The 55,814-nt window shown below is 64.3% G+C and carries 57 protein-coding genes (1 of these 57 running past the window's edge); 38 read left to right on the top strand and 19 right to left on the bottom strand.

Features of this window, described 5'->3' with window-relative positions; all coding sequences use genetic code 11:
• Together fmt and def are read right to left on the bottom strand one after the other, a co-directional pair.
• Positions 1–197, bottom strand: the beginning of a protein-coding gene (fmt, locus tag F753_RS43390) for a methionyl-tRNA formyltransferase (RefSeq protein ID WP_023446433.1). 748 nt of this gene lie to the left of the window's left edge; 197 of the gene's 945 nt are visible here — the first part of the coding sequence; the start codon lies at positions 195–197; the stop codon falls past the left edge of the window.
• 211 nt (positions 198–408) lie between these two features.
• A complete protein-coding gene (def, locus tag F753_RS43385; protein WP_014818507.1) occupies positions 409–915 on the bottom strand; it encodes a peptide deformylase in 507 nt (168 codons plus the stop codon).
• Between the two features lie 148 nt (positions 916–1,063).
• Here def and F753_RS43380 point away from each other — a divergent pair, with 148 nt between their 5' ends.
• The 4 genes from F753_RS43380 to tsaC all read left to right on the top strand — a co-directional run bounded on the left by F753_RS43380 (position 1,064) and on the right by tsaC (position 5,929).
• Positions 1,064–2,089, top strand: coding sequence for a LysM peptidoglycan-binding domain-containing protein (locus tag F753_RS43380; protein WP_014818508.1), 1,026 nt, complete (start codon positions 1,064–1,066; stop codon positions 2,087–2,089).
• 466 nt (positions 2,090–2,555) lie between these two features.
• Positions 2,556–3,977 carry a group II intron reverse transcriptase/maturase gene (gene ltrA, locus F753_RS43375; RefSeq protein ID WP_017517123.1) on the top strand — a complete coding sequence of 474 codons (1,422 nt, stop codon included), beginning with the start codon at positions 2,556–2,558 and terminating at the stop codon, positions 3,975–3,977.
• A gap of 121 nt (positions 3,978–4,098) precedes the next feature.
• The gene (gene dprA, locus F753_RS43370; RefSeq protein ID WP_023446432.1) at positions 4,099–5,196 is read left to right on the top strand and encodes a DNA-processing protein DprA; all 1,098 of its coding nucleotides are present in this window, start codon (positions 4,099–4,101) and stop codon (positions 5,194–5,196) included.
• A gap of 175 nt (positions 5,197–5,371) precedes the next feature.
• Positions 5,372–5,929, top strand: coding sequence for an L-threonylcarbamoyladenylate synthase type 1 TsaC (gene tsaC, locus F753_RS43365; protein ID WP_023446431.1), 558 nt, complete (start codon positions 5,372–5,374; stop codon positions 5,927–5,929).
• A 37-nt stretch (positions 5,930–5,966) separates the two neighbouring features.
• Here tsaC and F753_RS43360 read toward each other — a convergent pair whose 3' ends face one another.
• Entirely contained in the window at positions 5,967–6,944 is a 978-nt protein-coding gene (locus F753_RS43360) for an NADPH:quinone reductase (RefSeq protein WP_023446430.1), read from the bottom strand.
• A 153-nt stretch (positions 6,945–7,097) separates the two neighbouring features.
• On the opposite strand from F753_RS43360, the gene hemF reads away from it, so the two are divergent.
• Together hemF and aroE are read left to right on the top strand one after the other, a co-directional pair.
• On the top strand, positions 7,098–8,015 hold the full coding sequence (gene hemF / locus F753_RS43355; RefSeq protein ID WP_023446429.1) for an oxygen-dependent coproporphyrinogen oxidase: 918 nt from the start codon (positions 7,098–7,100) through the stop codon (positions 8,013–8,015).
• A gap of 42 nt (positions 8,016–8,057) precedes the next feature.
• Positions 8,058–8,870 carry a shikimate dehydrogenase gene (aroE, locus tag F753_RS43350; protein ID WP_014818513.1) on the top strand — a complete coding sequence of 271 codons (813 nt, stop codon included), beginning with the start codon at positions 8,058–8,060 and terminating at the stop codon, positions 8,868–8,870.
• Between the two features lie 156 nt (positions 8,871–9,026).
• Here aroE and F753_RS43345 read toward each other — a convergent pair whose 3' ends face one another.
• Both F753_RS43345 and F753_RS43340 read right to left on the bottom strand, forming a co-directional pair.
• Positions 9,027–9,638 (bottom strand): NAD(P)-dependent oxidoreductase, encoded by a 612-nt coding sequence (locus F753_RS43345; RefSeq protein ID WP_023446428.1) that lies wholly within the window; start codon positions 9,636–9,638, stop codon positions 9,027–9,029.
• A 12-nt stretch (positions 9,639–9,650) separates the two neighbouring features.
• The gene (locus tag F753_RS43340; protein WP_003282345.1) at positions 9,651–9,959 is read right to left on the bottom strand and encodes an ElaB/YgaM/YqjD family protein; all 309 of its coding nucleotides are present in this window, start codon (positions 9,957–9,959) and stop codon (positions 9,651–9,653) included.
• Between the two features lie 234 nt (positions 9,960–10,193).
• Here F753_RS43340 and pbpG point away from each other — a divergent pair, with 234 nt between their 5' ends.
• From pbpG to F753_RS43305, 7 genes are all read left to right on the top strand, one after another.
• Entirely contained in the window at positions 10,194–11,135 is a 942-nt protein-coding gene (gene pbpG / locus F753_RS43335; RefSeq protein ID WP_023446427.1) for a D-alanyl-D-alanine endopeptidase, read from the top strand.
• Positions 11,136–11,289: 154 nt separating this feature from the next.
• On the top strand, positions 11,290–11,679 hold the full coding sequence (locus F753_RS43330; protein WP_023446426.1) for a DUF2946 family protein: 390 nt from the start codon (positions 11,290–11,292) through the stop codon (positions 11,677–11,679).
• A 119-nt stretch (positions 11,680–11,798) separates the two neighbouring features.
• A complete protein-coding gene (locus F753_RS43325; protein ID WP_023446425.1) occupies positions 11,799–13,847 on the top strand; it encodes a TonB-dependent receptor in 2,049 nt (682 codons plus the stop codon).
• Between the two features lie 5 nt (positions 13,848–13,852).
• Positions 13,853–15,409 (top strand): PepSY domain-containing protein, encoded by a 1,557-nt coding sequence (locus F753_RS43320; protein WP_023446424.1) that lies wholly within the window; start codon positions 13,853–13,855, stop codon positions 15,407–15,409.
• Between the two features lie 57 nt (positions 15,410–15,466).
• Positions 15,467–17,536, top strand: a complete 2,070-nt coding sequence (gene treS / locus F753_RS43315; protein ID WP_023446423.1) for a maltose alpha-D-glucosyltransferase — start codon at positions 15,467–15,469, stop codon at positions 17,534–17,536.
• A 79-nt stretch (positions 17,537–17,615) separates the two neighbouring features.
• Entirely contained in the window at positions 17,616–18,221 is a 606-nt protein-coding gene (locus F753_RS43310; RefSeq protein ID WP_023446422.1) for an eCIS core domain-containing protein, read from the top strand.
• Between the two features lie 105 nt (positions 18,222–18,326).
• Positions 18,327–18,512, top strand: coding sequence for a hypothetical protein (locus F753_RS43305; protein ID WP_023446421.1), 186 nt, complete (start codon positions 18,327–18,329; stop codon positions 18,510–18,512).
• Between the two features lie 16 nt (positions 18,513–18,528).
• Here the strand turns inward: F753_RS43305 and pgm are convergent, their stop codons facing one another.
• Positions 18,529–20,193, bottom strand: a complete 1,665-nt coding sequence (gene pgm, locus F753_RS43300; RefSeq protein ID WP_023446420.1) for a phosphoglucomutase (alpha-D-glucose-1,6-bisphosphate-dependent) — start codon at positions 20,191–20,193, stop codon at positions 18,529–18,531.
• Between the two features lie 248 nt (positions 20,194–20,441).
• Here pgm and F753_RS43295 point away from each other — a divergent pair, with 248 nt between their 5' ends.
• From F753_RS43295 to F753_RS43285, 3 genes are all read left to right on the top strand, one after another.
• Complete coding sequence (locus F753_RS43295) at positions 20,442–20,639, top strand: DUF2934 domain-containing protein (RefSeq protein WP_023446418.1); 198 nt, start codon at positions 20,442–20,444, stop codon at positions 20,637–20,639.
• A 184-nt stretch (positions 20,640–20,823) separates the two neighbouring features.
• Complete coding sequence (locus F753_RS43290; protein WP_023446417.1) at positions 20,824–22,305, top strand: YdgA family protein; 1,482 nt, start codon at positions 20,824–20,826, stop codon at positions 22,303–22,305.
• A 433-nt stretch (positions 22,306–22,738) separates the two neighbouring features.
• The gene (locus tag F753_RS43285; RefSeq protein ID WP_023446416.1) at positions 22,739–24,781 is read left to right on the top strand and encodes an ATP-binding protein; all 2,043 of its coding nucleotides are present in this window, start codon (positions 22,739–22,741) and stop codon (positions 24,779–24,781) included.
• A 10-nt stretch (positions 24,782–24,791) separates the two neighbouring features.
• Here F753_RS43285 and F753_RS43280 read toward each other — a convergent pair whose 3' ends face one another.
• The gene (locus F753_RS43280; RefSeq protein ID WP_023446415.1) at positions 24,792–25,679 is read right to left on the bottom strand and encodes a LysR substrate-binding domain-containing protein; all 888 of its coding nucleotides are present in this window, start codon (positions 25,677–25,679) and stop codon (positions 24,792–24,794) included.
• A gap of 131 nt (positions 25,680–25,810) precedes the next feature.
• Positions 25,811–26,350 (bottom strand): DUF421 domain-containing protein, encoded by a 540-nt coding sequence (locus tag F753_RS43275; protein ID WP_023446414.1) that lies wholly within the window; start codon positions 26,348–26,350, stop codon positions 25,811–25,813.
• Between the two features lie 234 nt (positions 26,351–26,584).
• On the opposite strand from F753_RS43275, the gene F753_RS50080 reads away from it, so the two are divergent.
• Complete coding sequence (locus F753_RS50080; protein ID WP_023446413.1) at positions 26,585–26,980, top strand: hypothetical protein; 396 nt, start codon at positions 26,585–26,587, stop codon at positions 26,978–26,980.
• Here the strand turns inward: F753_RS50080 and F753_RS43265 are convergent.
• The gene (locus tag F753_RS43265) at positions 26,969–27,997 is read right to left on the bottom strand and encodes an IS30 family transposase (RefSeq protein WP_019818564.1); all 1,029 of its coding nucleotides are present in this window, start codon (positions 27,995–27,997) and stop codon (positions 26,969–26,971) included. The genes F753_RS50080 and F753_RS43265 overlap by 12 nt on opposite strands.
• A 145-nt stretch (positions 27,998–28,142) precedes the next feature.
• Here F753_RS43265 and F753_RS49240 point away from each other — a divergent pair, with 145 nt between their 5' ends.
• The 9 genes from F753_RS49240 (at position 28,143) to F753_RS43235 (ending at position 35,552) form a co-directional block, all read left to right on the top strand.
• The gene (locus F753_RS49240) at positions 28,143–28,841 is read left to right on the top strand and encodes a hypothetical protein (RefSeq protein WP_084799396.1); all 699 of its coding nucleotides are present in this window, start codon (positions 28,143–28,145) and stop codon (positions 28,839–28,841) included.
• A gap of 88 nt (positions 28,842–28,929) precedes the next feature.
• Complete coding sequence (locus tag F753_RS49235; RefSeq protein WP_084799395.1) at positions 28,930–30,000, top strand: YaaC family protein; 1,071 nt, start codon at positions 28,930–28,932, stop codon at positions 29,998–30,000.
• A 57-nt stretch (positions 30,001–30,057) separates the two neighbouring features.
• The gene (locus F753_RS49620; RefSeq protein WP_156924053.1) at positions 30,058–30,342 is read left to right on the top strand and encodes a hypothetical protein; all 285 of its coding nucleotides are present in this window, start codon (positions 30,058–30,060) and stop codon (positions 30,340–30,342) included.
• Between the two features lie 196 nt (positions 30,343–30,538).
• Positions 30,539–31,066: a DUF1993 family protein gene (locus F753_RS43260; RefSeq protein ID WP_023446411.1), complete on the top strand. Its 528-nt coding sequence runs from the start codon at positions 30,539–30,541 to the stop codon at positions 31,064–31,066.
• Positions 31,067–31,317: 251 nt separating this feature from the next.
• Complete coding sequence (locus F753_RS43255; RefSeq protein ID WP_023446410.1) at positions 31,318–33,153, top strand: ABC transporter ATP-binding protein; 1,836 nt, start codon at positions 31,318–31,320, stop codon at positions 33,151–33,153.
• Between the two features lie 149 nt (positions 33,154–33,302).
• A complete protein-coding gene (locus F753_RS43250) occupies positions 33,303–33,929 on the top strand; it encodes a Type 1 glutamine amidotransferase-like domain-containing protein (RefSeq protein WP_023446409.1) in 627 nt (208 codons plus the stop codon).
• A gap of 203 nt (positions 33,930–34,132) precedes the next feature.
• Positions 34,133–34,426, top strand: a complete 294-nt coding sequence (locus F753_RS43245; RefSeq protein ID WP_023446408.1) for a GNAT family N-acetyltransferase — start codon at positions 34,133–34,135, stop codon at positions 34,424–34,426.
• 118 nt (positions 34,427–34,544) lie between these two features.
• Complete coding sequence (locus F753_RS43240; protein WP_031298172.1) at positions 34,545–34,949, top strand: hypothetical protein; 405 nt, start codon at positions 34,545–34,547, stop codon at positions 34,947–34,949.
• 99 nt (positions 34,950–35,048) lie between these two features.
• Positions 35,049–35,552, top strand: a complete 504-nt coding sequence (locus tag F753_RS43235; protein WP_023446406.1) for a DUF4126 family protein — start codon at positions 35,049–35,051, stop codon at positions 35,550–35,552.
• A gap of 96 nt (positions 35,553–35,648) precedes the next feature.
• Here the strand turns inward: F753_RS43235 and F753_RS43230 are convergent, their stop codons facing one another.
• The 3 genes from F753_RS43230 to yghU all read right to left on the bottom strand — a co-directional run bounded on the left by F753_RS43230 (position 35,649) and on the right by yghU (position 38,207).
• Positions 35,649–36,041 (bottom strand): hypothetical protein, encoded by a 393-nt coding sequence (locus tag F753_RS43230; protein WP_031298170.1) that lies wholly within the window; start codon positions 36,039–36,041, stop codon positions 35,649–35,651.
• 212 nt (positions 36,042–36,253) lie between these two features.
• Entirely contained in the window at positions 36,254–37,063 is an 810-nt protein-coding gene (locus F753_RS43225; RefSeq protein ID WP_023446404.1) for a hypothetical protein, read from the bottom strand.
• A gap of 301 nt (positions 37,064–37,364) precedes the next feature.
• Positions 37,365–38,207, bottom strand: coding sequence for a glutathione-dependent disulfide-bond oxidoreductase (gene yghU, locus F753_RS43215; protein ID WP_023446402.1), 843 nt, complete (start codon positions 38,205–38,207; stop codon positions 37,365–37,367).
• 258 nt (positions 38,208–38,465) lie between these two features.
• Between yghU and F753_RS43210 the strand changes: the two genes are divergently transcribed.
• The 4 genes from F753_RS43210 to F753_RS43195 all read left to right on the top strand — a co-directional run bounded on the left by F753_RS43210 (position 38,466) and on the right by F753_RS43195 (position 40,703).
• Positions 38,466–38,702: a helix-turn-helix domain-containing protein gene (locus tag F753_RS43210; RefSeq protein WP_226930269.1), complete on the top strand. Its 237-nt coding sequence runs from the start codon at positions 38,466–38,468 to the stop codon at positions 38,700–38,702.
• Positions 38,699–39,940: a type II toxin-antitoxin system HipA family toxin gene (locus tag F753_RS43205; RefSeq protein ID WP_023446400.1), complete on the top strand. Its 1,242-nt coding sequence runs from the start codon at positions 38,699–38,701 to the stop codon at positions 39,938–39,940. The genes F753_RS43210 and F753_RS43205 overlap by 4 nt, the downstream gene beginning before the upstream one ends.
• Before the next feature lie 203 nt (positions 39,941–40,143).
• Entirely contained in the window at positions 40,144–40,515 is a 372-nt protein-coding gene (locus F753_RS43200) for a hypothetical protein (protein ID WP_023446399.1), read from the top strand.
• 2 nt (positions 40,516–40,517) lie between these two features.
• A complete protein-coding gene (locus F753_RS43195) occupies positions 40,518–40,703 on the top strand; it encodes a DUF1289 domain-containing protein (RefSeq protein WP_023446398.1) in 186 nt (61 codons plus the stop codon).
• Positions 40,704–40,815: 112 nt separating this feature from the next.
• On the opposite strand, the gene F753_RS43190 is transcribed toward F753_RS43195, so the two are convergent.
• From F753_RS43190 to trpB, 3 genes are all read right to left on the bottom strand, one after another.
• Positions 40,816–41,145 carry a DHCW motif cupin fold protein gene (locus tag F753_RS43190; protein WP_023446397.1) on the bottom strand — a complete coding sequence of 110 codons (330 nt, stop codon included), beginning with the start codon at positions 41,143–41,145 and terminating at the stop codon, positions 40,816–40,818.
• A gap of 183 nt (positions 41,146–41,328) precedes the next feature.
• Positions 41,329–42,150 (bottom strand): tryptophan synthase subunit alpha, encoded by an 822-nt coding sequence (gene trpA / locus F753_RS43185; protein WP_023446396.1) that lies wholly within the window; start codon positions 42,148–42,150, stop codon positions 41,329–41,331.
• Positions 42,147–43,358: a tryptophan synthase subunit beta gene (gene trpB, locus F753_RS43180; RefSeq protein WP_023446395.1), complete on the bottom strand. Its 1,212-nt coding sequence runs from the start codon at positions 43,356–43,358 to the stop codon at positions 42,147–42,149. Before trpB ends, trpA begins: the two co-directional genes overlap by 4 nt.
• A gap of 182 nt (positions 43,359–43,540) precedes the next feature.
• Here trpB and F753_RS43175 point away from each other — a divergent pair, with 182 nt between their 5' ends.
• Together F753_RS43175 and F753_RS43170 are read left to right on the top strand one after the other, a co-directional pair.
• Positions 43,541–44,443, top strand: a complete 903-nt coding sequence (locus F753_RS43175; RefSeq protein WP_023446394.1) for a LysR family transcriptional regulator — start codon at positions 43,541–43,543, stop codon at positions 44,441–44,443.
• 305 nt (positions 44,444–44,748) lie between these two features.
• On the top strand, positions 44,749–45,249 hold the full coding sequence (locus F753_RS43170) for a DUF3060 domain-containing protein (protein ID WP_031298166.1): 501 nt from the start codon (positions 44,749–44,751) through the stop codon (positions 45,247–45,249).
• A gap of 60 nt (positions 45,250–45,309) precedes the next feature.
• On the opposite strand, the gene galE is transcribed toward F753_RS43170, so the two are convergent.
• Entirely contained in the window at positions 45,310–46,371 is a 1,062-nt protein-coding gene (gene galE, locus F753_RS43165; protein WP_023446392.1) for a UDP-glucose 4-epimerase GalE, read from the bottom strand.
• 419 nt (positions 46,372–46,790) lie between these two features.
• On the opposite strand from galE, the gene F753_RS43160 reads away from it, so the two are divergent.
• The 6 genes from F753_RS43160 to F753_RS43135 all read left to right on the top strand — a co-directional run bounded on the left by F753_RS43160 (position 46,791) and on the right by F753_RS43135 (position 52,827).
• Positions 46,791–47,975, top strand: a complete 1,185-nt coding sequence (locus tag F753_RS43160; protein WP_023446391.1) for a glycosyltransferase family 1 protein — start codon at positions 46,791–46,793, stop codon at positions 47,973–47,975.
• Positions 47,963–49,183 (top strand): UDP-galactopyranose mutase, encoded by a 1,221-nt coding sequence (gene glf / locus F753_RS43155; RefSeq protein WP_023446390.1) that lies wholly within the window; start codon positions 47,963–47,965, stop codon positions 49,181–49,183. Before F753_RS43160 ends, glf begins: the two co-directional genes overlap by 13 nt.
• Before the next feature lie 89 nt (positions 49,184–49,272).
• A complete protein-coding gene (locus F753_RS43150; protein WP_023446389.1) occupies positions 49,273–50,427 on the top strand; it encodes a glycoside hydrolase family 1 protein in 1,155 nt (384 codons plus the stop codon).
• Positions 50,424–52,229 (top strand): ABC transporter ATP-binding protein, encoded by a 1,806-nt coding sequence (locus tag F753_RS43145; protein ID WP_023446388.1) that lies wholly within the window; start codon positions 50,424–50,426, stop codon positions 52,227–52,229. The genes F753_RS43150 and F753_RS43145 overlap by 4 nt, the downstream gene beginning before the upstream one ends.
• Positions 52,226–52,441 carry a KTSC domain-containing protein gene (locus F753_RS43140; protein ID WP_023446387.1) on the top strand — a complete coding sequence of 72 codons (216 nt, stop codon included), beginning with the start codon at positions 52,226–52,228 and terminating at the stop codon, positions 52,439–52,441. The genes F753_RS43145 and F753_RS43140 overlap by 4 nt, the downstream gene beginning before the upstream one ends.
• A 170-nt stretch (positions 52,442–52,611) precedes the next feature.
• A complete protein-coding gene (locus tag F753_RS43135) occupies positions 52,612–52,827 on the top strand; it encodes a dodecin (RefSeq protein WP_014818555.1) in 216 nt (71 codons plus the stop codon).
• A gap of 20 nt (positions 52,828–52,847) precedes the next feature.
• Here F753_RS43135 and F753_RS43130 read toward each other — a convergent pair whose 3' ends face one another.
• The 3 genes from F753_RS43130 to F753_RS43120 form a co-directional block, all read right to left on the bottom strand.
• Positions 52,848–54,200 (bottom strand): cation:proton antiporter, encoded by a 1,353-nt coding sequence (locus F753_RS43130; protein WP_023446386.1) that lies wholly within the window; start codon positions 54,198–54,200, stop codon positions 52,848–52,850.
• Positions 54,201–54,325: 125 nt separating this feature from the next.
• Positions 54,326–55,324, bottom strand: a complete 999-nt coding sequence (locus F753_RS43125) for an LLM class flavin-dependent oxidoreductase (protein ID WP_023446385.1) — start codon at positions 55,322–55,324, stop codon at positions 54,326–54,328.
• 40 nt (positions 55,325–55,364) lie between these two features.
• Positions 55,365–55,781: a PA0061/PA0062 family lipoprotein gene (locus F753_RS43120; RefSeq protein ID WP_023446384.1), complete on the bottom strand. Its 417-nt coding sequence runs from the start codon at positions 55,779–55,781 to the stop codon at positions 55,365–55,367.
• Positions 55,782–55,814 lie beyond the last annotated feature (33 nt).

The following is a 55,814-nucleotide window of genomic DNA, read 5'->3' as shown; positions in this document are numbered from 1 at the left end:
GGCTGGAATACCGGAATGTCGTGCTGCACGGCGAGCTGCTTGACCGGGCTGGGCATCAGCTTCTGGCCGCGGCCTGCGGGGCGATCCGGCTGGGTGTAGACGGCGACGATCGACTTGCCCGCGTCGAGCAGGGCTTGCAGATGCTGAGCGGCGAATTCCGGGGTGCCGGCGAAAACGATGCGCAAAGGCTGGGTCATGGGGGGCTCGCTAAGAAAAAGGCTTGCGGCACAGGCTGCTGAAAACTGCTGCGCTCGGTTAATGCTGCGTTAAAACCAGGCTCGGAATGCTCATTTACAACCCGTAAACTCCGCTTCCTCGCCTGTTTTTGCGGGGACGCCTAGTCCTTGCCTAACCTTCGCTCGCGACGTTTTCACTCAGCCTGTATGGCAAGCCTTCGAGGTTCGGGAATCAAGCTTGCTGGCGGTGAATCTTTTCCAGCTTCTTCTTGATCCGGTCGCGCTTGAGGCTGGAGAGATAGTCGACAAACAGTTTGCCGTTGAGGTGATCGCATTCGTGCTGGATGCACACCGCGAGCAGGCCTTCGGCGACCATCTCGTAGGGTTTGCCGTCACGATCCAGCGCCTTGATCCGCACTTTCTGCGGACGGTCGACGTTCTCGTAGAAGCCCGGTACCGACAGGCAGCCTTCCTGGTACTGGTCCATTTCGTCGGTCAGCGATTCGAATTCGGGATTGATGAAGACTCGCGGCTCGGACCGGTCTTCGGACAGGTCCATCACCACCACGCGCTTGTGCACATTGACCTGCGTCGCGGCCAGGCCGATGCCTGGAGCCTCGTACATGGTCTCGAACATGTCGTCGATCAGCTGACGGATCTCGTCATCGACCACATCCACCGGTTTGGCGATGGTGCGCAGCCGCGGATCGGGAAATTCAAGGATGTTCAGAATGGCCATATGCGTTTGTGATGCACTTATGGAATAAAGTCAAAAGCCGCTGCTAAGATGCCGAGCAGCATGGAAAACGGCTTAATGCCGCGATCCAAAAGGGTTCCGCGGCGCTAGGGCGCTTTACGTGAAGGCACATAATAAAGGGATTCACCACATGAGGAAATCACTACTCGCCCTGCTGCTGGTGGCCGTCGGCGGGCTCGCCCAGGCCGCGGTGCAGCTCAAGGACAACCATCCGGAGCGTTATACGGTGGTGAAGGGCGACACACTCTGGGACATTTCCGGCCGCTTCCTCCGCGAGCCGTGGAAATGGCCGGAGCTGTGGCATGCCAACCCGCAGATTGCCAACCCTCATCTGATCTATCCCGGTGACACCCTGAGTCTGGTCTACGTCGACGGCCAGCCGCGTCTGGTGCTCGACCGCGGCGCCTCGCGCGGCACCATCAAACTGTCGCCGACCGTTCGCACCACGCCGATGGCCGAAGCGATCCCGACCATTCCGCTGGAAGCGATCAACAGCTTCCTGCTGAGCAACCGCATCATCGACACCGCCGAGCAGTTCCAGGGTGCGCCCTACATCGTCGCCGGCAACGCCGAGCGGGTGGTCAGCGGCGCGGGCGACCGCATCTACGGCCGCGGCAGCTTCGAAGAAGACATGCCGGCCTACGGCATCTTCCGCCAGGGCAAGACCTACGTCGATCCGGAAACCGGCGAATTTCTCGGTATCAACGCCGATGACATCGGCACCGTGGACATCGTCGAAGTCGAAGGCGATATCGCCACCATGCACCTGACCCGTACCACCCAGGAAGCCCGCATCGGCGATCGTCTGTTCGCCAGCGAGGAGCGTGCGGTCAACTCGACGTTCATGCCCAGCTCGCCTGCGACGGAGGTGGACGGTGTGATTCTCGATGTACCGCGCGGCGTTACCCAGATCGGCCAGTTTGACGTGGTCACCCTGAACAAGGGCGCTCGCGACGGTCTGAAGGACGGCAACGTGCTGGCGGTCTACAAGACCGGCGAAACCGTACGTGACCGCGTGACGGGTGAGAACGTGAAGATTCCGGACGAGCGTTCCGGCCTGCTGATGGTGTTCCGCACCTACGACAAGCTCAGCTACGGCCTGATACTGCAGGCCACCCGCTCACTGGCGGTGAGCGACAAGGTCCGTAACCCCTGAAACAAGAGAGCCCCGCGAATGCGGGGCTTTTTCATGGTGCGCCAGGCATGGCGCGTAGCGCCGTGACTGGCGCTGTCGGGTTCACTGTGGTGGTGAGCCTGGCGACTTGGAGGTGAAAGTCCTCTACACACCCGGCAAGGGGAAGTGTTAGCTGAAGGCAAGGGTGTCGCGGGCGACTGCGAATCTGAAGGAAGCCCGAGGCAAAATGCTGGCCTGACGAACAGGAAGCGGATGAGGCGGCGCAGCGGGGTGAGGTGGCCATAATCGCCAAAGCCCGATACTTGCACGGAACGCTGCGACGTAGATCCGACAGGCATAAGCAGGAAGGTCGCGCGAATTACCCTGGGAGATCTGTACGCTTGCCATTGTGCTACCGATTGTCGAGAGGCGACGGGATGGGCGTGCAGAAGTCAGCCGAGGCCGTAGTAAGTGGCGGTCAACCACGCCATCAAGGGCCGAACAGGTCATGCCGCCAGTAGGCGTCAGCGTCTCGTCGATAACCGAAATGCAGAAATTTCTCCAAGAGAAGACTGTCACCCCGAGTCCCGGCCAGAGGCCGAGGATGACGCCTGACAGCGCAGAGGTATCGGCGGCGTCGGTGACGTGGATGAACGCGGAGCCGGACACGCTGATGGAGCGGGTGCTTGCACCGGCGAATCTCAAGCGTGCGTATCAGCGCGTGGTCAGCAACAAGGGGGCGCCGGGTGCCGATGGCATGACGGTCGCCGACTTGGCAGGCTACGTGAAACAGTATTGGCCCATCCTGAAGGTCAGGCTGCTGGCAGGTGAATACCATCCCCAGGCAGTGCGGGCGGTCGAAATTCCCAAACCGCAGGGCGGTATGCGGCAACTGGGCATTCCCAGTGTCGTGGATCGCCTGATCCAGCAAGCCCTGCTGCAACAGCTCACGCCGATCTTCGATCCGCTGTTCTCGGACTATAGCTACGGCTTCCGTCCGGGCAGAAGCGCTCACCAGGCTGTCGAGATGGCCCGCACCCATGTGGCGGCGGGTCATAGGTGTTGCGTGGAACTCGATCTGGAGAAGTTCTTTGATCGGGTCAACCACGACATCCTGATGTTCTGTGTTGAGCGCCATGTCGAAGACAAACAGGTGCTCAGACTCATCCGCCGTTACCTCGAAGCGGGCGTCATGTCGGACGGGGTTGTCAGCCATCGGCAGGAGGGGGCGCCGCAAGGCGGCCCGCTTTCGCCGCTGCTGTCGAACATCCTGCTCGATGAACTCGACCGTGAGTTGGAGCGGCGAGGCCATCGCTTCGTGCGCTATGCCGATGACGCGAACATTTATGTCCGTAGTCCGCGTGCTGGCGAACGAGTGCTGGCCAGTGTCGAGCGGTTCCTGAATCACCGTCTGAAACTGAGACTGAATCGGGACAAGAGTCGCGTGGCTGGGTCGTGGAAATGCGACTACCTGGGGTATGGGATGAGTTGGCACTCGCTGCCTAGACTGCGAGTGGCAACCATGAGCCTGCGCCGTGTGCGCGACCGTCTCAGGGAACTGCTGCGAGGGGTGCGGGGCCACAAGATGGCGAATGTCATCGAGCGGGTAAACCCGGTGCTGCGAGGCTGGGCAGGCTACTTCAAGCTCAGCCAGAGCAAGCGTCCACTGGAAGAGCTGGATGGCTGGGTCAGGCACAAACTTCGCTGTGTCATCTGGCGGCAATGGAAGCAGCCCTCTACGAGGGCGCGCAACCTGATGCGCCTGGGATTGAGCGAGGAGCGTGCCTGCAAGTCGGCCTTCAATGGCCGAGGCCCGTGGTGGAACTCAGGAGCGCCGCATATGAATCAGGCGCTGCCGAAGAAGCTATGGGACAGACTTGGACTGGTCTCGATACTGGATACGATCAATCGGCTTAACCGCATGGCCTGAACCGCCGTGTACGGAACCGTACGCACGGTGGTGTGGGAGGACGGCGGCCGTGAGGCCGCCTCCTACCCGATCTGCGACAGCACCGCACGGATGCGGTGCAAAGAGACAAGGAGTGTTCGCCATGCCTGCCATTTCCCCTGCCGAACTGGAAGCTCGGCTGCGTCTGCATCTATTGCCCGAACTCGGCCCACGCCGCCTGCGCAAGTTGCTGAGCGCCTTTCCCGATGCCGCTTCGGCGTTGAGCGCGCCGGCCAGTGCCTGGCGGTCGCTGGGATTGCCGTCCAGTTGTGCCGAGCCACGACGCAGCGCCGACATCCGCGAGCGTGCCAGTGCCACCCTTGTCTGGCTGGAGCAGCCGGACCGGCATCTGCTCTGCTGGGACGACCCGAACTACCCCGCCTTGCTGGCTGAACTGCCGGATGCGCCACCGCTACTGTTCATTTCCGGCGATCCCGGCTTGCTCGAGCGACCGCAGCTGGCGATGGTCGGCAGCCGCCGCGCCTCGCGCAATGGTCTGGACAATGCCCGAGCGTTCTCCCGCAGCCTGGCCGGTGCCGGCTTCGTCATCACCAGCGGGCTGGCGCTGGGCATTGATGGCGCCGCGCATCAGGGCGCGCTGGACGCCGGCGGCAAGACCGTCGCGGTGCTCGGTACCGGTCTCGAACGGCTGTATCCGCAGCGTCACGTCGGCCTCGCCCAGCAGATCGTCGACGGAGGCGGTGCGCTGGTGTCCGAGCTGCCACTGGACTGCCCACCGCAGGCGAGCAACTTTCCGCGGCGCAATCGCATCATCAGTGGCCTGTCGCTGGGCGTGCTGGTGGTCGAGGCAAGCCCGTCGAGCGGTTCGCTGATCACCGCGCGACTCGCTGCCGAGCAGGGCCGGGAGGTCTACGCGATCCCCGGTTCGATCCATCATCCCGGCGCCCGAGGCTGCCATCAGCTGATTCGCCAGGGCGCGGCGCTGGTGGAGTCGGTCGAGGATGTGCTCGAAGCCCTGCGTGGCTGGCAGCGCGTCGACTTACCCGACGGCGAAGTCCCGGCGCGGACGCAGCCGGACAATCCGCTGCTACGCGAACTGCTGGCCGCGCCGCGCAGCAGTGAAGCACTGGCCATGGCGCTCGATCAGCCGCTGGGGCAGGTGCTGGCGCAGCTGACCGAACTGGAAGTCGACGGGCTGGTGGCCTGCGACAACGGCTTCTGGACGGTGATCCGGCGCTAGGCGGAGCTGAGCCGCACAGCAGACCTGTCGTGCGCCTGCCGATTCACGCCCTGTTGTTTGCGTGCTCGAAATGCGGGGGGCTGTTGCAGGCTGTTGCGAATCGGCCGCCCAGCCCCCTGCTCGACGGCAGATGCCTTGGGTAAACTGCCGGCTTTTCAGTCAGGCAGAGGTCGGCATGATCGGCGATTGGCGTGTGCAGCAAGTGGCGCGGGTGGTTCGCGCCGGCGGAGTGATCGCCTACCCGACCGAAGCGGTCTGGGGCGTGGGTTGCGACCCATGGGACGAAGAGGCGGTGCTGCGCCTGCTGGCGCTCAAGGAGCGGCCGGTGGAGAAGGGCCTGATCCTGATCGCCGACAGCATCGAGCAGTTCGACTTCCTGCTGGACGATGTGCCCGAGCGCTGGCTTGACCGCCTGGCCGCTACATGGCCGGGGCCGAATACCTGGTTGGTGCCGCATCGCGGCCGCTTGCCGGAGTGGATCACCGGGCGGCACGACAGCGTCGCGCTGCGGGTGACCGATCATCCACTGGTCACGCGGCTGTGTGCGTTGACCGGCCCGCTGGTCTCGACGTCCGCCAACCCTGCCGGCCGTCCAGCAGCGCGCTCGCGGCTGCGGGTCGAGCAGTATTTCCCGCGTCAGCTCGACGCCGTGTTCACCGGCCCGCTGGGTGGGCGACGTAACCCCAGTGTCATTCGCGATCTGCGCACGGGCGAAGTGATTCGTCCGGCCTGAGCCGGCGGTGAACGCACTGTGGGCAGCCGCCGCAGCGTCAGGGCAGCAGAATGGTCGATCCGGTGGTTTCCCCCGCCGCCAGTTTGCGCTGGGCTTCGGCCGCTTCGCTGAGCGGGTAGCGCTGGCCAATCTCGACCTGGATCTTGCTGCTGCCGATCATCTCGAACAATTCATCGGCCATGGCCTGCAGACGTTCCGGCGTGTCGGCGTAACCGGCCAGAGTTGGCCGAGTGACGAACAGCGAGCCCTTCTGCGCCAGCACACCCAGGTTCACCCCCGTGACTGCCCCGGAGGCGTTGCCGAAGCTGACCAGCAGGCCGCGCGGGGCAACGCAGTCCAGCGAGATTTCCCAGCTGCTCTTGCCCACCGAGTCGTAGACCACCGGGCACTTCCTGCCTTCGGTCAGCTCCAGCACGCGCTGCACCACGTCCTCGCGGGTACGATCGATGGTGGCCCAGGCGCCCAGGGCCTTGGCTCGCTCGGCCTTTTCCGCCGAGCCCACCACCCCGATCAACTGTGCGCCGAGTGCGCGCGCCCACTGACAGGCGATCGATCCGACACCGCCGGCGGCGGCATGGAACAGCACCGTCTCGCCGGCCTGCAGCGAGTGGGTCTGGCGCAGCAGGTACTGGCAGGTCAGGCCCTTGAGCATCACGGCGGCAGCCTGCTCGAAGCTGATGGAGTCCGGAAGTTTGACCAGATGTCGAGCCGGCAGCGTGTGGTGTTCCCCGTAGGCGCCGAGCGGGCCGGTGGCATAGGCGACCCGGTCACCCGGCTGCAGGTGCTGCACACCCTCACCCACCGCATCGACCACACCGGCACCCTCGGTGCCCAGCCCGGATGGGAGGCTCGGCGGCTGATACAGACCGCCGCGGAAATAGGTGTCGATGAAGTTCAGGCCGATGGCATGGTTGCGCACCCGCACTTCGCCTGCAGCCGGCGCGCTGAGCGGCATATCGACCTGTTCCAGGACTTCGGGACCGCCGTGCTGGCTGAATTGGATGCGCTGGGACATGTCGGGCTCCTGGTCATTGAAAGAGCGTCTATCCAACCCGCCGGGGCTGCGTTCGTCAATCGGCTGAATGCTATGCTTGCCGGCCGACCCCGTTTCAAAGCACCGCCCAGCCGCGCCTCAAGGGCTGCGTGCGGTCATTCGCAAGGTGATTTCGTGAACCACAGGACCGAAGCCGTCAAAGCCTATCTGCTCGATCTGCAGGATCGCATCTGCGCTGCGCTGGAGGCCGAAGACGGCGGCGCGCGCTTCGCCGAGGACGCCTGGACGCGGCCCGGCGGCGGTGGTGGCCGGACCCGCGTGATCGAGAACGGCGCACTGATCGAAAAGGGCGGGGTGAACTTCTCCCACGTGCATGGCGACAGCCTGCCGCCGTCGGCCAGCGCTCATCGCCCGGAGCTGGCCGGGCGCGGCTTCGAGGCGCTTGGTGTGTCGCTGGTGATCCACCCGCACAATCCGTATGTGCCCACGTCCCACGCCAACGTGCGCTTCTTCATCGCCGAGAAGGAAGGCGAGGAACCGGTCTGGTGGTTCGGCGGCGGCTTCGACCTGACGCCCTACTACGGCGCCGAAGAAGACTGCGTGCACTGGCACCGGGTCGCGCGGGACGCCTGCGCGCCGTTCGGTGCGGATGTCTATCCGCGCTACAAGGAATGGTGCGATCGCTATTTCCACATCAAGCACCGCCATGAGCCGCGCGGGGTCGGCGGGCTGTTCTTCGACGACCTGAACCAGTGGGATTTCGACACCAGTTTCGCCTTCATGCGTGCGGTCGGCGATGCCTACCTCGACGCCTACCTGCCCATCGTCCAGCGGCGCAAGGCTTCGCCATTCGGTGAGCGCGAGCGGCAGTTCCAGCTGCTGCGCCGCGGCCGCTACGTCGAATACAACCTGGTCTATGACCGCGGCACGCTGTTCGGCCTGCAATCGGGCGGGCGTACCGAATCCATCCTGATGTCGCTGCCGCCGCAAGTGGCCTGGGGTTATGACAAGCATCCCGAGCCAGGCACACCGGAAGCGCGCCTGACCGAATACTTCCTGCAGGACCGCGACTGGCTCGCCGAGCAGCCCTGACCTTCGACTGCTATCCGCACCCCACACCGCAAGGATTCACCCATGGACCGCTACGGCGTCTTCGGCAACCCCATCGGCCACAGCAAATCACCGCAGATTCACGCCCTGTTCGCCGCGCAGACTGGCCATGCGCTGTGCTACGAGGCACTGCTGGCGCCGCTGGACGACTTTCCGGGGTTCGCCCGGGCATTTTTCCGGGATGGCCAGGGCGCCAACGTCACCGTGCCGTTCAAGGAACAGGCCTATGGGATGGCCGATCAACTCACCGAGCGCGCCCGCCGTGCCGGTGCGGTGAATACCCTGAAGAAGCTCGAAGACGGCCGCCTGCTCGGTGACAACACCGACGGTGCCGGGCTGGTGAGCGATCTGCTGAACGCCGGTGTAGCGCTGGCGGGCCAGCGCATTTTGCTGCTCGGAGCTGGCGGGGCCGTGCGTGGCGTACTCGAGCCGTTGCTGGCGCAAAAGCCGGCGGCGCTGATCATCGCGAACCGCACGCCGAGCAAGGCCGAACAGCTGGTGCAGGAATTCGCCGAACTGGGGCCGCTGTCCGCCAGCACCTTCGCCGATCTTGCCGAACCGGTTGACCTGATCATCAATGGCACCTCGGCCAGCCTCGGCGGCGAACTGCCACCGCTGGCCGACAGCCTGATCCGGCCAGGTCAGAGCTTCTGCTACGACATGATGTACGCCGCCAGGCCCACGGCGTTCTGCCAGTGGGCGGCAGCGCTGGGTGCGGACACCCGCGACGGGCTCGGCATGCTGGTGGAGCAGGCGGCGGAGGCCTTTGAATTGTGGCGCGGCGTACGCCCGGACACGGCGCCGGTGCTCGCCGAGCTGCGTCGGCAGCTAAGCTAGTGGCCTGTTTGGTAAGTTCAGTTGGTCAATTTCGGCGCCCATGGCCCCGATACTGCGTTGCTGCTCCTCGCCATAGCCCGCTATGACTCGTCGCAGCGCCTTGTCTCGGAACAATGGTCATCCAAACTTGCCTCAACAAACTCACCGCACAGGCCACTAACCGCTGAAGTGAATGCGCTGATGAATGTGCTGGGGGTTTTCCAGTTCATCGACGATGCCGGCGGCGATACGTTGCAATTCCCGATAGGGATTGGCGTCACCCTTGCCAGCCGCTTCGGCCAGCGCCTCGATGGTCAGCTGGTTACCGGCTGACGGCGCGTCTACCAGCGTCCAGCGCAGCGGATGGCTGACCAGTCGTTGCAGTGCAGCCTCGACCTCCGGCTGCAGCTCGATCGCCGGGAAATCGGCAATCAGCAGCAGGCGCTCGACCTTGGCGCGCTCCAGACCGAGCAACAGCGCCTCCACCGCCTGGTAGAAATCGCGCTGGGGCGACTCCCCGGTAACCGTATCGGCACCCGGCAGACGCGGCGTCTGAAACAGGCAGACCACCGCATCCATCCCGGCCACGCTCTCGCTGACGCTCACTGCATCGAACGGATCGCCCGGCTTGGTCCGCAGACCTGGCCGGGCGGCTATCGAATTGAGGTCGTCGAGCAATGCCACGGCCTCATGCTGGCGGCTGAGCAGCTCCACCAGCAGCGCACTGCCAAGGTCGTCATGCGCGCCGTACAGGGCGAACTTCAACCGCGGCGTTTCGGCATTGAGCATGACGGCTGCCGATCAGCGACGGGTGATCAGATAGCCGATCACGGCAAAGGCGCCCGCGGCCAGAGCCAGGGTACCCAGCGGATGCTCCTTGGCGCATTCGCGCGCAGCACGGCTGGCTTCGCGGGTGCGTCGGGAGATATCGGCATAGTGCTCATCCCAGTCGTTATCGTGCCAGAGTGACTCGGCACGCGAACGCAGTGCGCTTAGGCGCTTGCGCGAGTCGTGGGCGGCATCGTGCTTGAGCTCATCGAGCGCGCGCATCAGGCTGTCGATCTCGTGTTGGACTTCTTCGCGGGTGGTGGCTTTGCTGAAACGGGACATGGTGGGACCTCCCCTCGGTAAGTGTGGTTGTTTGACTCCGAAAACAGGCAGAGGTGCGGCCCGATCTTTGCGCGCAACATCGGCCGGATCGTTACGCGGCCGCTCTGGCGCTGCTCTTCCGACGAACCGCTCATCGGAAAGAGGCGAGTCTGCGGGCGATTCCCTATACTGGCGAAACGTCTACCACGTCGCATTCAGCGCATTTCGCCCTTCCATCGCGGGGAAACACCCATCGTGAACTTTCGTCGTACCCTCGCCAGTCTGCTGTTCGCCTGCCTGGCCTCGTTGCCGGCCATCCATGCCCAGGCCGCCAAGCCGGCCGTACAGGAACTCGCCTCCGGCAGCGCCCTGCTGGTCGATCTGAAGACCAATGAAGTGCTCTATTCCAGCAATCCGGACATGGTGGTGCCGATCGCCTCGGTGACCAAACTGATGACCGCCATGGTCGTGCTGGACGCCAAGCTGCCGCTGGATCAGGCGCTGCCGGTGACCATCCGCGATGCCAGGGAGATGCAGGGCGTGTTCTCCCGCGTGCGTATCGGCAGCGAGATCAGCCGCCGCGAGATGCTGCTGCTGACCCTGATGTCTTCCGAGACCCGCGCCGCCGCGAGCCTCGCCCACCACTATCCGGGTGGCTACTCGGCCTTCATCCAGGCGATGAACGCCAAGGCGCGGGCGCTGGGCATGACCCGCACACACTATGTCGAGCCCACCGGGCTGTCCGAACGCAATGTCTCCAGTGCCAATGACTTGGTCAAGCTGATCCGCGCCAGCCGCCAGTACGCGCTGATCCAGCAGTTCAGCACCACCGACGAGAAGACCGTCGCCTTCCGCAAACCCAACTACACCCTCGGCTTTCGCAACACCAACGCCCTGGTGCGCAAGAACAACTGGGACATCCAGCTGAGCAAGACCGGTTTCACCAATGCCGCCGGCCATTGCCTGGTGATGAGCACCACCATGAAACAGCGGCCGGTGGCCTTCGTGGTGCTCGATGCGTTTGGCAAGTACACCCACATGGCCGACGCCAACCGGCTGAAGAAGTGGCTGGAAACCGGCACCGTCACCCCGGTACCCGCCGCGGCACTGGCCTACAAGCAGCAGAAGCAGGCGCAGCGCCAGCAGCTGGCCGGGCAACCCGCCGACGCGGCGCAGGCACTGCTCGACGCCCGCTGAGGTCTGCCGTTCGCTGCGTGGCGATGGCGTCGCGCAGCGAATCTGACCGGCAGGCCTGACGATCAGCGAACATTCTTGAGTTTGCGCAACTCTTTTTGCTGAGAGTCGTTCCTATCATGAACGCCATTCGCACCTGCGCCTGATCGGATCGCCGATGACACGCCGCCGCCTTCCCGCCTGGCTCGCCAGCCTGGCCCTGCTGATCCATCTGCTGAGCATGCCGCTGTCGGGCCTGTTGCCGGCAGAGACCAAGCGGCTGCTCGGCTGGAGCGGACATTGCCCGCTGATGCAGGCGCAGCAGCACTCGCACGCGCTGCACGAGTCGACGGCCCGAGGCGAGCATGAGCCGAGCGCCCATGGCGGGATGCCGCCGTGCTGCTGCTGCGCCGGTTCGATGGGCCTGGCAGCGCTGCCCGGTGCAGCACCGTTGTTGCCGCAGGAAATGCGCGGCGGCCTGGTGGTTGCTGTCGAAGCCCGCTCCCATCGACCGTCGCCACGGCAACAGTGGCCGGCCCTCAATCCTCGCGCCTCCCCCCTCGCCTGACGCCGCTGGCGTCACCCTTCGTTGCTTCGCCTGAACTGCCTGCACCGACCACGTGGTGTTGGCGTCTGCCTGCGGCCATTCGCCGTACGGCCCTGTCTGTTGCACAAGGAACATGCGAGATGCTCGACCATCCTGCGCACCCGTCGCGGCGTCCTGCGCTGCCTCGTCTTGTTATTGCGGCGCTGGCCGCTGCTTATCTGCCGGCAAGCCTTGCCGATACCGCTGCCTCCGCGCTGTCGCTGGGCAGCAGCACCGTCACCGCCACCCAGTCGGGTGGTGGTCTGCCGACCAGCAGCGTGATCAGCTCGGTCGATCTGCTCGGCGGCGACATTCTCGAACAGCTACCGGTGCTCTACAGCTGGGAGCTGTTTCGTCGCGCGCCGGGAGTGATGCTCACCGAATTCGGCCAGGGCACCAGCTCCGGCAAGCTGTCCTTTCGTGGCTTCAACGGCGAGGGCGAGGTCAATGCGGTCAAGCTGCTGATCGACGGCATCCCGAGCAACAGCAACGACGGCAACATGCCCTATCTGGACATGCTGTTTCCGCTGGAGATCGACGGCATCGAGGTGGTGCGCGGCACCAACGATCCGCGCTACGGCCTGTACAACATCGCCGGCAACGTCGCCGTGCAGTCGCGCATCGGCGGTGACTACGGCAAGGCGCGGCTGCGCTACGGCAGCTACGACACCCAGGAGCTGCAGCTGGCCAAGGGCATCGAAAGCGGCAACTGGACGCAGAACTACTTCATCGGCCAGCAGAAGAGCGATGGCTACCGCGACCATGCCGGCAGCGAGCGCACCAGCCTGTCCGGTAAATGGTTCTACACGCCGGATGCCGGCAACTGGCGCCTCGGCCTGATCGCCCGGCACTACGAGGCCGAGGCGGACGAGCCGGGTTACCTGTCCCGCGAGGACGCACGGCACTCGCCCCGTCAGTCCTACGCGCTGTCATCCAGCGACATGGGCGAGCGGCGCATGAATCAGCTCAGCCTGCATCTGGACAGCCAACTGGCCAGCGATCTCAGCTGGGCGACCAAGGTCTGGCTCAACACCCTGGACGACGACCGCTGGGTGCGTTTCTCGCAATCGGCGCCACAGCAGCGGCGTACCAGTGAGGAAAAGCACTACGGCGCGCGTACCTCGCTGACCTATCGCCCGGACGTGTCCTGGCTGCATGACCTGGCCATTGAAGGCGGGCTCGACACCGAGCAGCAGCGCAACCGCAGCGAGCGCTACACCGCCGTCGAGCGCCAGGTCGTGACCCAGACCCGCGACCAGCGCTTCGACTACGACAGCTACGGCGCCTACCTGCAGGCGGTGATCCAGCCGGTCGAATTGCTGAAGATCATCCCGGCGTTTCGCGTCGACCGCATCGAGGGCGACTTCACCGATGAGCTGAGCGGCAACGATTACGCCATCAACGACTACGGCAGCATCGAGCAGCCGAAAATCAGCCTGATCTACACCCCCATCGAGCAGCTGAGCCTGTATGGCAACTGGGGTCGGACCTTCCAGATCGGCACCGGCGCCGCCGCCTACAAGGTGCCGCCGCGCACCAGCGATCTCTCGCCGTCGATCAACGACGGCTGGGAGACCGGCATCAAGTTCAGCCCGGCGCACTGGATCGATGGGCGCATCGCCTACTGGGAGCAGGTGGCCACGGACGAGGTGCGCCGCCGGCTCAACGACCCCAGCGGCGAATCGGAAAACCTTGGCCAGACTCGCCGCTGGGGCTACGACGCCCAGCTCAACCTCTACCCCGCCAGCGATCTGAATCTGTGGCTGGCGCACTCCTGGCAGTTCTCCGAAATCGAGAAGGCCGACCCGAGCCTGCCGGCCAGTCAGGGCCAGCAGATCGACCACGTGCCGCAGCGGCTGTACTCGGCCGGCAGCACCTATCAGGCAACGCCGGACCTGCAGCTCAGCGCCTGGCTCAACGGCCAGACCGACTACTACCTCGAACGCGAGAACACCCAGGGCAAATACGGCGGCTACGTGCTGTTCAATCTGGGCGCCAGCTACCAGCTGACCGAGCAGCTGGCCGTCGACCTGCAGCTGAAGAACCTCACCGACCGCTACTACGAGTACGTCTGGTACGACGGTGTCCAGTCGTTGCACGCGCCGGGCGATGGCCGCGCGCTGTATGCCGCCGTGACCCTGGACTTCTGAGCCGCATGAAGCGCTATCTGTACCTCGCGCACCGCTGGCTGGGTATCGGGCTCGGCCTGTTTGTGCTGCTCTGGATCGTCAGCGGCGTGGTGATGCTCTTCGTCGGCTACCCCAAGTTGACGCCAGAGGAGCACCTGTCACGCCTGCAGCCGCTGAGTGGCGATTGCTGCATCGCTCCGGGCGCAGCGCTTGCCGCCAGCGCAGACCCGCGCACGCCGCTCAGCCTGCGTCTGACGAGCGCGGGTAGCTCGCCGCGCTATCTGCTGGATTACGGCGACGGGCCGCTGCTGGTGGTGGACGCACGCAGCGGCAAGCGCATCGAGCACATCGGCGCTGCCGAGGCACTGGCCAGTGCGCGGCAGTTCGCGGACGGTGGCGAGGTGCGTTTGCTCGATCGGGTCGAGGAAGATGCCTGGACGCGCAACCACGCCCTGGCCCGCGAGCGACCGCTGTATCGCTTGCAGGCGGACGATGCGGAAGGGCATCTGCTGTACGTTTCCAGCCACACCGGGCTGGTGGTGCGCGACGCCACGGCCCACGAGCGCGCCTGGAACCTGCTCGGAGCCTGGCTGCACTGGCTCTACCCGTTGCGTGAAGTCATGCCGAAGGCGATCTGGTCGGTAGCGCTGGTCTACGGTGCGCTGCTGGCCGCGGTGCTGGTGCTGCTGGGCATGCTGATCGGGCTGCTGCGCTGGCGCTTCGCCGGTCGCTACCGCAACGGCTCGCACTCGCCCTACCCGGCTGGCGCTGGCCGCGTGCACCACGTTGGCGGGATGCTGGTCGGCGTGGCGCTGCTGGTCTGGCTGGTCAGCGGCATGCTGTCGATGGAGCCCTGGGGGCTGTTCGAGAAGCGCTCGACCATCGATGCCGCCGCGCTGCGGCAAGCGCCGCTAAACACCGAGGCGCTGGATACGGATCTGGCCGCTGCGCTGGCCCGATTCCGCGAGGCTGGTATCGAACCGGTGGAGCTGCAGTGGCAGGTGCTCGGCGATCAGCCCTATCTGCTCGGTATCGATGCCAAGGGTGAAACACGCATTCTGCCCGCCCCCCATTCCGAGCCGGCACAGGAACGCCTTGAGCGCGCCCTGCTGGAACGCGAGGTCCGCCAGGCCTGGCCCGAACAGCAGCTGCGCTTCGAATGGCTGGAACAGGAAGACTTCCACTACTACGCCCGCAGCGAACCGAGCCTCTACAGCCATCTACCGCGACGGCTGCCGATGCTGCGGGTGCGTTTCGACGACTCGGCCGCGACCTGGCTGCATCTCGACCCCTACAGCGGCACCGTTATCGAACAGCTCGACCAGCGCCGGCGTGCCGTGCGCTGGGTGTTCAAGCTGCTGCACAGCTGGGACTGGCTGCCCTTGCTGCAACGGCCGCTACTGCGTGACGGCCTGTTGCTGGCATTCAGCGCCGGCATGCTGGTGATCGCCGTCAGTGGCGTGCTGCTGGGCTGGCGCCGCCTGCGTGGTCGGCCACGGCGCGTCAGGCCACGGGCCGCGCCGGATGCCCGGTCGTCGCGGCTGGACCGGACAGCTTCGGCGGACGATTCGATGCAACGATGACGGAACACCCGACTCAAACGACTACATTTCCCTTAGCACAGCGGGAACCGACGTCGAATGAGCACCCCAGACGATAGCTATATCCAGTGGCTGGTGGACCAGTCCATGTTGCACGCGGCGCGCGAGCGGTCGCGCCTCTATGCCGGCCAGGCGCGGCTCTGGCAGCGGCCCTACGCCCAGGCGCGGCCGCGCGATGCCAGCGCCATCGGCTCGGTGTGGTTCACCGCCTATCCGGCAGCCATCATCACCCCCGAGGGCGGTACGGTGCTCGAAGCGCTGGGTAACGACCGCCTGTGGAGCGCGCTCTCCGAGCTGGGTGTGCAGGGCATCCACAACGGCCCGATGAAGCGCTCTGGTGGCTTGAGCGGCCGCGAGTACACGCCGACCATCGATGGCAACTTCGACCGCATCAGCTTCGATATCGACCCGAAGCTGGGCACCGAAGAGCAGATGCTGCAGCTCAGCCGGGTCGCCGCCGCGCACAACGCCATCGTCATCGACGACATCGTCCCGGCGCACACCGGCAAGGGCGCCGACTTCCGCCTCGCGGAAATGGCCTACGGCGACTATCCGGGGCTGTACCACATGGTGGAGATCCGCGAAGAGGACTGGGAACTGCTGCCCGAGGTGCCGCCGGGACGCGATTCGGTCAACCTCGAACCGCCGGTGGTCGACCGCCTGCATGAAAAGCACTACATCGTCGGCCAGTTGCAGCGGGTGATCTTCTTCGAGCCCGGCATCAAGGACACCGACTGGAGCGTCACCGGGGAAGTCACCGGGGTCGACGGCAAGGTCAGGCGCTGGGTCTACCTGCACTACTTCAAGGAAGGCCAGCCGTCGCTGAACTGGCTCGATCCGACCTTTGCTGCCCAGCAGCTGATCATTGGCGATGCCCTGCATGCCATCGATGTGGCCGGCGCCCGCATGCTGCGCCTGGATGCCAACGGCTTTCTCGGTGTCGAGCGAAGGGCCGAGGGCACCGCCTGGTCCGAGGGCCATCCGCTGTCGGTCACCGGCAACCAGCTGCTCGCTGGCGCGATTCGCAAGGCCGGCGGCTTCAGCTTCCAGGAACTGAACCTGACCATCGATGACATCGCCGCCATGTCCCACGGCGGTGCCGACCTGTCCTACGACTTCATCACCCGTCCGGCCTATCACCACGCGCTGGTGACCGGCGACACCGAGTTCCTGCGCATGATGCTGCGCGAGGTGCACGCCTTCGGCATCGACCCGGCCTCGCTGATCCATGCACTGCAGAACCACGACGAGCTGACCCTGGAACTGGTGCATTTCTGGACGCTGCACGCCTACGACCACTACCACTACAAGGGCCAGACGCTGCCCGGCGGACACCTGCGCGAGCTGATCCGCGAGGAGCTGTACGAACGGCTGACCGGCGAGCATGCGCCCTACAACCTCAAGTTCGTCACCAACGGCGTGGCCTGCACCACCGCCAGCGTGATCGCGGCGGCGCTGAACATCCGTGATCTGGACGCCATCGGCCCGGCCGAAGTGGAGCAGATCCAGCGCCTGCATATCCTGCTGGTGATGTTCAACGCCATGCAGCCCGGCGTGTTCGCTCTATCCGGCTGGGATCTGGTCGGTGCCCTGCCGCTGGCGCCGGAGCAGGTCGAGCACCTGATGGGCGACGGCGACACGCGCTGGATCAACCGCGGCGGCTATGACCTGGCGGACCTGGCACCGGAGGCATCGACGTCCGCCGAAGGTTTGCCGAAAGCCCGCGCCTTGTACGGCAGCCTGGCCGAGCAGCTGCAGCACGGCGGCTCCTTCGCCTGCCAGCTCAAACGCATCCTCAGTGTGCGCCAGGCCTACGACATCGCCGCGAGCAAGCAGATCCTGATTCCCGATGTGCAGGCGCCGGGGTTGCTGATCATGGTTCACGAGCTGCCGGCCGGCAAAGGCGTACAGATCACCGCGCTGAACTTCAGCGCCGAGACCATCAGCGAAACCGTCTGCCTGCCCGGCGTGGCGCCCGGCCCGGTGGTGGACATCATCCACGAGCGCGTTGAAGGCGACCTCACCGAGAACTGCGAGCTGACCTTCAACCTCGACCCCTATGAAGGCCTGGCCCTGCGGGTGGTGAGCGCGGCATCGCCGGTGATCTGAAGGCCCTCTTCGCGAGCCCCGGGCGCACGGCTATAGTGCGCACCGGCCCGGGGCTCGCCCTCGCCTTCGAGGACTTCGCGTGTCGTTCACCCCGCTTCTTCGCCGCCTTTCCCTGCTGCTCGCCTGCATGGAATGGGTCGGCGCTCCGGCTCTGGCACAGACGGCCTGCCCGCCTGGCCAACAGCCAATCTGCCTGAGTGGCAGCTGCCTCTGCGTGCCCGGTTCTGCCAGCGACACCCAGGCCGTTTACGACCGTGTGCAGCGCATGGCCGCGCTGGCGCTGCAGAACTGGATTCAGCAATCGCGGGATCGTCTGATGGCCGGCGGCGTCCAGCCGATGCCGCTGCATATCCGCTCGCAGCTCGAACCCTTCTTCGATCTCGCGGTGCTGGAAAGCGCGAACTACCGCGTCGGCGACGAAGTGGCGCTGAATGCCGGCAACACCCTGCTGCGCAACCCCGACGTCAACGCCGTGACCCTGATCGACGTCATCGTCTTCCGCCACGCCAGCGATGCGCAGGACAACGTCGCGCTCTGGGCCCATGAGCTCAAGCACGTCGAACAGTATCTGGATTGGGGCGTCGCCGAGTTCGCACGACGCTATACGCTGGACCACCGCGCCGTGGAGCAGCCGGCGTATGCGCTGGAACTCGAGGTGGAAAAGGCGCTGGATGCGCAACGCTGAGCGATTCGCTCACCCGCGTCGGATGCTCGGCGCCCGGTTTCAGCGGATCGGATCGGCCGCGGCGCAGTCACATGCCAGACAGATACCGCCAACAGGAGCCGAGCCATGAGTGTGACCGTGACCAAGCTCGAAGGCGACGACATTCCCGAGCACCTGCGCCACCCGGATATCGCCATGGTCTATCGGGTCACCGATGCCAATGGCAACAGCCGCTATCTGACCGACGACGTCGAAGCCGCGCAGCTGGCGGTCAATATCAGTGACCGCCAGCAGCTGAAGCCCGACGCCTGACGCCGCGCATTGGTCCTCAGCCGGCCAGCACCGAATCCACCAGCGCCTTGGCCTCGGCCTGAATGCGCGCCAGGTGCGCTTCGCCTTCGAAGCTCTCGGCGTAGATCTTGTAGACGTCCTCGGTGCCGGACGGCCGTGCGGCGAACCAGCCGTTCGCCGTCTCCACCTTCAGCCCGCCGATGGCCGCGCCGTTGCCCGGTGCCTCGGTGAGGATGCGGATGATCGGCTGGCCGGCCAGCTCCTTGGCGCTGACCTGCGACGCGGAGAGCTTGCCCAGGCGTGCCTTCTGCTCGCGGTTGGCCGCGGCGTCGATGCGCTGATACACCGGCGCGCCGAAGCGGTCGGTCAGCGCCTTGTAGCGCTCGCTCGGGTCCTTGCCGGTCACCGCGGTGATTTCCGCCGCGAGCAGGCCGAGGATCAGCCCGTCCTTGTCGGTGGACCAGGCGCCGCCCTGCTTGTCGAGGAACGACGCACCGGCCGATTCTTCGCCGCCGAAGCCCAGGCTGCCATCCATCAGGCCGTCGACGAACCACTTGAAGCCCACCGGTACCTCCACCAGGCGACGCTCGATGCCGGCGGCGACGCGGTCGATCATCGACGAGGACACCAGCGTCTTGCCGATGCCGGCCTCGGCGCTCCAGCCCGGGCGATGGGTGAACAGGTATTCGATGGCCACGGCCAGGTAATGGTTGGGGTTCATCAGCCCGCCGGAGCGGGTGACGATGCCGTGGCGGTCGTGGTCGGTGTCGCAGGCGAAGGCCACGTCGAAGCGGTCCTTGTTCTCGATCAGCCCGGCCATGGCATGTGGCGAGCTGCAGTCCATGCGGATCTTGCCGTCCCAGTCCAGGCGCATGAAGCGGAAGGTCGGGTCGACTACCGTGGACAGCACCTCCAGCGGCAAACCGAAGCGCTCGGCGATGCGCGGCCAGTAGTGCACGCCGGCGCCGCCCAGAGGGTCGACGGCGAACTTCAGACCCGAGCCGCGGATGGCGTCGAGGTCGATCACCCGCTCCAGCCCGCCGACATAGGCGTCGATGAAATCGAAGCGCCGGGTGGTCGAGGCCTTCAGCGCCTGGCGGTAATCCATGCGCTTGACGCCATCGAGACCGGCGACCAGCAGCGCATTGGCGCGTTCCTGAATCCACTTGGTCACACCGGTGTCGGCCGGGCCGCCGTTGGTGGGGTTGTACTTGAAGCCGCCATCGCCCGGCGGGTTGTGCGAAGGCGTGATGACGATGCCATCGGCCAGCCCGTTGGTGCGGCCACGGTTGTAGCTGAGGATCGCGTTGGAGATCGCCGGGGTCGGTGTGTAGCCCGGCTCGCCGTTGGTTTCGCTGCAGCCGGCGTCGATGCGCGTCTCGATGCCGTTGGCCGCGAGCACTTCCAGCGCCGAGATGAATGCCGGTTCGGACAGCGCGTGGGTGTCCATGCCCATGAACAGCGGGCCGTCGATGCCTTCCTGGCGGCGGTAATCGCAGATCGCCTGGGTGGTGGCGAGGATATGCCACTCGTTGAAGCTGCCCTTGAGCGAGGAGCCGCGGTGCCCGGAGGTGCCGAACGCCACCTGCTGCGCCGGGTCGGACGGGTCCGGCCGGTCGCTGTAGTAGCGCGCCACCAGGCGCGGCAGGTGGGTGAGGGTGTGCGGGTCGGGCAGGCGTCCTGCGTTGGCGGCGATACTCATCGGTCAGTCCTGTGCGAAAAGGCGGTACGCCGGCCCAGGCGGGCGTGGCGCGAAGCGAATGAAACGCCAGTCGGCGCCATTTATCCAGAGCTTCGACCGCATCAGCGCCGGCGGTTCCATGCGCGGCGTTATCCAGCCTGCGACGTTTTGGCCATGCGCGCTCGTCGCCCCGCCGGAACCTCCGCCACAGGCCCCTTTCCACTGCTTAGCGGCTCGCGTTCGCGAGCCCGTGACCAGGAGGTTGTCACATGAACGTCGACGAACGAATCCGCCAGCGCGCCTATGAAATCTGGCAAGCCGAAGGCCAGCCGGAAGGCAAGGAAAGTGAGCATTGGCAACAGGCCCGCGAGGAAATCGAACCCTTCTACAAGGAAGGCGACGCCGAGGCCGGCAGTGTGGAAAGCAGTGTGGCGATACCCATGCCGAAATCGGACAACATGCATTAACCACGCAGGCAGGGCGGCGAAGGCGCAGTAGGCGCCGTCCCGCCCGAATCTGCTGCCACGTTCTCACCCTTCCCATCCTCTGCCCCGGCGCGCTGGAGCCTGCCGCTGCGCGCTGCTAGAGTGCCGCCGGTTGCCAACCACCGGCTGACAGGACGTCTGCCCAGCCACCGCACAGGATGCTTCCATGAAAAAGCTCGCACTCGCCGTTGCCGTACCCCTGGCCCTCTTCGGCGCCGCCACCTTCTACACCAGCACCCAGGTCGAATCGACCGCCCGTGATGCCGTTGACCAGGCCAACCTCAAGCTGCGCGAGATGGGCGTCGGCGCCGGTGCCGAGGTCGGCCTCACCCTGCTCAGCTTCGAACGCGGGCTGCTCTCCAGCACCGCGCGTTACCAGATCGACATCGAAGTGGCGGACGACGAAGGCAACACCGAACACTACGCTCTGCTGCTGCAGGATCGCCTCGAACACGGCCCCTTCCCCGTCTCCCGTCTCAGCCGCGGCCAGCTGATGCCGGTCGCCGCGCAGAGCCATTTCGAACTCGAACGCACGCCGCTGACGCAAAAGCTGTTCGACGCCGCCTCCGGCGAAGTGCCGCTGGTGGGTGACGTGACCATCGGCTACGACGGCGGCCAGGCCGGCGATCTGCGCACCGCCGCGCTGAACATCGAGGACGAAGACGGCAGCGTGCGCATCGCACCGGCCAACCTCAACTTCGAGGCGAACAAGGCCGGCAGCGACGTACGCATGGACGGTGAACTGGCGGAAGTCGACATCGACCTGCAGCGCAGCGACAGCGGCCAGCCGGTACAGGTGAGCCTGCGCGGCATCGGCCTGAGCGCCGACAAGCAGGATTATGACGCGGGCTTCGGCTTCGGCCCGTCCGCCATCACCCTGGAACGCATGGAAATCAAGGCCGGCGACGAACCCGCCGTGGTCATCCAGCAGGCCTCCGTCGAGGAGGCGCTGAGCCGCGGCAGCCGCGGCCTCGACCAGACCATCGCCTACCGCATCGGCGAGGTCAGCGCCAAAGGCCAGGCCTTGCGCAACCTCACCCTCGCCTTCAGCCTGCGCAACCTCGAGGAAAGCAGCCTCAAGGCGCTGGTCGCGAGCTACAAGGCAATCCTCGACAGCAGCGCCACGCCGGAGGAATCCTTCGCCGGCATGACCGCCGCCCAGCAGCAGGAACTCCAGGCGCATGGCCTGCAGCTGCTGGAACACAAACCCACCCTGGCCCTCGACGAGTTCGGCTTCGAGACCGCCCACGGCTCGGCCCGCCTGTCCGTCGTGCTCGACCTGCAATCGCCGAGCGCAGAAGCCTTCACCCCGGATGCGATGATCACCAGCATGCTCGCCTCGCTCAAGGCCGACGCCGGTATCGACAAGGACCTGGTGCGCGACATCGCCGGGCTGGTCGCGCAGAACAACCAGCCTGACGGCCAGCTCGACCCGGCGGCACTGCAGGAGGAAAGCGATGCCGCCACCGAGCTGTTCAGCGGCATGGCGCTGGACACCGGCTGGTCGCGCCTGGAAGGCGAACGCCTGGTCAGCTCGCTGCACTACGCCGACAACCGGGTGACCTTCAATGGCCGGGAAATGAGCGTGCAGGAATTCATCGGCTTCGCCTTCGGTTCGGCGCAGAACGCCGGTCTGCTCGGCCAGTAAGCGCCAGCCTGCGGATGCGTCCGCAGTGACAGAAAACTCCGCGGCCCTGTTCAGCACCTCGCTGGGCAGGGCCGTGTCGCTTTAGGGCATTTGCGGCGTTCCGATCACCCGTCACCTCCCCGACACCTTCCTGCCCTCGCCCTGCCCGAGCCGGCTGCGCGACCGCTGACCTGATCTCCCTACGGCTGCAATCTGCACCTGCCAACGCCCGCGCGTCGCCCTGTTTCGGTATTCGCTTGCGCTCCGTCAGGTCGCTGGAACCATCGTCGCTCTCGCCGCCTCTGCTGAATATGACAAATGCGCCAGGCCGAGCCGGGACTTCGCCGATTGCGGCCTGACGCAGCGAGAAAACACACGCTCATTCAAACCATGCAGCCCCTGGCCGGTGGCGAACCGCCCTGCCGGGGTTTCATTCAAAGGGCCCGCTTGTCCGATGACGCAGACGCTCAACTATCAGGCGATATTCGAAGCCGTCCCCAACCTGCATCTGATCCTCGCGCCTGATCAGGATTTCACCATCCTCGCTGCAAGCGATGCGCAGCTGCGCGCTACCCACACGCGCAGGGAAGAAAGCATCGGCAGACCGGTATTCGACGTGTTCCGCAAGAACCCGGACGACCCGACCGAGTTCGGCACCAGCGTTTTGCGCGACTCGCTCGAGCGCGTCCTGCGCAGCCGCGCGCCGGACCGCATGGCGATCACCCGCTACGACATCCCCCGGCCCGCAGCGCAGGGCGGCGGTTTCGAGCTGCGTTACTGGCGGCCGCTGAATGTCCCGGTGCTCGATGAGCACGGCGCCGTGCTCTACATCATCCATCAGGTCGAAGACGTGACCGAGGAAGTCCTGCGTCAGGGCAGCGCCAGTCTCAGTCACTTCGAGGAGCGCTTTCGCGCTGCGCTGCTCGGTTCCGGCATCGGTACGTTCACCTGGCTCTTCAGCGATGGCAGCCTCAGCCTGGACAGCGCGCTGGAGCAGCTCTTCCGCCTGCCGCTCGGGCTGAAGGTGACCAGCGTCGATGCTTTCGTCGAGCAGGTCCATCCCGAAGACCGCGCCGATGTACGGCTGGCCTTCGATCACTACGCCAGGGGCGACGACTACACCGCGGAGTTTCGCCTGCTGCGTGCCGACGCGGAGTGCTGGCTGGCCTGCAAGGCCAAGGCCTTTCGCGATGCCAGCGGAGCGCTCGCCTATGTCGCCGGCGCCTGCACCGACATCAGCGCCCGCCGGCATGTCGAAGATGCCCTGCGGGTCAGTGAGAACAGCCTGCGCCAGCTCAACGAGACGCTTGAAGCGCGGGTGGCCACCGAGGTCGCCGAGCGCAGCCGCGCCGAAGAAGCCCTGCGCCAGGCGCAGAAGATGGAGGCCGTCGGCCAGCTCACCGGCGGCATCGCCCACGACTTCAACAACCTGCTGACCGGCATCATCGGCAGCCTCGACCTGATGCAGCGGCGCCATCAGCGCAACGAGCCGCTGGAGCTGGAGCGCTACATCGGCGCCGCCGTGACGTCCGCCCAGCGCGCCGCCGCGCTGACCCAGCGGCTGCTGGCCTTCTCCCGGCAGCAGGCGCTCGACCTCAAGCCGGTCGACGTCAACCAGCTGGTGGCCTCGCTGGAGGATCTGCTGCATCGCACCACGGGCGAAAACATCACCATCGAGACGCGCCTCAGCGCCGGGCTGCTGCCCGCCTGCATGGACGTCAACCAGCTGGAAAGCGCGCTGATCAACCTCGTCATCAATGCGCGCGATGCCATGCCCTACGGCGGTCGCATCACCCTGTCGACCGCCAGCTTCACCATGGGCGACACGCCCGATCCGAAGAAGCGCGGCATGAGCGCTGGCGAGTACGTGCTGCTCAGCGTCACCGACACCGGCACGGGCATGGCGCCGAACGTCATGGCGCGGGCCTTCGAGCCATTCTTCACCACCAAGCCGATCGGCCAGGGCACCGGGCTCGGGCTGTCGATGGTGTATGGCTACATCAAGCAGGCCAAGGGCTACATCCAGATCGAGTCCGAGCCGGACATCGGCACGCGGGTGCACCTCTACCTGCCGGTGCATCAGGGCGAAGTCACCGCCCTCGCCCACGAACCCGAACGCACGCCCACAGGCGCCGGCGAAACCATCCTGGTGGTCGAGGATGAGCCGGTGGTCCGCTCGCTGGTGGTCGAAGTGCTGAACGAGCTGGGCTATGAAACCCTGGAGGCCGGTGAAGCCAGCGAAGCGCTCTGCATCACCGAGAGCGAGCAGCGCATCGACCTGCTGATCTCCGACGTCGGCCTGCCCGGCATGAACGGCCGGCAACTGGCCGACATCGCCCGCCAGCAACGCCCCGGCCTGAAGGTGCTGTTCGCCACCGGCTATGCCGAGAGCTTTGCCGCCAACGATTTTCTCGGCCCGGACATGGCAGTGATCACCAAGCCCTTCGCCATCGATGTCTTCGCCACCAAGGTCGGCGAGATGCTCGGCAACGGCTGAGCGTGGCTGGCTACGCGCCCAGGCGCTCGCTGAGAAAGTCGATAAAGCAGGCGATGCGCGAGGCCAGTGCGCTGTTGCGGTAATACACCGCATTGATCGGCTGGCGCACATCGACACGCTGCGCCGCCAGCACCTCCACCAGCTCGCCGCGCTGCCGATCCTTCTCGGTCATGAAGTCGGACAGGCACACCAAGCCCTCGCCGGCCAGCGCCAGTTCACGCGCCGTATCGCCGCTGGAGACACGCAGCGCCGGGGTGATCCGCCAGCTCTCCCCCAGCGCATGGCGCACCGGCCAGTCGTTGAGCCGATCCGGCTCGGTAAAGCTGATAAGGCTGTGCCCGGCCAGCGCCTCGACGCTCTCCGGCATGCCATGCCGTTGCAGATAGGCCGGGCTCGCCAGCACCCGGCGCATGGTGTGGCACAGCGGCCGCGCATGCAGGCTGGAATCCGGCAGCGGGCCGATGCGGATGGCCAGGTCGGTACGCCGCTCCAGCAGATCGATGATGCGGTCGTCGCTGTACAGCTCCAGCTCGATCTGCGGGTAGCGCGCGCGAAAGTCGCCGATCAGCGGTGCGATCACATGCAGCATGAACGGCGAAGCGGTGTTGACCCGCAGACGCCCCGCGGGTGTCTGCCGCCGCAGCGCCATCTGCTCCTCGGCCTCCTCCACGCTGGCCAGAATGCGCCGCGCCTGCGCCAGGAACACCTCGCCCTCCTCGGTCAGCTCGAGGCGCCGCGTGGTGCGGCGCAACAGCGTCACCGCCAGCTTGTCCTCCAGCCGACTCAACGCCCGGCTGACGCCCGAGGCGGTCTGTTCCAGCTGCTCGGCCGCGGCGCTGATCGAGCCACTGTCGACCACGCTGACAAAGGCGAGCATTTCGTCGAGGTTGGTTTTCATCGGTGGGAATCGCATCGAATGGCGGGCGTGAGCAACGAGTCTGGCGGCAGCGCCGCGCGGCGGCAACCGGGCCGGCGCGGGCCCCCGGCGGCGGATCCGTCGATCAGCCGCCGGCGAAGGGTGCCACGGCCTCAAACGCCCTTTTCATTCGGCCCCGGCACATTCACCCCGTCCAGCGTGGAACGGCTGTCGCCTGCGCCATCGGTGATCACGCTGAAACTGCCATCGGTCTCCAGTACCACCGCCTCGATGCCATCCAGCGCGGCCAGCCCCTGACTGCGCGCAGCGGCCCGCACCTCGTCCTCGGTCACTCGCGCCACGCGCATGGCATCGCCGAGAAAACGCCCGCGATAGAACAGCAGCGCCGGCTCGCCCGTCACCGTACGCCGCACCCACGCCACCCGCACGCTGGACCAGGTGACCACATACTGCAGCCCGATCAACAGCGCGAACGCCAGCACCCCCTCGGCCAGCGACACATTGCGATTGAGCAGAATCGTCGCGAAGGTCGAACCCAGCGCAACCGTCACCACCAGATCGAACGCATTCATCTTCGACAACGTCCGCCGCCCCGACAGGCGCAACAGCAGCACCAGGCTGATATAGGCCAGCACGCCCACCACCAGCGTGCGTATCAACGTCGTTCCGCTACTGAAAAACATGCCTTCCACGATCACCTCCGCAACTGACCTATGCAGTGTGGACAGGGTAGGCGGCGGGAAAGTGCAAACGACGTGAATGACGCGTGTCAGGCAACAGTATGAAAACTGGGGATTAATCCATCGTCTGCTTTACCCATACGGAAGCAGTGGCTAATGTGCCATCACGCGCAGCAACTGCGCACTCGATCACGGTTCCGCTGCGACGCTACGAGTTGCACCGGTCCGCTACCAAGGACGGTACAGATGGCGCGCTTTATCCCTGTACGCTCGCAATGCCAGTTCGACACGCCCGGCGAGCGGGGGTTTTGCCGAGCGGTTGGAGAGCTGCTGGAAGTCGATTGCCTCTGCTGGAGCAAGGTCCCGGTCGGGTTACCCCGACTTCGTGATCCTGCACCCGCGTCGCGGCATCCTCGTGCTGGAGGTCAAGGACTGAAGCTCGCCACCATCCAGAGCATGACCCACGGCAAAGCCACGTTGCACACTTCAAGCGGCCTTAAGACTGTGGCCAACCCGATGCTGCAGGCGCGCTCCTATGTCGTTGATGTCGACATGGTGCTCAAGAAAGACCTGCTACAGCAAGAACAAGAAAATAAGCCTGGGCGGTTGCAGAAGCTGAGTGCAACACGGTTATTGATTTGAAGCTGGAGCATGATGCCGCATAGCCATGGCTTCCTGCATCACCTCGCCCATGACTTCGATCGGGCACTTGAAATCGAAGCGTTTACGGGGGCGCATATTCAGCTCCAAGGCGATGGCATTCAATTGCTCTTGACTGTGTACCGACAAGTCAGTCCCCTTGGGCAGGTACTGGCGGATCAGGCCGTTGATGTTTTCGTTGCTACCGCGCTGCCAGGGGCTGTGCGGGTCGCAGAAGTAAATAGCGACCCCTGTCTGCTGGGTGATTTCAGCATGCCGCGCCATCTCCCGGCCCTGGTCGTAGGTCATGCTCTTGCGCATCGCCAGCGGCATGCTGTTGAGCGCTGCACTGAAGCCCTCCATCGCCGAGGTCGCCGTTGCGTCGTTCATCTTCATCAGCATCAGGTAGCCACTGGTGCGCTCCACCAACGTGCCTACCGACGAGGCGTTGGCCTTACCCTTGATCAGGTCGCCCTCCCAATGCCCCGGCATCAGCCGGTCTTCGATCTCTGGCGGGCGAACATGAATGCTGACCATCTCAGGGATCTGGCCGCGCCGATCCACGCCACCAGAGCGCGGCCGGCGCGTCGTCTTGCCTTGGCGCAGGCAGACGATCAGCTCCTTGCGCAACTCGCCGACCGGCAAGGCATAGATCGCGTTATAGATCGTCTCACGACAGACGTAGGCATCTCTGAGGTTGGGTATGGTCATGCTGCGCAGCTTGCCGGCAATCTGCTCGGGAGACAAACGCTTACGCAGCATGTGGGCCACCAGTTCGAAGCGCTCGCTGCCCGGCACAAGCTTGCGCTTGGGGCGACAAACCTGGCGCCGAATATTCATCTGTTGCTGGGCGCAGCGGGCCGAGTAAGCACCACTACTGCCTCGATTGCGCTTCAGCTCTCGGCTGATGGTCGAGGGCGACCTGTCAATCAGGCGAGCAATGCCGCGCAGGCTGAAGCCTTGAGCTTGACTGAGTTGAATGATGGCGCGCTCTTCGACGCTGAGTTCGGAATAGGACATAGGGGCAGCACCGTACCGGAAAGGTCAGGTGTTGCACTCAGTTTTCGCGGCCGCCCTGTTTCATTTTACTGCTTATTTGTTCGTTGTTTTATGCACCAGTTGCGTCTAATCATAGTTGTGACATTTGTGAATAAATGGATGAAGCATGATTGATCTCGGGGGAACAGACCTATACATCAACGTGCCGAGCCTGCCCCGGAAAGAATTTGAGCACTACTCAACAAATTTGTTTGATGAGTGGGAGTCATATATCGGGAAGGTTCTAAAGGTTCCTGATTACGCACTAGTTTTAGAAATTGAAGAGGGATCAATTAAGGTAAATGCAAAAGTTGCTGCATGCCTTTACGCGATCTATATTGGGATTGGACAGTACGGCTCATTCATGGCTGGGTCCCAAACAATTCAAAGTCAAATTAGTGCTGCGAGTGACTATTTGGCGAATCATGCGGTTGCCCCGTTTACAAGCAGACAAACTAAACCAAAAATAAAAAAACATAGTGGGTCGCTGGGTCAACTTAACAGGTTATTTTTAAAAGTTCAGCAGGGAAAAATAACTGCGCAGCAAGCCATGATAGAGGCTGAGGCAATATTTGGAGAGGATTTACGCTCCGAACCAGATTTCACAAGTGAGCTAAGAACATCATTTGAAAATGCGCCAATACTTGCGAAGCAGTTAAATTTGCCTTTGAGTGGCGTCGAAAGTGAAATATTTAAAAAGGTTATAAACAAGAAGCCGCGAATACCTAAACCTACGCCAGAGCAACCTATTGGACAGCAGTTTCGTGTAATGGTGTGGCGTGAGTCGAAAGATAAAAAACGTAAAGTTCGAGTAATTGAGCTATGAGTCACATGGCTGGATCAAATCGTTCGCTCCGCTTGCATGGATGGCTAATGTCCGCTCCGTTAATAAAATTTAATTTTCAAGGACAATTATGCCGCGTGTAATTGAGAAAGGTGAGATAGCCCTGTACAAGTACAATCGGCTTCGATACTCATTTGTAGAGTTGGGGGCCGGAGAACAGCAAGTCCTATCCAGCGATCCTTGGGCTTTCCTCAGTTCTCATCTGCAAACAAAACTTGCAGGTAAGCGTGGTGCCAACCGTGAGCGCATTGAGCGCGCAATCTATTATGCTTCCCTTGCTGAGGATTTTTACCGCGCAGCACAGAGCGTACCTCTCCCTGCCCAAGGAACACTTTTCTACTACGGCATGCTTGATCTTGTAAAATCGTTTCTATCTCTTCGCGGTGCTGATTTAGAAACAACTTTTGAGCATCATGGACTAATGCTTCCGCTTGGAAAAAGGTTGACTATAGAAGCTAAGCCGAAAATGAAGGACGCTTTCAATGTCTTTTCGCATTTCTGTGCTGAACTTGGAAGAGAAATAAAGGCTCCTCTTGAGGTCGACTTCAGACAAGCCCTATCTCATGTGCCCGAGGTTCATGGCATCTATGCCAGCCTTGGTCACATCACCAAGCGAAAATTACTTCCGGTGAAAATCGAGTTCCAAGTGAACTCAAATAGAGATTTCCTTTTCACTGAGCTAATTTTTGATAAAGAGCAAGAGGCAAAAGTAGATACTAGTCGATTTCTAAAAGGTAATCGATCGGCATATTTTAAGGAAGGTTATCCGCGCGACAAGCAAGTCGTTTATCGAGCAAAACGCAGAAAGTCTTTTACCAGAGATAACCTTGACCGGAAATATAAAAACATATTAGCTGAGTATTCTGCGCTCGATGTGGTTCCAATACTCACCCAGCAGGGCTATCGATACTACATAGACCTCCGCCCTGGAGATGTCCCACATCTTGCATATTCTTTAATGGCGATGTTCTACCTTGGCAGCGCAGCACGTTATCGACCATTAGAGATAAGATCTTTGCTGGAGGGTGATCTCCGCCCACTAGTGAGTGAGTTTGTTAGCTTAACACCTCGTCAATTTCTCTACCAATTAGTGTCAATTACGACGGCACGAGAATGCGTGATTCCATTTTCAGCGATATGAAGACTCGCGTTTCAAATGGTTCAATTGATTCCCGTCGTTTCAAAATGGTGATAGCTAATGAACAGCATTCATGATCATCCGGCATATAAAGAAGGCAAAGAAAGCTACTTTTCTAATAAAGGAAGATACGAAAATAGGTACCCGTTAGGATCTACAGAATATGATGCATTCGAACGGGGTTGGTCTCAATCGTTAAAGAAAACACCAGATTTGCTACTCAAGGCGTCTAATTTCAAGGGCATGCACGGCGAACGTAGAGAATGCAGAGGTCAGTCAGATATAGATATAGATATAGATATAGATATAGCAAAGGAAAAATACTTGAAAGGTAAGGGTTATTAGTTAGCGCTCAGTCCAAGGATATTGGAAAAGCCTATTTAACGTTCAGATGCCAGCTCATGGGAAAACGGGTTAGATTTATTTTCAGGTGGCTAGCTTCATAGCACCTTATGACTTCATCGTCTTAGGTTTTCCACCCCCATTCACAATGGTAAGCACCCATGCACCTAACAACCCTCCTAGTTCCCACCTTCACGCAATGCTCAAAACTCTCTCCGGCTGGCTGAAAAAGGCGCAGGCCCAGCTCCCGGAAGCAGAGGCACAGGCGTTGTTATCCGCGCGGCTAGCGCCGGATATGTTTCCGCTGTCGACCCAGATTCGCTTTGCCTGCGTGCAGGCACAGGAGGCTGTTTGCCGGTTGAGAGACGAGGCCTTCCCGGCTGCGATCAACGAGCTGCTGGACGAAGGGCGGCAGGCTGGCGAGCGGCCGGGCACGCTGGCTGATGCCTATGCCCGGATCGATGAGACGGTGGCTTTGCTCGACGGCCTCGCCGCCGATGCGCTGGATATGGACGCGGACAAGCCAATCGCCCACGAGCTGGCGAATGGGATGATCTTCGACCTGACCGCTGAGCAATACGCCCGTGACTGGACGCTGGCGCAGTTCTATTTCCATGTGATGACCGCGTATTCGATCCTGCGTAAGGAAGGGATCGAGCTGGGCAAGGCGGACTACGTGACCCATATGCTGCCGTATCTGCGGGCGGAATCGATTCCGAAGGGCTAACGAGGTGGCTTGGACGTAGCGCGTGGAAAAGGCTTCGCCGTTTTCCACCCTACGCATGCGAGGTGTCGGCAGAGGAGTGCGGAGTGGCGTAGGGTGGACAACGCTGCGCTTGTCCACCAATGCGAGTCGACGGGCAGGGCATGTGGTTGGCGAAACGCTCGCGGGCTCGGGGCGTCCAACCGGGATGCCGCGCCAGAGCGGTCGTATTTGCGAACGATGTTCGCCCACCTCGCCACAAAGCAGACCTCCCCATGTTGTTCCGCCGTTTCGAAAACCTGATCGATGTCTTCAAGCCCAGCCCGGACGTTGCGCCGCCGGCCGGGATGCTGCGTTTCTATGCCCATTACCTGAAGCAGGTCTGGCCGTTGATGACGGCCGTGCTGGTGGTCGGCTTCTTTGCGGCGCTGATCGAGGTGGCGCTGTTCAGCTTTCTCGGCCAGCTGATCGACATGGCTCAGACGACCGATGACGCGCGGACCTTCTTCGCCGAGCACCGCAACGAGCTGCTGTGGATGGCGGCGGTGGCGCTGGTCATCCGGCCGCTGGTGTTCGGCCTGCACAATCTGCTGACGCATCAGGCGATCAACCCAGGGCTGACCAACCTGATCCGCTGGCAGAACCACCGCTACGTGCTCAAGCAGAGCCTGAACTTCTTCCAGAACGACTTCGCCGGGCGCATCGCCCAGCGCGTGATGCAGACGGGGCCGTCGCTGCGCGATTCGGCCATGCAGGTGATCGATGCGCTGTGGCATGTGGTGGTCTATGCGGGCAGTGCGCTGTATCTGTTTGCAGCCGCGGATCTGCGTTTGATCGTGCCCTTGCTGCTGTGGATCGTCGGCTACAGCGCCGCGCTCTGGTACTTCGTGCCGCGTATTCGCGCGCGTTCGGCGGCGGCGTCCGCGGCGCGCTCCAAGGTGATGGGGCGGGTGGTGGATGGCTACAGCAACGTCGCCACGCTCAAGCTGTTCGCCCATTCGCGGGAGGAGGAGAGCTACGCCCGCGAGGCGATGCAGGAGCTGCTCGGCAAGTTCCGCCTGCAGTCGCGAGTCATCACCAGCCTGGATTTCCTGATTACCTGCATGAACGGCCTGTTGATCGTCGGCACCGGCGCGCTGGCGCTGTGGCTGTGGAGCGAGGCGCTGATCACGACAGGCGCCATCGCCCTGGCGCTGGGCCTGGTGATCCGCATCAACAACATGGCCGAGTGGATCATGTGGGTGGTCAACGGCATCTTCGAGAACGTCGGAACCGTGCAGGACGGCATGAAGAGCATCGTCCGGCCGCGCGATGTGCTTGACCCCGAGGACGCCAAGCCGCTGCAGGTGGAGCAGGGCGGCGTGCGCTTCGAGGATGTGCATTTCCACTACGGCAAGCAGGGCGGGGTGATCAGCGGACTGACTATCGACATTCGTCCGGGCGAGAAGATCGGCCTGGTCGGGCCGTCGGGCGCGGGCAAGTCGACGCTGGTCAACCTGCTGCTGCGCCTCTATGACCTGGAGAGCGGGCGCATCCTGATCGACGGGCAGAACGTCGCCGAGGTCAGCCAGGAAAGCCTGCGCGCCAATATCGGCGTGGTCACCCAGGACACCTCGCTGCTGCACCGCTCGATCCGCGACAACCTGCGCTACGGCAAGCCCGACGCCACAGAGGAAGAACTCTGGGCCGCGGCACGCAAGGCCCGCGCGGACGAGTTCATTAAGACCTTGGACGACAGTCAGGGCGGCTTGGCCTTTGAGGCCATGGTTGGTGAGCGCGGCGTGAAACTCTCCGGCGGGCAACGGCAGCGTATCGCCATCGCCCGGGTGCTGCTCAAGGACGCACCGATCCTGGTGCTCGACGAAGCCACCTCGGCGCTGGATTCGGAGGTCGAGGCGGCGATTCAGGAGAGCCTGGATACCCTGATGGAAGGCAAGACGGTGATCGCCATCGCCCACCGGCTGTCGACCATCGCGCGTATGGATCGGCTGGTAGTGATCGATGGCGGCCAGGTGATCGAGACCGGCACCCACGCCGAGCTGATCGCCCGCGGCGGTCTCTATGCGCGGCTGTGGCAGCACCAGACGGGTGGGTTCGTCGGGGTGGATTGATTCGAACGGGCAAGCTAGGGGTTTTTCGTCCACTCTGCTTGTCGGCCTGTTGGAACGCGCGGCGCGGCAGCGCTGAGCTATCCCGCCGTGTTCTCAATAACCAGGGGCGGGTTGGGCAAGCCTGAATCCAGTCGAGTGCAGAGGTGCATATGAACATTTTCCTGACATCCTCCTTTGCCGAGGTCGTGGACTTGTTTGTCAGGTTCACCGGAGGCGAGTGCCGCGGCAGGACGGTTACGCTGATTCCTACGGCGAGCCTTGCCGAGGAGGTCAATTCCTACCTTGTTGCGGCCAGGGAGGCGCTTGTCGAAGCCGGTCTGGTGATCGATGAACTCGAAGTTTCAACCGCACCTCAGGACGAGATCGTCAGCAAGCTCGAACGTGGCGATTACATCTATGTGTCAGGCGGCAACACCTTCTTTCTGCTGCAGGAGCTGAAGCGCACAGGCGCGGACAGGTTGATCGCGGAACAGGTCAGGGCCGGGAAGTGCTATATCGGCGAATCCGCCGGTTCCGCGATACTCGCCCCGAGCATTGACTATATTCGGGCGCTGGACGACGTCACTGCCGCGCCTGATCTGGAGTCCTACACCGCACTGGGGCTGGTCGATTTCTACCCGCTGCCGCATTACCGAAATGCGCCGTTCGACGAGGCCGTCGAGCAGGTGCTGAAAGAGCACGGGCAGGTGTTGGCGCTTCGCCCATTCAGCAATAACCAGGCGATCGTCGTGTCGGGCGGTCACGCTGAAATCCAAACGAGCGGCGAACGAGGCTAACGCCAGCTTCAAGGCCTGCCTGCTCTGCCAAGCCTCTATCAATTACCAAATGCCCTTGCCGCCGCTACCTCTGGAGCAGTGGCATGGGCGGGCCTGAGCAACGCGCACGGCGCATTCCGGTTCGTCGTCGCGCCACCTGAACCCTCATACACTGCGCCCACTCGTACCTCTAGCGCAGTCATTCACCTGAGAGGGAGCCCGCCATGAGCGATAGACAAGCCAGCGTCCGCCACGATGCCGCGCAGCAGCGCTATGAGTTGCTGGTCGACGGCCAGCCGCTCGGCTTTGCCGAGTACAACGAGCAGGGCGAGCGGATGGTCTTTACCCATACCGAGGTCGACCCCAGCCTGTCCGGGCAGGGGCTGGGCAGTGTGCTGGCCAAGGGCGCGCTGGAGGATGCACGGCGCCGCGGCAAGCGGGTGGTGCCGCAATGCGAGTTCATCGCCAGCTACATCGAGCGCCACGAGCAATGGCAGGACCTGGTCGATCCGGCCTGACCAGCACACCCTTCCAGGCGGGATTTATTGCCGGAGCCGATGCTCTTATCTGAGTGATCGCTGCCGCCGCGCCGGCATGGCATCGCACCAGCAGCTGGTTTTGTCAGAGGGCAATCGCGTGGATGCTCGAGAGTTTGTCTGGGCGCATTTCAAGCTCAATGCCGAGCAGCGCCTGCGTGGCTTCAACTTCTTCGTGGTGCTGGCGATCTTCGCCGATGGTGGCGTGCTGGCCGCGCTGCAGCGCGGCTTCTCGCCCGGGCTGCTGATTCTGCTCGGTGCCTTTACCGTCTTGCTGGCGCAGGTGTTCTGGCTGGTGGATGCACGCAGCCGGCAGCTGCTGGAACTGACCATCACGGCGCTCAAGGAGATGGAGGCCGAGTTTCCCGAGAGCCACCGGCTGTTCGCTGCCGATGCGCTTGGGCAGAGCCGGGTGATCAGCTACACCTTCGCCATCCGCGCGCTGTTGCTGGCGCAGATGGGCTTTGGCCTTGGCGTGTTCGCTTACGGGCTCTATCAGTGGTGATGGTGCCTTGAGCGTGTCATCCGTCGCTGGCTGCGCTGTGCAGCCGAACGCTGGCGGCGGGCGCCCGGTCGGTATTGGTAACCACCGGGAGATCTGACGATGTCGACTTCGAGCAATCTGTTATGGGCCGCCCTGGCAATCGGGGCGGTGACGGGCATGCGCAGCATGCTGGCGCCGACACTGGTCAGCCGGGCGTTGAGCGAGCGCGATGATCTCGCCGGGGCGGGGGAGGCCGCGCAACTGCTGACGTCGGACACCGCGCAGACCTTTCTGCCAACGCTCGCGGCCAGCGAGATGATCGGCGACAAGATGCCCTTTGCGCCGGATCGCACCATCGTGCCGTCGATGATGTTTCGCGCGCTGTCCGGCGGCGTCAGCGCGGCGGCGTTGGCGGGTGTCCGTCGCGAGCCGGTGCTGGTGCCGGCCTTGCTCGGTGCGACGGCGGCGCTGGTCGCATCCAAGGTCGGGTTGAGCCTGCGCAAGCCCTATCAGCCCCGGCCGCTGGTCAATGCGGCGCTGGGTGCGGTGGAGGAATGTCTGGCGTTGGTGATTGGCCGAGCCGGGCTGCGGCGGGCGTTGGGCGAGGGTCGGCGCGGGCGTTAGACGCCGTGAACTCCTCGCGTTTCGTGGTGCGGTGATGTGGACGCGTGGAAAAGGCGTTGCCGTTTTCCACCCTACGCGGGTTACCGTCGGGACCCGTCAGTCCTGGCTGATCTCGGTCTTGTGCGGATTGCTCTGCAGCAAGCGCGCGTGGGCTTCGGGGTAGCGGTAGGCGAAGGTGGCGTGCTGCGCGGCCACTTCGGCCTGCATGGCTTCGCGCTCATGGGCCGGCAGCTTGGCCAGGTATTTCTGGGTGATGGCGTATTTGGCGGCCATCAGCTCGTCGTGGGCTTCGCGCAGCTCCACTTCGTACGCTTTGGCGCGACGCTCGCGCAGGGCCGCCTGGTCGGTGTGCATGTTGCCGCCTTCATGCAGGACGAAGGCGCTCTTCGATGCGCCTTCCGTCTGCTCCATGGCCGGCTGTGCGCCCCAGGCGCTCGAAGCGGCAAGGCAGAGCATCAGACAGGACGAGATGGTTCTCAGCGTAGGCATGGCGTGGCCCTCTGCATGCTTGGCAGCGCTCGGGCCGCCTGAAGCGCCAGAATACGCCGGGCGCAGCCAGCACTCAGCAGTCCGGCCCTGCGCCAATCGTCGCAGCAGGCTATGGCCTTGATGGATTGCGCGTCGTCAGGGTGTGGCTGCCCGACCGCGACATGACATAAAACGGGCCGCGCGATGCGGCCCGTGGTACTGCGCAGCAGCGGTCAGCTCGGCCGCTGGATCACGCAAATGCGGTCGCGGCAGAGGCCGGCGTCACGGGTGCCGACGCCGGGTGCCACTTCCGGCGTGTCCGGGCTACTGCCGTGGCCGGTCGCGCCGGCACCGGTGGGTGCCGTGGTGGCGGTGGTGTCCGGGTAGTCGGTGCCGGCGCGCTTGGCCGCGCCGCCGATGTCATAGCGACCGGTGTCGGCCGAGCTGCGGTCGTTGTAATCGGTCGGGTCGGCGCCGGGCGCGGTTGTATTGCCGATGTGGGCACCGTCGCCGGTGTGCGCGCCACTCAGAGGGCGGTCGCTGCCAGCGGTTGCCGTGCCGGTTGCGCTGAAGTGCTTGTCGAGATGGCTGTCGCCGCCGGTCGCGCCAGCATAGGGGCTGGTCGGGCCTGAATAGCCTTCGACTGCGCCGCTGCCGCCGCGCTCGTTGATGTCGATGGCACCGTTGTATTCCAGGGCATCGCGCGCCTTGGCCAGCTGATCTTCATCGTCGACATCCACGGCGATCACCAGGGCACCGCGGCGTACGGCATCTGGATAGGCGGTGGCGTAGTGGCGGTGCTGCTCGTGCGGTTCATGGCCGAACAGCGATTTGAAGAAATGCGTGATCTTGGACTCGTGATGCGTGCGGTCCACCGGGGTGTCCGGCGTGGTGGTGTAGGGCGCATCGTAGGCATGGATATCGGCGCTCTCGGCACCAATGGCGTGAATCTGTTCCCGCGCTATGCCCCGCGACATCAGGTCACCGCGGGTGCGGTTGGCGTCGGTCAGCGTTGCGAACGCTGCTACCAGTGTATGTCTCATGATCCACCTCACGTTGTGTTGAACAACCGGGATGTGAGCGCTGCGCGTGTCGCGATGATGGCCGCGTCTATCGCGGATTTAACGGCGCTCATAGACATTGGGTCGGAGCGCACCGGCATAGTTCAGCGTGGAGGATCAGCGGTCGGAGGAGGGCAGTGCAGTCGCTGCGCGGAGGACGTGCGCGGCGATGAGGGAGCGTTGAAGCAGGACCCCTCGGCAGACGGGGCCGGGCAGCCTGCCAGGGCAAGATAGCAGGCGGTGGAAAGGCTTCGCGCCTTCCACCGCCCGCTCCGGTTGCGCTTCAGTCCAGGTCGGCAGCGCTGTGGCGCTCGGGGGCCTGCTCGGATTCGTCGCCCCAGGTGCGATTGACCTTGCGCCCGCGGATCACGGCCGGGCGCTCGGCGACCTCCGCGGCCCAGCGCTGGACGTGCTTGTAGTCCTGCACGGAAAGGAATTCGCCGGCGTCGTACAGCTCGCCCCGCGCCAGCACGCCGTACCAGGGCCAGATCGCCATGTCGGCGATGCTGTAGTCGTCACCGGCCACGTAGCGGTTCTCCGCCAGCTGGCGGTCGAGCACGTCGAGCTGGCGCTTCACCTCCATGGCGTAGCGGTTGATCGGGTATTCGTACTTCTCCGGCGCGTAGGCATAGAAATGGCCGAAGCCGCCGCCGAGGAAGGGCGCCGAACCCATCTGCCAGAACAGCCAGTTCAGCGTCTCGGTACGCGCACGGATTTCCGTGGGCAGGAAGGCGCCGAACTTCTCCGCCAGGTAGACCAGGATCGAGCCGGATTCGAACACCCGCAGCGGTTTGCCTGCGACGCTGTGATCGGCCAGCGCGGGGATCTTCGAGTTCGGATTGATCTCGACGAAGCCGCTGCCGAACTGGTCGCCCTCACCGATGTTGATCAGCCAGGCGTCGTACTCGGCACCGCTGTGGCCGGCGGCGAGCAGCTCTTCGAGCATGATCGAGACCTTCACGCCATTGGGCGTCGCCAGTGAATAGAGCTGCAGCGGATGTTTGCCCACCGGCAGCACCTTCTCCTCCCGCGCACCGGCGGTCGGGGCATTGATACTGGCGAACTTGCCGCCCGAGGGCGCGTCGTGGGTCCAGACCTTCGGCGGGACGTAAGGGGTATCAGGCATGAACAATCTCCTCGGTGGCTCTGGGGATGTGCAGGGCATGCTACGCCCTCGGCCAGCGCTGTCGAAATCAAGCGGGTCGATATTGGTCATCGATGGGCGATGGTTTGTTCTGCGAGGTGGTTTTTGAGATGAGCTAGGAATATTTTTCCCGATCGGTAAAAAATCCAGTGCACTGGCCAGCAGTGGAGAGTATTTTCCCTATTGGGAAAAAAGCGGAAGTGAGCTGTTGCCGAAGGACAAATTGTACGGAACGGGAAAATGGGTGGACCTACCGCATTTATATCAATGGCCGAGCTGGGCAAGATGATCCAGCGCACCCGCAAGGGTCAGGGGCTGCGTCTGGTGGACGCTGCCGGCCTATGCGGCGTGAGCGTGCGCTTTCTGAGCGAGCTGGAAAATGGCCGCGAGAGCTGTTCGTTCGGGCGGGTGCTGAACGTGTGTCATACGCTTGGCATCGAGCTGTTGGCGGCTAGACGTGACGGGAGCGACCTGTGAGCGGACTGCTCGGCGTCTACCGGGGTGATTGCCGTATCGGTGAGCTTTGGCTGGGTGACGATGGCCGCAGCATGGGTTTTCGTTATAGCGAAGCAGCGCGGTTTGCAATCTCCAATAGCTTGCCGCTTGCAACCGGTATGTTTGCGCCAACGCTCGGCACGGCACACAACTGGTTTGCCAATCTGCTTCCCGAAGAAGCTTCGCGGCAGTTGCTGGTGAACCGGCTTGGGATCGCCGATGACGACTTTTCGCTGTTGGCCGCCATCGGTGGTGATTGTGCCGGTGCGTTGCGCATTGTTGACCCGGAGCGGGCCGATGCGTTGATCGAATCTGGCCAGGAGCCGGTCGACCCCAATCAGCTGGCGCGCTGGGCGCAGGGTAAGGAGCGCTACGCCTTGTTCCAGCCGGGCAAGGCGACACGGCTTTCGCTTGCCGGCGCCCAGGACAAGATTCCCGTAATCCTCGAAGGCGGCCAGCTCTACCTCCCGCGCGGCGCCGCCGCTTCTTCGCATCTGATCAAGTTCTCGCTAAAGCCGGCGTTGGTTTTCAACGAGCTCTATATGAACCGCCTGGCTCGGATGGCTGGGCTTGTGGTACCCGACTCGCACGCAGGTCAGGCAGGGAAGGCTCACTATCTTGCTGTGACTCGTTACGATCGTGAGCGAGTGGATAACCAGATCGAGCGTGTGCACCAAGAGGACATGTGCCAGGCGCTTGGCTATCCGCGGCGGCTCAAGTACCAGGAAGAGGGCGGCCCGACGCTGGCTGCCTGCGCAGACCTGTTGCGCGCGGTGACGGCCATGCCTGCGCTGCAGGTGCGCCAGCTGCTGCGCTGGCAGATATTCAACGTGCTGGCCGGCAACAGCGATGGCCATGCCAAGAACATTTCGCTGTTACAAGACGCCAAGGGGCGCTGGTCATTGGCGCCGGCCTATGACCTGGTATGTACGATGGTGCTGCCATACAGCCCCAGTCTTGGTTTCGCGGTCGGCGGTAACTTCCATCCGCAGCAGCTGCGCAGAGCCGATTGGGAAGAGCTGGCGCGCCACATGGGCCTCGCGCCGCCGTTCGTACTGCGGGAGCTGCGGCAAATGCTGGATCTGCTCGAGCCAGCTGCCAATAGCGCCGAGTTGCAAGCTGAACTGCAGACGGTTGGCATGGATGAGGCGGGTTGGGCGAAGGTGCAGCATGTGCGCAAATACGTGGTTCAGCAGTGCCGCCGCTACCGCAAGCTGTAGCGGCCAGGGTCTTCCTTCGCGAATGCCTACAGCACACGCTAGAGCCTCGTTGTGTGAGATTGCCGCGAGCGTGGCAACCATAGTCAGTAATCGATCAGTGGTACTGACAACAAGCGGTGCTGACGGTCCGGCGTGCAGGGGTCGCGTTAGACTCCTGCTTACTGTCCCTTCGGCTCGGGGCCAAACCGTAACAGGACTTCACGATGCTTCTCAGCAAACGCGATCAGACCCGTATGGAACGGCAACTTGCCAGTTGCCTGAGCCAGGCCTGCGAGGCGGGCAAGGCGGAGATCGTAGGGTTCAGCTGGCTCACCCATGAGGTCGATTACGCGCGCTTTCCCGAGAGCCTGCAGGTCACCTGGGTATTCGTCACGGAGGTGCAGAGGGCTCTGGCGATTGGCCAAGGACAGGGCGCACGCATGCAGGCGCTTACTCGAGCGACGCTCGCTGAGGCGGGTGTGGAAATGGATGCCCTGATTGCACCGGTGCGCTTCGACAGCGAGGAAGCCTGCAAGCGCGACGATGGCGGTGACTGGCAACGTCGCCTGGCCCGCAACGCCACGACACGGCACTGACCGTGGGCAAGGACGTCGAGAATCCGTGCATTTCCGTCTGCAAGCTCACGGACGAGCTGTGTACCAGCTGCGGCCGCACCAAGGACGAGATCCGCAAATGGAAACGCATGAAGCGCCCGGACAAAAAGGCCACGGTAGAGCGCGCGGCGCAGCGGTTGAAAGCGCTGAAAAAGAAGAAAAAGAAGTGATGGCTGAGCGATGGGGCGCCTCCGCTGCCGATGGCAGCGTGGTGATAGCCGCGCATTTGCATCGCAGGCGCTGATCCCGCGCCATGCGCCTCAGGTCGCAGAGGCGACGCAATCAATCCACCACGAACAGCTTTGCCCCCACTTCGGTAGATGAACGATGCGGCTCGGCGCCGTCGGCGACCTGGTAGCTCATGCCCGGCGTAAGGATGAAGCGGCGCCCATCAGGAAGCTCGGTGTGCAGTTCGCCTTCCAGGCACAGCAGGATATGGCCCTTGCTGCACCAGTGGTCGGCCAGATAACCCGGGGTGTACTCGACCATGCGCACGCGGATGGGGCCGAACTGGCGGGGGCGCCAGTAAGCACTCCCGGTGTCGCCGGGGTGTACGGTGGGTTCGATGGTGGCCCAGTCGGTAGTGCCGAAGGGGAGGTCGTTGATGTCCATGTCTGACGCCTGTAGGCAATGAGTGAGTGGTCTTGCAGAAAAGCAGTGGTGATAGATACGGCGCCGTGGTGGCTTGAAGCCCACCGGATAGGCCGTTCCTGAGGCAACGAACGCCCTTACACGAACGAAAAAGCCGCTGCGCTCTCACGGGAGCAGCGGCTTTTCGGTTACGGCACAAAAGCCTCAGCCGCGGGCGCCGCGTACTCCGGCGCTGATCTGGCGGCACAGGCCGAGCACACCTTCCACCGCGTCTTCCGGGCCTTTGGCCCCGGCGATCTGGTCGATCAGCGCCGAGCCCACCACCACGCCTTCGGTCAGCCGTGCGATGGCGGCGGCCTGTTCCGGGGTGCGGATGCCGAAGCCGACGCACACCGGCAGGTCGGTGTGGCGCTTGAGGCGCGCTACCGCTTCTTCGACGTGTTCCAGGGTGGCGGAACCTGCACCGGTCACGCCGGCCACCGAGACGTAGTAGACGAAGCCCGAGCTGCCGTTGAGCACGACCGGCAGGCGCTGGTCGTCGGTGGTCGGGGTGGTCAGGCGGATGAAGTCGATGCCGGCGCTCTGGGCCGGGTCGCAGAGTTCGTCGTTATGCTCCGGCGGCAGGTCGACGACGATCAGGCCGTCGACACCGGCTTCTTTCGCATCGCTGACGAAGCGCTCGACGCCATAGGCGAAGATCGGGTTGTAGTAGCCCATCAATACCAGCGGGGTGCTGCTGTTGGTCTCGCGGAATTCACGGACCATCTGCAGCGTCTTCGGTAGATTCTGCTTGGCCGCCAGGGCGCGGATGTTGGCCAGCTGGATCGCCGGGCCGTCGGCCATCGGGTCGGTGAACGGCATGCCCAGCTCGATGACGTCGGCACCGGCGTCCGGCAGGCCCTTGAGGATGGCGAGCGAGGTGGCGTAGTCCGGGTCACCGGCGGTCACGAAGGTCACCAGCGCGGCGCGGTTTTCCTGCTTCAGCTGTGCGAAGCGCGACTGCAGACGGGAGTTCACCGAGCTCATATATGTTCTTCCTGTTCGTCGTAGTGATGCATGACGGTTTGCATGTCCTTGTCGCCGCGGCCGGAGAGGTTGACCACCATCAGGTGCTCCTTGGGCAGCTTCGCCGCGCGCTTGAAGGCTTCGGCCAGGGCGTGGGCCGATTCCAGCGCCGGGATGATGCCTTCCAGGCGGCAGCACTGGTGGAAAGCTTTCAACGCTTCGTCGTCGGTGCAAGGCACGTATTCGACGCGCTTGATCTCGTGCAACCAGGCGTGCTCAGGGCCGACGCCGGGGTAGTCGAGGCCGGCGGAGATGGAGTGTGCGTCGGTGATCTGGCCGTCGGCGTCCTGCAAGAGGAAGGTGCGGTTGCCGTGCAGCACGCCCGGCGCACCGCCGGCCATGCTGGCGGCGTGCTTGCCGGTGTCGATGCCGTGACCGGCCGCTTCGACGCCGACGATCTGCACGGACTCGTCATCGAGGAACGGGTGGAACAGGCCGATGGCGTTGGAGCCGCCGCCGATGCAGGCGACCAGCGAGTCGGGCAGGCGGCCTTCCTTCTGCATGATCTGCTCGCGTACTTCGTTGCCGATCACCGACTGGAAGTCGCGCACCATCGCCGGGTAGGGGTGCGGGCCGGCGGCGGTGCCAATCAGGTAGAAGGTGTTGTGGACGTTGGTCACCCAGTCGCGCAGGGCTTCGTTCATCGCGTCCTTCAGCGTGCCGGTGCCGGCGGTGACCGGGATCACCTCGGCGCCCAGGAGCTTCATGCGGAAGACGTTGGCCTGCTGGCGCTCGATGTCGGTGGTGCCCATGTAGACCACGCACTGCATGCCGAAACGCGCGGCCACGGTGGCGGTGGCCACGCCGTGCATGCCGGCGCCGGTCTCGGCGATGATGCGCTGCTTGCCCATGCGCTTGGCCAGCAGGATCTGGCCGATGCAGTTGTTGATCTTGTGCGCGCCGGTGTGGTTCAGGTCTTCGCGCTTGAGGTAGATCTTCGCGCCGCCGAACTGCTCGGTCAGGCGCTCGGCGAAGTACAGCGGGCTGGCGCGGCCAATGTAGTCACGCTGGAAATAGGCCAGCTCCTCGAGGAAGGCCGGATCGCTCTTGGCCTTCTCGTACTCGGCGGCCAGCTGGTTGATCAGCGGCATCAGGGTTTCGGCGACGAACTGGCCGCCGAAGCGGCCGAACAGGCCGCGGTCGTCGGGACCGCTGCGGTATGACGTCATGTGAGGCTCCTGTAACGGTTGCCGGGCCGGTGCTCGGGTACTTGTCCTGAACGCGTTTCGGCGCATTCGCGGTCAAGACCGCTGCCACAGGCGACGGATGATGCGATGGCCTCAGGGTACGGCTATGGGCGCCGGGTTAAAAGCGATAAGATCGCCACGACCTGTCAGGAAAACTCACACTTATGGCTCAGGATCTTCCCGCTCTCAATGCCCTGCGTGCCTTCGAATCGGCCGCCCGCCTGGGTAGTGTCAGCGAAGCGGCGCGCGAGCTGCATGTCACCCACGGGGCCGTCAGTCGGCAGGTCAAGCAGCTCGAGGAGCAGCTGGGCATAGGCCTTTTCATCAAGGAAGGTCGTGGCGTAAAACTCACCGATGCCGGGGTGCGCCTGCGCGATGCCGCCAGCGAGGCCTTCGAGCGCCTGCGCAGCACCTGTGCCGAGCTGCAGCGGCAGACGGCCGAGGCGCCGTTCGTCCTCGGTTGTCCCGGCAGCCTGCTGGCGCGCTGGTTCATCCCGCGGTTGGATCGGCTCAATCGCGACCTGCCCGAGCTGCGTCTGCAGCTGTCCGCCAGCGAGGGCGAGCTGGATCCACGCAAACCGGGGCTGGATGCCACGCTGTGGTACGCCGAGCCGCCGTGGCCAGCGGACATGCAGGTGTTCGAGTTGGCCGTCGAGCGCATCGGCCCGGTGCTCAGCCCCTACCATCCGCGCTGTGCCGAACTGCGCAGCGCACCGCCCGCGGCGTTGCTCGACGAAGCGCTGTTGCATACCGCCTCGCGCCCGCAGGCCTGGCCGAGCTGGGCGCGCCGGCAGCAACTGGACCCCACGCAGCTGCGCCTCGGGCAGAGCTTCGAGCACCTGTACTTCCTCCTGGAAGCGGCACTGGCCGGGCTGGGCGTGGCCATCGCACCGCAGCAGCTGGTCGCCGACGATCTGAAATCGGGGCGGCTGCTCGCGCCCTGGGATTTCGTCGAAACCAGCGCCCGCCTGGCGCTCTGGGTGCCGGCACGGCGGCTGGATCGGCGTGCCGAACGCCTGGCGGAGTGGCTGCGAGACGAGCTGCGCGGTGCGCAGAAGCCCGGATAAAGAGCCAGGCGGAAGCATCGGCGTGGCTATTCATGATCGAGATCGCTCCCACAGAGCGGAGATCGCTTGGACGCGGTTCGTTCGGTGGCATGAATGCGGCGATTGGAAAGCGCAGATCGCTTCGGGCGCGAACAGCGGGTGGTTACTTGCGCGTGCTGCATGACGCAACTCGCCGTGACCACGCGCGTCCTTGGCGGCTTGAACTCGGTCGTCGCCATCGAGTCCTACGCCCCACGGCAGCGGAGCGATCAATGATCGCAGCGGTTTTCTCCGATGCCTTCTTCTGCCTCGAAAGGACTTAGCGAATGAATGCTTGCGCTTCTGCTGCGATGCTCGCGGCCGGCCTGCTGTTGACGGCGGCTGCCCATGCTCAACCGATCGAACTGGATGGCATCGAGCTGTCACGGGATGTGCCCTGCCTTGGCAAGGACGTGAACATCTCCGGTAATGCCAACAAGATCAGCCTCACCGGGGACTGTGGCGTGGTGCAGGTCTACGGGACAGACCATGAGATCAGCCTGGAAAAGGCGTCTGCGCTGGAAGTGTCCGGCATCGGAAACAGCGTAACGGCGAAGTCCGTCGACCGTCTGACCGTGGACACCAACAAGAACCAGATCCGCTCCACCATCCTTGGCCGAGGCCAGACGGCAATCGTTGAGGTATTAGGCGCTGATCACGAGCTGGAACTGGTGTTCGACGGCCCGGCGCAGGTCACTGTGGCTGGCATCGACAACCGCTTGCAGTGGAGCGGGGATGAGCCGGCGATGTCCTTGTCCGGCGTTGGTCACCAGATCGACCGGCAATAGGGCGGACTTCGCCGTCCGGGCGACTAGGTCGTGCGGCGCGATTCGCCGCACGACCGGCGCTCAGCTGGCCAGGGCGGTCTGCGAAGCGACCTCTGCGGCGGCGACTTTTTCCTCGGCGTAACCGCGCGGATTGCGGCTCTGCCAGCGCCAGGCATCGGCGAGCATGGTGGTCAGGTCTTTCTCGGCACGCCAGCCGAGTTCCAGTTCGGCCTTGGTAGGGTCCGACCAGCATTGGGCGATGTCGCCACTGCGGCGCGGCTTGATCACGTGGGGCAGGGAGCGCCCGGTGACTTCCTCGAAGGCGGTGATCATCTCGCGTACCGAGTGGCCCTTGCCGGTGCCGAGGTTCCACGTGGAAACACCATGAATCAGCTGCAGTCGCTCCAGCGCTTTCAGGTGCCCCTTGGCCAGATCGACCACGTGAATGTAGTCGCGCACACCGGTGCCATCGGGTGTCGGGTAGTCGTTGCCGTACACGCTCAGCTGCTTCCGGCGACCGACTGCTACCTGCAGCATGTAGGGCAGCAGGTTGTTCGGTACGCCGTTGGGGTCTTCGCCGATCAGCCCTGACTCGTGGGCGCCGATGGGGTTGAAGTAGCGCAGCAGGCCGATCGACCAGCGCGGATCGGAGTCGGCCAGGCCCTTGAGCACGTTCTCGGCCATCAGCTTGGACTGGCCGTAGGGGTTGGTCGGCACGCCGGTGGGGCGGTCCTCGGTGATTGGCATCACCGGTGATTCACCGTAGACCGTCGCCGAGGAGCTGAACACCAGCCTGAACACGCCGGCTTCGGCCATCGCCTGGCACAGCGCGATGCTGCCGCCGACGTTGGTTTCGTAGTAGCGCAGCGGCTCGCGCACGCTTTCGCCAACCGCCTTGAGCCCGGCGAAGTGCATGACTGCGGTGATCGGATAGGCGGCGAACAGCGCTTTGAGCAACGAGCGGTTGCGCACGTCGCCCTTGACGAAGTGCAGTGGGCGGCCGGCCAGGTGCTCGACGCGGTCCAGAGCGGCCTGCGAGCTGTTGCACAGATTGTCCAGCACCAGCACTTCATGCCCGGCCTGCAGCAGTTCGAGCACCGCGTGTGAGCCGATGTAGCCGGCCCCTCCTGTTACCAGAATCATCTGTCTACCTCCGCATTCGCTGTCTTTTCGACACGCTCGGGACACTGCCGCTGGCCAGTGAATGGCGCTGCATGAGTCTCCGCAATCTGGGATCGGCGAAACGGAACGGGACGGCGACGACGAGCTGCGCGCGTGGGTTCCGGTGCCGGTGTTAAGGCGTCCTGTTGATAGGGACGGGGCAAGGTTCTGGCGAGTTCCATCCAGCCGCCGGACGGCCGACGGGCTGCGCTATCGGATGATTGGCGGGAACCCGAACCGCCGATTGCCGTCCACTACCGGCGGACGACGCGGGTTGCAGGCCATCTGACGGCTCGTAGTCGTGGCGCGATGACACGCCTTACGCAGGGCAGCGCTGGCATCGACGTGGCATGGTGAGTGGGCAGGAACGCCCGGGCACGGCTACCGAAATGAGGTGCTACATGAGTTGGGCCGGCCCGTTCCAGTACGACATCGGTAAATCCCGCAACGCGCAGCAGGCGCCGGCCGAAGTGGTCTTCGACGATCAGATTCCAACGCTGCTGTGCCTCTCGCACCTGCGCTGGAGCTTCGTCTACCAGCGCCCGCAGCACCTGATGTCGCGCTTCGCCCGCGACTACAACGTGCTCTTCCACGAAGAGCCGATTGCCACCGAAGACGCCGAACCCTGGCTGGAAGTGCGACCCGAAGAGAACGGTGTGCAGGTGCTGATCCCGCGGCTGCCCGCCGGTTGCGAGGGGGAGGATGCAGCCCGCGTGCAGCGCCAGTTGCTCGATGGCTACCTGGAGAAGCTCGGCGTCAGCGAGCTGATGCTCTGGTACTACACGCCGATGAGCCTGGCGTTCTCCGATCATCTGGCACCGAACCTGATCGTCTACGACTGCATGGACGAACTCTCGGCCTTTCGCGGTGCGCCACCGCAGCTGATCGAGCGCGAAGTGGAGTTGATGTGTCGCGCCAATCTGGTCTTTACCGGCGGCTACAGCCTCTACGAGGCCAAGCGCCAGCGCCACGACAATGCGCATCCGTTCCCCAGCAGCGTGGATGTCGAGCACTTCGCCGCCGCGCGCCGGCCGCAGCATGACCCGGACGACCAGGCGGAAATCCCCCATCCGCGCCTGGGCTTCTACGGCGTGATCGACGAGCGTCTCGATCTCGAGCTGATCGAGCAGGTGGCGCGGATGAAGCCGGAATGGCAGATCGTGCTGATCGGCCCGGTGGTCAAGATCGACCCAGCCGAGCTGCCGCGCCGCGACAACATCCACTACCTCGGCGGCAAGATCTACGACGAGCTGCCGCAATACCTGTCGGGCTGGGACGTGGCGATCATGCCGTTCGCGCTGAACGAATCGACCCGCTTCATCAGCCCGACCAAGACCCCCGAATACCTCGCCGGCGGTTGCCCGGTGGTGTCCACGCCGATCACCGACGTGGTGCGCACCTACGGTGACACCGGCATCGTGCGCATCGCCGACAGTGCCGAGGCGTTCGTCGCCGCGACCGAAGCCGCCCTGGCCGATGCCGAGGACCGTGATGCGCTGCTGGCCAAGGCCGACGAGATCCTTGGCGACATGTCCTGGGATCACACCTGGTCCCTGATGAAGGAGAAGATGCAATGCGCGATATGAGCCCGCAGGACCGCAACCCGGAACGTCTCGGCGGTGGTGCCGGCGAAGAGCCGCAGGCGCGCAGACGTGGCTTCGATTACCTGATCGTCGGTGCCGGTTTCGCCGGTAGCGTGCTCGCCGAGCGGCTGGCCAGGGGCTTGAACAAGCGCGTACTGGTGGTCGACCGGCGCCCGCACATCGCCGGCAACGCCTACGACTATCACGACGAATCCGGCGTGCTGATCCATCGCTACGGCCCGCACATCTTCCACACCAACGCCCAGCGCATCGTCGACTACCTCTCGCAGTTCACCGAGTGGCGCCCCTATGAGCATCGCGTGCTGGCGCAGGTGGATGGCCAGCAGGTGCCGATCCCGATCAACATGACCACGCTGAACAGGCTCTACGGTCTGAGCATGACCACCGAAGAGGAAGCGGCAGATTTCCTCGCCAGCCGTGCCGAGCCGGTGGAGAACATCCAGACCAGCGAAGACGTGGTGATCAACGGCATCGGCCGCGAGCTGTACCAGAAGTTCTTCCGCGGCTACACCCGCAAGCAGTGGGGTCTGGACCCGTCGCAGCTGGACAAGTCGGTGACTTCGCGCATCCCGACGCGCACCAACACCGACGACCGCTACTTCACCGATACCTTCCAGCAGATGCCCAAGTACGGCTACACCAAGATGTTCGAGAAGATGCTGGCGCATCCGAACATCAAGGTGATGATCAACACCGACTTCCGGGAAATTCGCGATGAGGTTCAGTACGACCACCTGATCTTCTGCGGCCCGATCGACGAATACTTCGACTACCGCTTCGGCAAGCTGCCGTACCGCTCGCTGAAATTCGAGCACAAGCAGCTCGAGCAGGAGCAGTTCCAGGCGGTCGGTACGGTCAACTACCCCAGCGAAGACGTGCCCTACACGCGCATCAGCGAGTACAAGCATCTCACCGGGCAGGTGCATCCGAAGACCAGCGTCACCTATGAGTACCCCGCGGCCGAGGGCGATCCCTACTACCCGATCCCGCGGCCGGAGAACGCCGAGCTGTACAAGCGCTATCAGCAGCTGGCGGACCAGACGCCCGGCGTGACTTTCGTCGGCCGTCTCGGCACTTACAAGTACTACAACATGGATCAGGTGGTCGGGCAGGCGCTGGCGCTGTACAAGCGCATTGAGGAAGCCGAGCTGGCAACGCAGCCGCAAGCGGTGCCCGAGCAACTCGGCTGAAGCGCTGCGGCGGCTATGCCTGAGGCTCGCCGCGCGTCGGCGAGTCTTCGGCCACGCGGGCGGCCACCGAGTCATCCATGAGGTAAACGATGCACCATCCCTCCCTGTTCAAGAGTTTTTTCCTTGGCGGTTTCGAGTGTTCCAACCACCGGCGTAGCGACGGTCGGCGTCTCGACCTGATCGCCGCGACCGGCCATGACCGCTGGGCCGCCCACGATTATGCCGAGCTGCACCGGCATGGCTTGCACAGCGTGCGCGACGGCTTGCGCTGGCATCTGATCGAGCGCACGCCGGGGCAGTACGACTGGTCGAGCTTCCTGCCGATGCTGCAGGCCGCGCAGCGCCAGGGCACCCAGGTGATCTGGGACCTGTGTCATTACGGCTGGCCGGACGACATCGACATCTGGCGGCCGCAGTTCGTCGAGCGCTTCGCGCGCTATGCCGCTGCGGCGGCGCAGCTGGTCAAGGACGAGACCGGTGAGGTGCCGTTCTACGCACCGCTCAATGAGATCTCCTTCTGGGCCTGGGCCGGCGGCGACGAGGCCTACTTCAACCCGATGGCGCGCGGCCGTGGCTTCGAGCTCAAGCACCAACTGGTGCGCGCCACCATCGCCGCGATGCAGGCGATCCGCGTGGTCGAGCCACGGGCGCGCTTCGTCCAGGTCGATCCGGCCATCCATGTGGTCGCGGGCAACGACCGGCCCGGCCCACAGCGCGACGCCGAGCGCTTCCGTCAATCGCAGTTCGAGGCCTGGGACATGCTCTGCGGCGAGCAATGGCCGGGGCTTGGCGGCGCGCCGGAGTACCTCGACGTGCTGGGCATCAACTACTACTCGAACAACCAGTGGTACCACGGTGATGGCCGTACCATCGAGCGCGACAACCCGGATTACCGACCATTCAAGGGCATCCTGCGGGAAATCCATCAGCGTTATGGGAGGCCGTTGCTGATAGCCGAAACCGGCGCCGAAGGCGACGTGCGCGGGGACTGGCTGCGCTATGTCAGCGAGCAGGCGGGTCTGGCGATGCAGGCCGGGGTGCCGGTGGAAGGCATCTGCCTGTATCCGGTGCTGGATTACCCGGGCTGGACCGATGAGCGGCACTGCCCGGTCGGGCTGTTCGGCTTTCCCGACGAAAACGGCAAGCGCTGCGTGCATGAAGGGCTGGCTGATGAACTGCGGCTGCAGCAGATGCGTTTCAGCCACTCCAGCCCGACTCTACAGCTAGCCGAAGCCACGCCATGAACCAGGCGGCCGCCGTGCCTCAGGCCAAGCCGGACGAGCTGCCGCTACCCAGCCGCCCGGTGGCCTTTCTCTGGCATTACATCTGTGCCCGGCCCTGGCATTTCGGTGGCTTGCTGGCGCTGATCATCGGTGCCGCCAGCTGCGCGGTGGCGGTGCAGTACGGCATGAAATTGCTGGTCGATGCCATGGCCCAGGGCACTGCGGATCGCGGCTCGGCCAACGTCTGGTGGCCGCTGGGGCTGTTCATCGGCCTGATCGTCACCGAGAACGTGTTCTGGCGCCTGGGTGGCTGGCTGGGCTGCCGCACCGTGGTGGCCAGCGTGGTGGATATCCGCGTCGACCTGTTCAAGCACCTGACCGGCCACCCGATGCGTTATTTCACCGAGCATTTCGCCGGCTCGCTGGGCAATCGCATCTCCGCCGTCGGTCAGGCGGCTGGCGCCATCTACGGCGGGCTGGCCTGGAAGATCGTGCCGCCGATCGTCGACTTCCTCGGTGCGGTGGTGGTGCTGCTCACGGTGGACGTGCGCATGGCTGTGGCGTTGATCCTGTTCGTTGCCATCGTCGCCGTTTTGATCACCGGGTTCGGTATTCGTGGTCGCTACAAGCATCAGCGCTTCGCCGCGCAATCGGCGCGGGTCGGCGGCGAGCTGGTGGATGCAGTCTCCAACGTCTGGACCATCAAGGCCTTTTCCGCCCGTGATCGCGAGGCCGAACGCCTGGCCCACGAGATCGGCTTCGAAGCCCGTGCCCAGCGGCGCAGCTGGATGTACCTGGAAAAGGCGCGGGTGATGCACGACATCTGCCTGTCGGTGATGGCCGGCGGCATGCTGATCTGGGCGATCCAGCTGTGGGTAGGCGGTGAGGTCACGGCAGGCGACGTCGTGCTGGTCAGCGCGCTGACCTTTCGCATCCTGCATGGCTCGCGGGACCTGGCACTGGCGCTGGTGGATGCCACGCAGCAGATCGGCGCCATCGACGACACCCTGCGCATCATCGTGCAGCCCCATGGACTGGACGACAGCGACAACCAGCTGATGCTCGCCGAAGGCGACATCACCTTCGAGCGCATCAGCTTCAGCTACCCGGATCGCGGCGCCGTGTTCGAGGGGTTGGACCTGCACATTCCGGCAGGGCAGAAGGTCGGTGTGGTGGGCTCGTCCGGGGCCGGCAAGTCGACCCTGATCAACCTGATCCAGCGCCTCGACGATGTGCAGAGCGGTCGCATTCTCATCGACGGCCAGGACATCCGCAGCGTCAGCCAGGACAGCCTGCGCGGGAAGATCGCCGTGGTGCCGCAGGAGACCGCGCTGTTCAACCGCAGCATCCGCGAGAACATCCGCTACGGGCGCCCGGACGCCAGCGACGAAGAGGTGGTCGAGGCGGCGCGCAGCGCCTTCTGCGACGGCTTCATCCGCGAACTGCCGCAGGGTTACGACACCCTGGTCGGCGAGCGCGGCGTGATGCTCTCCGGCGGTCAGCGCCAGCGTCTGGGCATCGCCCGCGCCTTCCTCAAGGATGCACCGATCCTGATTCTCGACGAGGCGACCTCGGCGCTGGATACCCAGTCCGAGGGCGAGATCCAGGCGGCACTCAACCTGCTGGTGCACAACCGCACCGTGGTCGCGGTGGCGCACCGCTTGTCCACGCTGGCGAGCTTCGACCGCATCATCGTGCTGCGTGACGGCCGCATCGTCGAAGACGGCCCGCCGCAGGAGCTGCGCCGCCACGGCGGTGAGTTCGATGCGCTGTGGCGCATGCAGGCCGACGGCTTCGCCCAGCAAGCCGATCCCAGCGCATGAAACGCGCAGCGGTGACCTCGCGCAGCCTGCGCTCGCTTGGCTACGACCCCGAGCAGCAAGTGCTGGAGGTGGAATTCAGCAGCGGCGCGCTGTACCGCTACGAAGAGGTCCCGCCCGAAGCGTTGCAGGCCTTGCTCGAAGCCGACTCGCTGGGTCGGCATTTCAATCAGGTGTTCAAACCGCAGCATTACCGCTATCGGCGCGTGGAGTGAGCGTGCCGGGAACCGCGTGGATAAGCAGCGCGTTATCCACCAGGGTGATTCACCGCCCGCCATCGGCGGATCGACCGCTCCGCTGAACTTCCGGGCCGCTCTGCGGGCCTCAATCAACAGGAAGCGTCATTACCGAGCGGAGGCTCTTCAGACCAGAAGGGGAAAGTTCTATGTCGGATCATCACACGTACAAGAAGATTGAAATCGTCGGCTCCTCGCGCAACAGCGTCGACGAAGCGATTCAGAACGGCATCGCCGAAGCCAGCAGCAAACTGCAGAACGTCGAGTGGTTCGAGGTCGGCGAGATTCGCGGCCACGTCGAGAACGGCAAGGTCGGTCACTTCCAGGTGACCATGAAGGTCGGCTTCCGCCTCGAGAACAGCTGATCGCAACGCGTGGCCGCCGGTCAGTCGGCGGCGCCGCGGCTGCGTTCGTAGCGACGCAGCAAAGGCTGGGTGCTGAGCCCGTGCAGCACGATGCTCAGCGCTACCACCGATAACACCAGGCCGATGATGGTCTGCGCTTCGTCCGGCAGCAGGCCGTGGGTCACCGCGTAGCTCAGGTAATACAGGCTGCCGATGCCTCGTATGCCGAACCAGCCCGCTGTCAGGCACTGGGCGCGGTCGAGGTAGCGCCGCGGCATCAGCAGCATCACGCTCAGCGGCCGAATCAGCAGGAACAGCGCCAGGCCGAGCGGCACTGCACGCCAGTCCCAGTGCACCGAGACCAGCACCCCGAGCATGGTCACCAGTAACACTTCCAGGCTGCGTTCCAGCTGCCCGCCGAAAGCCAGCACATCACCCATCAGCACGCCTGCGGCGACCCGTGGTTGCCCCAGCTGCCGTTCATCCAGCGGCAATGCGCGAGGGGCCAGGCCGCCTTCGGCAAGGTGCGGCACGGCGTCGTTGATCAGCTCTTCGGACGGCGTCTCCGAGTCGTCGGCGGCGGCGATTTCCGCGTGGCGCAGGCCGAGGCCCGCGGCGAACACGGCGAGAAAGCCCCAGGCGCCGGCCAGCTCGGCGCCGACGTAGGCCAGTGCGATCAGCGCCAGGGCCAGCGAGTCGTTGGGCGACATGGCGGTATCGGTATGCCGTGCGCGCAGGTAGATGGCCACTCGGCCGACGAGTTTGCCCAGCAGGAAGCCGATCAGCAGCCCCGCCGGCACCGCCCACAGCAGCCGATGCAGCGCCCATTCGCCGACCCAGTCGGCCTCCAGTTGGCCCTGGGCGATGAGCATCAGGCCAAACACCACGAAGGGAAACGCGGTGCCATCGTTGAAGCCCGCTTCACCGGACAGGCCGTAGCGCAGGCGGTCGCTGTCGCGGGCATCGTTGACCTGCACCAGGCTCGCCAGCACCGGATCGGTGGGCGCCAGAATCGCCCCGATCAGCACCGCGACACCCCAGCTCAGGCCGAACACATAGTGGCAGAGCAAGGTGACGCCACCGATGCAGGCGAGCATCACCGGCCCGGCCAGTACATAGGCGCTCTTCCATGCCGGATGCCGCAGCGGCATGCGCAATTTGAGGCCGCTGACGAACAGCGACACCAGCACGGCGACTTCGGTGAGGTGCTCCATCCAGCCGGCGATATGCAGGAATTCCATCTCCCACAGGCCGATGCCGAGCTGGCCGATGAGCACGCCGAAACCGAGGTAGATCAGGGACGTGGTGATTGGCAGCCAGCGCAGGAAGGCCGATGCGAGGGCGAGGATCAGCAGCAGGACGCCGAGCACGGCCGTCCATTCGAGAAAATTCATGCGTGTTCCGATGGCGGGGCGCGGTGTTGCGCCCAGGGGTGTGTGCCATTGGAACGGTGGCCGGCGGCAGGGTTCGCCGACAGGGCCGAGGTAGGCCGCCGCCGGTCAGGGCAGCGGCCGGTTTTCTACTGGCGCAGCTCGGCGACGATCTCGAAGGCGCGATGGCGGTCGGCGGTTTCGTAGAGGTCGCAGGTGAAGATCAGCTCGTCGGCCTGGGTTTGCTCGAGCAGTACGTCGAGACGCGCGCGAACCTTCTCCGGGCCGCCGATCAGCGCCAGGCCGAGGAAGTCGCCCACGGCCTGCTGCTCATGCGGCAGCCACAGGCCCTGCATGCTCTGCACCGGCGGGCGCAGCACCAGGCTCTGGCCGCGGATCAGCGAGAGGATGCGCTGGTAGACGCTGGTCACCAGGTGCTCGGCGTGCTCGTCGCTGTCGGCGGCGATCAGCGGTACGCCGAGCATCACGTAGGGCTTTTCGAGCACCGCCGAAGGCTTGAAGTTGTCTCGGTATAGCTTGATCGCCTGGTGCATGTAGCGCGGCGCGAAGTGCGAGGCGAAGGCGTAGGGCAGGCCCTTGGCCGCGGCCAGCTGGGCGCTGAACAGGCTGGAGCCGAGCAGCCAGATCGGTATGTTGCTGTCGACGCCGGGCATGGCGATGACGCGCTGGTTGGGCTGGCGCGGACCGAGCAGCAGTTCCAGCTCCTCGACGTCCTGCGGGAAGTCGTCGGCGCTGCCCATGCGGTCGCGGCGCAGCGCATGGGCGGTGAACTGATCGGCGCCGGGGGCACGACCGAGCCCGAGGTCGATGCGGCCCGGGTAGAGCGCTTCCAGCGTGCCGAACTGCTCGGCGATCACCAGCGGCGCGTGATTGGGCAGCATCACCCCACCGGCGCCGAGGCGGATGCGCGTGGTGTTGGCGGCCAGGTAGCCGAGCAACACCGCGGTGGCGGCGCTGGCGATGCCGTCCATATTGTGGTGCTCGGCCACCCAGAAGCGCTGGAAGCCAAGCCCCTCGACATGGCGTGCCAGGGCCAGGGCGTTGTGCAGCGCCTGGGCCGGCGTGCCGTCGTCGCGGATCGGCGCCAGGTCGAGAGCGGAAAAGCGGGTGTTTGCAATGCGGGACATCGTTTACCTCATGACGTAAGGCGGTCGGGTGCGAGCGGGCTCAGTGGCAATGCTCGGCCTCGGCCTCGACCAGCACGTTGCGCTGTTCGTCGCGCAACCAGCCTTGCGGGGTGAAACCCAGCGAGCGGGCCTGGAACAGGTAGCGCTGGCCGGGTTGGAAGTCGTCGTAGCGGATCACCAGGGTGCAGCGAATGGTGTGGGTTTCGCCGAACAGGCCGAAGTCGCCCCCTGTCACTTCGAATTCGTAGCGCGCTTCGAGTTCATGAGCACCCGGCGGGACCTGGAAGTAGCGGCCGTCGGGGGTGCGTTTGCCGTCCAGCTGGTCGGACATGAAGATGTCGCTGGGCTGCGCGGTCATGTCGACCCAGGCCATGTTCGGGTCGGGTTGCGGCAATGGCCCGGCGCAGCCGGCCAGGGCGAGAAGGGCGGGCAGGGCGAGGGGGAGTGCGCGACGCATGGCTGGATCCTCGGCGAATGGCGGGGGGGGACG

This window comes from Stutzerimonas chloritidismutans AW-1 (genome assembly GCF_000495915.1).
In the GTDB taxonomy this organism is placed as follows: domain Bacteria; phylum Pseudomonadota; class Gammaproteobacteria; order Pseudomonadales; family Pseudomonadaceae; genus Stutzerimonas; species Stutzerimonas chloritidismutans.
Note: the sequence above shows the minus strand (reverse complement) of the source record. Positions and strands in the feature narration are given on the sequence as shown.

Coding starts and splice junctions, on each gene's coding strand:
- F753_RS43260 (WP_023446411.1), top strand. CDS start 30,539: ATGCTCAAAACTCTCTCCGGCTGGCTGAAAAAGGCGCAGGCCCAGCTC.
- F753_RS43190 (WP_023446397.1), bottom strand. CDS start 41,145: ATGGACATCAACGACCTCCCCTTCGGCACTACCGACTGGGCCACCATC.
- yghU (WP_023446402.1), bottom strand. CDS start 38,207: ATGCCTGATACCCCTTACGTCCCGCCGAAGGTCTGGACCCACGACGCG.
- F753_RS43325 (WP_023446425.1), top strand. CDS start 11,799: ATGCTCGACCATCCTGCGCACCCGTCGCGGCGTCCTGCGCTGCCTCGT.
- F753_RS43340 (WP_003282345.1), bottom strand. CDS start 9,959: ATGTCCCGTTTCAGCAAAGCCACCACCCGCGAAGAAGTCCAACACGAG.
- trpB (WP_023446395.1), bottom strand. CDS start 43,358: ATGACGTCATACCGCAGCGGTCCCGACGACCGCGGCCTGTTCGGCCGC.
- glf (WP_023446390.1), top strand. CDS start 47,963: ATGCGCGATATGAGCCCGCAGGACCGCAACCCGGAACGTCTCGGCGGT.
- F753_RS49235 (WP_084799395.1), top strand. CDS start 28,930: ATGCCGCGTGTAATTGAGAAAGGTGAGATAGCCCTGTACAAGTACAAT.
- F753_RS43170 (WP_031298166.1), top strand. CDS start 44,749: ATGAATGCTTGCGCTTCTGCTGCGATGCTCGCGGCCGGCCTGCTGTTG.
- F753_RS50080 (WP_023446413.1), top strand. CDS start 26,585: ATGGCGCGCTTTATCCCTGTACGCTCGCAATGCCAGTTCGACACGCCC.
- F753_RS43320 (WP_023446424.1), top strand. CDS start 13,853: ATGAAGCGCTATCTGTACCTCGCGCACCGCTGGCTGGGTATCGGGCTC.
- F753_RS43285 (WP_023446416.1), top strand. CDS start 22,739: ATGACGCAGACGCTCAACTATCAGGCGATATTCGAAGCCGTCCCCAAC.
- F753_RS43245 (WP_023446408.1), top strand. CDS start 34,133: ATGAGCGATAGACAAGCCAGCGTCCGCCACGATGCCGCGCAGCAGCGC.
- F753_RS43200 (WP_023446399.1), top strand. CDS start 40,144: ATGCTTCTCAGCAAACGCGATCAGACCCGTATGGAACGGCAACTTGCC.
- dprA (WP_023446432.1), top strand. CDS start 4,099: ATGCCTGCCATTTCCCCTGCCGAACTGGAAGCTCGGCTGCGTCTGCAT.
- F753_RS43145 (WP_023446388.1), top strand. CDS start 50,424: ATGAACCAGGCGGCCGCCGTGCCTCAGGCCAAGCCGGACGAGCTGCCG.
- def (WP_014818507.1), bottom strand. CDS start 915: ATGGCCATTCTGAACATCCTTGAATTTCCCGATCCGCGGCTGCGCACC.
- F753_RS43210 (WP_226930269.1), top strand. CDS start 38,466: ATGGGTGGACCTACCGCATTTATATCAATGGCCGAGCTGGGCAAGATG.
- F753_RS43175 (WP_023446394.1), top strand. CDS start 43,541: ATGGCTCAGGATCTTCCCGCTCTCAATGCCCTGCGTGCCTTCGAATCG.
- F753_RS43330 (WP_023446426.1), top strand. CDS start 11,290: ATGACACGCCGCCGCCTTCCCGCCTGGCTCGCCAGCCTGGCCCTGCTG.
- F753_RS43140 (WP_023446387.1), top strand. CDS start 52,226: ATGAAACGCGCAGCGGTGACCTCGCGCAGCCTGCGCTCGCTTGGCTAC.
- F753_RS43290 (WP_023446417.1), top strand. CDS start 20,824: ATGAAAAAGCTCGCACTCGCCGTTGCCGTACCCCTGGCCCTCTTCGGC.
- F753_RS49620 (WP_156924053.1), top strand. CDS start 30,058: ATGAACAGCATTCATGATCATCCGGCATATAAAGAAGGCAAAGAAAGC.
- trpA (WP_023446396.1), bottom strand. CDS start 42,150: ATGAGCTCGGTGAACTCCCGTCTGCAGTCGCGCTTCGCACAGCTGAAG.
- F753_RS43265 (WP_019818564.1), bottom strand. CDS start 27,997: ATGTCCTATTCCGAACTCAGCGTCGAAGAGCGCGCCATCATTCAACTC.
- treS (WP_023446423.1), top strand. CDS start 15,467: ATGAGCACCCCAGACGATAGCTATATCCAGTGGCTGGTGGACCAGTCC.
- galE (WP_023446392.1), bottom strand. CDS start 46,371: ATGATTCTGGTAACAGGAGGGGCCGGCTACATCGGCTCACACGCGGTG.
- F753_RS43235 (WP_023446406.1), top strand. CDS start 35,049: ATGTCGACTTCGAGCAATCTGTTATGGGCCGCCCTGGCAATCGGGGCG.
- F753_RS43250 (WP_023446409.1), top strand. CDS start 33,303: ATGAACATTTTCCTGACATCCTCCTTTGCCGAGGTCGTGGACTTGTTT.
- pgm (WP_023446420.1), bottom strand. CDS start 20,193: ATGAGTATCGCCGCCAACGCAGGACGCCTGCCCGACCCGCACACCCTC.
- F753_RS43345 (WP_023446428.1), bottom strand. CDS start 9,638: ATGCTCAATGCCGAAACGCCGCGGTTGAAGTTCGCCCTGTACGGCGCG.
- F753_RS43150 (WP_023446389.1), top strand. CDS start 49,273: ATGCACCATCCCTCCCTGTTCAAGAGTTTTTTCCTTGGCGGTTTCGAG.
- F753_RS43295 (WP_023446418.1), top strand. CDS start 20,442: ATGAACGTCGACGAACGAATCCGCCAGCGCGCCTATGAAATCTGGCAA.
- F753_RS43230 (WP_031298170.1), bottom strand. CDS start 36,041: ATGCCTACGCTGAGAACCATCTCGTCCTGTCTGATGCTCTGCCTTGCC.
- F753_RS43120 (WP_023446384.1), bottom strand. CDS start 55,781: ATGCGTCGCGCACTCCCCCTCGCCCTGCCCGCCCTTCTCGCCCTGGCC.
- F753_RS43255 (WP_023446410.1), top strand. CDS start 31,318: ATGTTGTTCCGCCGTTTCGAAAACCTGATCGATGTCTTCAAGCCCAGC.
- F753_RS43225 (WP_023446404.1), bottom strand. CDS start 37,063: ATGAGACATACACTGGTAGCAGCGTTCGCAACGCTGACCGACGCCAAC.
- ltrA (WP_017517123.1), top strand. CDS start 2,556: ATGCCGCCAGTAGGCGTCAGCGTCTCGTCGATAACCGAAATGCAGAAA.
- tsaC (WP_023446431.1), top strand. CDS start 5,372: ATGATCGGCGATTGGCGTGTGCAGCAAGTGGCGCGGGTGGTTCGCGCC.
- F753_RS43125 (WP_023446385.1), bottom strand. CDS start 55,324: ATGTCCCGCATTGCAAACACCCGCTTTTCCGCTCTCGACCTGGCGCCG.
- aroE (WP_014818513.1), top strand. CDS start 8,058: ATGGACCGCTACGGCGTCTTCGGCAACCCCATCGGCCACAGCAAATCA.
- F753_RS49240 (WP_084799396.1), top strand. CDS start 28,143: ATGATTGATCTCGGGGGAACAGACCTATACATCAACGTGCCGAGCCTG.
- F753_RS43305 (WP_023446421.1), top strand. CDS start 18,327: ATGAGTGTGACCGTGACCAAGCTCGAAGGCGACGACATTCCCGAGCAC.
- F753_RS43135 (WP_014818555.1), top strand. CDS start 52,612: ATGTCGGATCATCACACGTACAAGAAGATTGAAATCGTCGGCTCCTCG.
- F753_RS43160 (WP_023446391.1), top strand. CDS start 46,791: ATGAGTTGGGCCGGCCCGTTCCAGTACGACATCGGTAAATCCCGCAAC.
- F753_RS43380 (WP_014818508.1), top strand. CDS start 1,064: ATGAGGAAATCACTACTCGCCCTGCTGCTGGTGGCCGTCGGCGGGCTC.
- F753_RS43130 (WP_023446386.1), bottom strand. CDS start 54,200: ATGAATTTTCTCGAATGGACGGCCGTGCTCGGCGTCCTGCTGCTGATC.
- F753_RS43360 (WP_023446430.1), bottom strand. CDS start 6,944: ATGTCCCAGCGCATCCAATTCAGCCAGCACGGCGGTCCCGAAGTCCTG.
- F753_RS43280 (WP_023446415.1), bottom strand. CDS start 25,679: ATGAAAACCAACCTCGACGAAATGCTCGCCTTTGTCAGCGTGGTCGAC.